At 64.1% G+C, this 55,826-nt stretch carries 42 protein-coding genes, 1 tRNA gene and 1 pseudogene; 17 read left to right on the forward strand and 27 right to left on the reverse strand.

All coding sequences use genetic code 11. From position 1 onward, the window contains the following. Nucleotides 1-132 precede the first annotated feature (132 nt). The 9 genes from DIE08_RS31670 to hutH all read right to left on the reverse strand — a co-directional run bounded on the left by DIE08_RS31670 (nucleotide 133) and on the right by hutH (nucleotide 11,065). The gene (locus DIE08_RS31670; RefSeq protein ID WP_059599064.1) at nucleotides 133-1,470 is read right to left on the reverse strand and encodes a glutamine synthetase family protein; all 1,338 of its coding nucleotides are present in this window, start codon (nucleotides 1,468-1,470) and stop codon (nucleotides 133-135) included. 12 nt (nucleotides 1,471-1,482) lie between these two features. Beyond that, nucleotides 1,483-2,289 (reverse strand): gamma-glutamyl-gamma-aminobutyrate hydrolase family protein, encoded by an 807-nt coding sequence (locus DIE08_RS31675; RefSeq protein ID WP_124905590.1) that lies wholly within the window; start codon nucleotides 2,287-2,289, stop codon nucleotides 1,483-1,485. A 724-nt stretch (nucleotides 2,290-3,013) separates the two neighbouring features. Then, nucleotides 3,014-3,811: an N-formylglutamate deformylase gene (hutG, locus tag DIE08_RS31685; RefSeq protein ID WP_124629729.1), complete on the reverse strand. Its 798-nt coding sequence runs from the start codon at nucleotides 3,809-3,811 to the stop codon at nucleotides 3,014-3,016. Between the two features lie 60 nt (nucleotides 3,812-3,871). Then, nucleotides 3,872-5,248 carry a formimidoylglutamate deiminase gene (locus DIE08_RS31690; protein WP_124905594.1) on the reverse strand — a complete coding sequence of 459 codons (1,377 nt, stop codon included), beginning with the start codon at nucleotides 5,246-5,248 and terminating at the stop codon, nucleotides 3,872-3,874. 23 nt (nucleotides 5,249-5,271) lie between these two features. Next, nucleotides 5,272-6,495: an imidazolonepropionase gene (gene hutI, locus DIE08_RS31695; RefSeq protein ID WP_059599063.1), complete on the reverse strand. Its 1,224-nt coding sequence runs from the start codon at nucleotides 6,493-6,495 to the stop codon at nucleotides 5,272-5,274. Nucleotides 6,496-6,499: 4 nt separating this feature from the next. Then, nucleotides 6,500-7,111, reverse strand: coding sequence for a HutD family protein (locus DIE08_RS31700; RefSeq protein WP_124905596.1), 612 nt, complete (start codon nucleotides 7,109-7,111; stop codon nucleotides 6,500-6,502). A 2-nt stretch (nucleotides 7,112-7,113) separates the two neighbouring features. Then, complete coding sequence (gene hutU / locus DIE08_RS31705) at nucleotides 7,114-8,802, reverse strand: urocanate hydratase (protein WP_059599061.1); 1,689 nt, start codon at nucleotides 8,800-8,802, stop codon at nucleotides 7,114-7,116. 39 nt (nucleotides 8,803-8,841) lie between these two features. Then, nucleotides 8,842-9,537 carry a histidine utilization repressor gene (gene hutC, locus DIE08_RS31710; protein WP_059599060.1) on the reverse strand — a complete coding sequence of 232 codons (696 nt, stop codon included), beginning with the start codon at nucleotides 9,535-9,537 and terminating at the stop codon, nucleotides 8,842-8,844. 4 nt (nucleotides 9,538-9,541) lie between these two features. Continuing rightward, complete coding sequence (hutH, locus tag DIE08_RS31715; protein WP_059599059.1) at nucleotides 9,542-11,065, reverse strand: histidine ammonia-lyase; 1,524 nt, start codon at nucleotides 11,063-11,065, stop codon at nucleotides 9,542-9,544. A 271-nt stretch (nucleotides 11,066-11,336) separates the two neighbouring features. Between hutH and DIE08_RS31720 the strand changes: the two are divergent. Further along, nucleotides 11,337-11,566 (forward strand): annotated as a pseudogene (locus DIE08_RS31720) (hypothetical protein); the annotation flags it as partial. 21 nt (nucleotides 11,567-11,587) lie between these two features. Here DIE08_RS31720 and DIE08_RS31725 read toward each other — a convergent pair. Both DIE08_RS31725 and DIE08_RS31730 read right to left on the reverse strand, forming a co-directional pair. Continuing rightward, nucleotides 11,588-12,286 (reverse strand): 4'-phosphopantetheinyl transferase superfamily protein, encoded by a 699-nt coding sequence (locus tag DIE08_RS31725; RefSeq protein WP_124629734.1) that lies wholly within the window; start codon nucleotides 12,284-12,286, stop codon nucleotides 11,588-11,590. A 185-nt stretch (nucleotides 12,287-12,471) separates the two neighbouring features. Further along, nucleotides 12,472-13,515 carry an alpha/beta fold hydrolase gene (locus DIE08_RS31730; protein WP_124905598.1) on the reverse strand — a complete coding sequence of 348 codons (1,044 nt, stop codon included), beginning with the start codon at nucleotides 13,513-13,515 and terminating at the stop codon, nucleotides 12,472-12,474. 119 nt (nucleotides 13,516-13,634) lie between these two features. Here DIE08_RS31730 and DIE08_RS31735 point away from each other — a divergent pair, with 119 nt between their 5' ends. From DIE08_RS31735 to DIE08_RS36435, 3 genes are all read left to right on the forward strand, one after another. Further along, on the forward strand, nucleotides 13,635-14,576 hold the full coding sequence (locus DIE08_RS31735) for a LysR substrate-binding domain-containing protein (RefSeq protein WP_124905600.1): 942 nt from the start codon (nucleotides 13,635-13,637) through the stop codon (nucleotides 14,574-14,576). Between the two features lie 295 nt (nucleotides 14,577-14,871). Beyond that, complete coding sequence (locus tag DIE08_RS31740) at nucleotides 14,872-16,104, forward strand: MFS transporter (protein ID WP_260436603.1); 1,233 nt, start codon at nucleotides 14,872-14,874, stop codon at nucleotides 16,102-16,104. Beyond that, complete coding sequence (locus tag DIE08_RS36435; protein WP_260436606.1) at nucleotides 16,095-16,217, forward strand: hypothetical protein; 123 nt, start codon at nucleotides 16,095-16,097, stop codon at nucleotides 16,215-16,217. Before DIE08_RS31740 ends, DIE08_RS36435 begins: the two co-directional genes overlap by 10 nt. Nucleotides 16,218-16,267: 50 nt before the next feature. On the opposite strand, the gene DIE08_RS31745 is transcribed toward DIE08_RS36435, so the two are convergent. Then, nucleotides 16,268-17,746 (reverse strand): deoxyribodipyrimidine photo-lyase, encoded by a 1,479-nt coding sequence (locus tag DIE08_RS31745; RefSeq protein WP_124905602.1) that lies wholly within the window; start codon nucleotides 17,744-17,746, stop codon nucleotides 16,268-16,270. A gap of 370 nt (nucleotides 17,747-18,116) precedes the next feature. Here DIE08_RS31745 and DIE08_RS31750 point away from each other — a divergent pair, with 370 nt between their 5' ends. Both DIE08_RS31750 and DIE08_RS31755 read left to right on the forward strand, forming a co-directional pair. Further along, complete coding sequence (locus DIE08_RS31750; protein ID WP_124905604.1) at nucleotides 18,117-18,596, forward strand: SRPBCC domain-containing protein; 480 nt, start codon at nucleotides 18,117-18,119, stop codon at nucleotides 18,594-18,596. A 13-nt stretch (nucleotides 18,597-18,609) separates the two neighbouring features. Then, nucleotides 18,610-19,062, forward strand: coding sequence for a nuclear transport factor 2 family protein (locus tag DIE08_RS31755; RefSeq protein ID WP_124905606.1), 453 nt, complete (start codon nucleotides 18,610-18,612; stop codon nucleotides 19,060-19,062). A 59-nt stretch (nucleotides 19,063-19,121) separates the two neighbouring features. Here the strand turns inward: DIE08_RS31755 and DIE08_RS31760 are convergent, their stop codons facing one another. The 4 genes from DIE08_RS31760 to DIE08_RS31775 are packed head-to-tail and all read right to left on the reverse strand — an operon-like array spanning nucleotide 19,122 to nucleotide 23,257. Next, on the reverse strand, nucleotides 19,122-20,111 hold the full coding sequence (locus DIE08_RS31760) for an acetyltransferase (protein WP_409360425.1): 990 nt from the start codon (nucleotides 20,109-20,111) through the stop codon (nucleotides 19,122-19,124). A 14-nt stretch (nucleotides 20,112-20,125) separates the two neighbouring features. Continuing rightward, complete coding sequence (locus DIE08_RS31765) at nucleotides 20,126-20,917, reverse strand: SDR family oxidoreductase (protein WP_124905608.1); 792 nt, start codon at nucleotides 20,915-20,917, stop codon at nucleotides 20,126-20,128. A 40-nt stretch (nucleotides 20,918-20,957) separates the two neighbouring features. Further along, nucleotides 20,958-22,151 (reverse strand): sulfotransferase, encoded by a 1,194-nt coding sequence (locus tag DIE08_RS31770; protein WP_124905610.1) that lies wholly within the window; start codon nucleotides 22,149-22,151, stop codon nucleotides 20,958-20,960. Next, nucleotides 22,148-23,257: a DUF1214 domain-containing protein gene (locus DIE08_RS31775; protein WP_124905612.1), complete on the reverse strand. Its 1,110-nt coding sequence runs from the start codon at nucleotides 23,255-23,257 to the stop codon at nucleotides 22,148-22,150. Before DIE08_RS31775 ends, DIE08_RS31770 begins: the two co-directional genes overlap by 4 nt. 301 nt (nucleotides 23,258-23,558) lie before the next feature. Between DIE08_RS31775 and cysD the strand changes: the two genes are divergently transcribed. From cysD to DIE08_RS31805, 5 genes are all read left to right on the forward strand, one after another. Continuing rightward, nucleotides 23,559-24,455 (forward strand): sulfate adenylyltransferase subunit CysD, encoded by an 897-nt coding sequence (gene cysD / locus DIE08_RS31780; protein WP_059599049.1) that lies wholly within the window; start codon nucleotides 23,559-23,561, stop codon nucleotides 24,453-24,455. Then, nucleotides 24,455-26,353: a sulfate adenylyltransferase subunit CysN gene (gene cysN, locus DIE08_RS31785; RefSeq protein ID WP_124905614.1), complete on the forward strand. Its 1,899-nt coding sequence runs from the start codon at nucleotides 24,455-24,457 to the stop codon at nucleotides 26,351-26,353. Before cysD ends, cysN begins: the two co-directional genes overlap by 1 nt. Before the next feature lie 122 nt (nucleotides 26,354-26,475). Next, nucleotides 26,476-27,663 carry a helix-turn-helix transcriptional regulator gene (locus tag DIE08_RS31790; protein ID WP_124905616.1) on the forward strand — a complete coding sequence of 396 codons (1,188 nt, stop codon included), beginning with the start codon at nucleotides 26,476-26,478 and terminating at the stop codon, nucleotides 27,661-27,663. Nucleotides 27,664-27,941: 278 nt separating this feature from the next. Then, on the forward strand, nucleotides 27,942-29,303 hold the full coding sequence (locus DIE08_RS31800) for an MFS transporter (protein ID WP_124905618.1): 1,362 nt from the start codon (nucleotides 27,942-27,944) through the stop codon (nucleotides 29,301-29,303). Beyond that, on the forward strand, nucleotides 29,290-30,339 hold the full coding sequence (locus DIE08_RS31805; RefSeq protein ID WP_124905620.1) for a beta-propeller fold lactonase family protein: 1,050 nt from the start codon (nucleotides 29,290-29,292) through the stop codon (nucleotides 30,337-30,339). The genes DIE08_RS31800 and DIE08_RS31805 overlap by 14 nt, the downstream gene beginning before the upstream one ends. Before the next feature lie 84 nt (nucleotides 30,340-30,423). Here DIE08_RS31805 and DIE08_RS31810 read toward each other — a convergent pair whose 3' ends face one another. Then, complete coding sequence (locus tag DIE08_RS31810) at nucleotides 30,424-31,461, reverse strand: AraC family transcriptional regulator (protein ID WP_124905622.1); 1,038 nt, start codon at nucleotides 31,459-31,461, stop codon at nucleotides 30,424-30,426. Nucleotides 31,462-31,688: 227 nt separating this feature from the next. On the opposite strand from DIE08_RS31810, the gene DIE08_RS31815 reads away from it, so the two are divergent. After that, nucleotides 31,689-32,801 (forward strand): fatty acid desaturase, encoded by a 1,113-nt coding sequence (locus DIE08_RS31815; RefSeq protein ID WP_124905624.1) that lies wholly within the window; start codon nucleotides 31,689-31,691, stop codon nucleotides 32,799-32,801. A 51-nt stretch (nucleotides 32,802-32,852) separates the two neighbouring features. On the opposite strand, the gene DIE08_RS31820 is transcribed toward DIE08_RS31815, so the two are convergent. Beyond that, complete coding sequence (locus DIE08_RS31820) at nucleotides 32,853-33,473, reverse strand: HAD family hydrolase (protein ID WP_124905626.1); 621 nt, start codon at nucleotides 33,471-33,473, stop codon at nucleotides 32,853-32,855. A 222-nt stretch (nucleotides 33,474-33,695) separates the two neighbouring features. On the opposite strand from DIE08_RS31820, the gene DIE08_RS31825 reads away from it, so the two are divergent. Together DIE08_RS31825 and DIE08_RS31830 are read left to right on the forward strand one after the other, a co-directional pair. Further along, nucleotides 33,696-33,786, forward strand: a tRNA-Ser gene (locus DIE08_RS31825). A 351-nt stretch (nucleotides 33,787-34,137) separates the two neighbouring features. Then, on the forward strand, nucleotides 34,138-34,545 hold the full coding sequence (locus DIE08_RS31830; RefSeq protein WP_124905628.1) for a hypothetical protein: 408 nt from the start codon (nucleotides 34,138-34,140) through the stop codon (nucleotides 34,543-34,545). Between the two features lie 199 nt (nucleotides 34,546-34,744). Here DIE08_RS31830 and DIE08_RS31835 read toward each other — a convergent pair whose 3' ends face one another. Beyond that, the gene (locus DIE08_RS31835) at nucleotides 34,745-36,652 is read right to left on the reverse strand and encodes an ATP-binding protein (RefSeq protein WP_124905630.1); all 1,908 of its coding nucleotides are present in this window, start codon (nucleotides 36,650-36,652) and stop codon (nucleotides 34,745-34,747) included. Nucleotides 36,653-36,983: 331 nt separating this feature from the next. Here DIE08_RS31835 and DIE08_RS35830 point away from each other — a divergent pair, with 331 nt between their 5' ends. After that, the gene (locus DIE08_RS35830; protein ID WP_185715929.1) at nucleotides 36,984-37,202 is read left to right on the forward strand and encodes a hypothetical protein; all 219 of its coding nucleotides are present in this window, start codon (nucleotides 36,984-36,986) and stop codon (nucleotides 37,200-37,202) included. 120 nt (nucleotides 37,203-37,322) lie between these two features. Here DIE08_RS35830 and DIE08_RS31850 read toward each other — a convergent pair whose 3' ends face one another. The 6 genes from DIE08_RS31850 to DIE08_RS31875 all read right to left on the reverse strand — a co-directional run bounded on the left by DIE08_RS31850 (nucleotide 37,323) and on the right by DIE08_RS31875 (nucleotide 50,913). Then, nucleotides 37,323-38,360, reverse strand: a complete 1,038-nt coding sequence (locus tag DIE08_RS31850; protein ID WP_185715930.1) for a DUF746 domain-containing protein — start codon at nucleotides 38,358-38,360, stop codon at nucleotides 37,323-37,325. Between the two features lie 37 nt (nucleotides 38,361-38,397). Further along, nucleotides 38,398-38,967: a hypothetical protein gene (locus DIE08_RS31855; RefSeq protein WP_124905636.1), complete on the reverse strand. Its 570-nt coding sequence runs from the start codon at nucleotides 38,965-38,967 to the stop codon at nucleotides 38,398-38,400. Nucleotides 38,968-38,991: 24 nt separating this feature from the next. Further along, nucleotides 38,992-40,752, reverse strand: a complete 1,761-nt coding sequence (locus DIE08_RS31860) for a ShlB/FhaC/HecB family hemolysin secretion/activation protein (protein WP_124905638.1) — start codon at nucleotides 40,750-40,752, stop codon at nucleotides 38,992-38,994. Between the two features lie 73 nt (nucleotides 40,753-40,825). Then, entirely contained in the window at nucleotides 40,826-41,296 is a 471-nt protein-coding gene (locus DIE08_RS31865) for a hypothetical protein (RefSeq protein ID WP_260436604.1), read from the reverse strand. A gap of 129 nt (nucleotides 41,297-41,425) precedes the next feature. Further along, nucleotides 41,426-41,785, reverse strand: a complete 360-nt coding sequence (locus DIE08_RS31870; protein WP_124905640.1) for a hypothetical protein — start codon at nucleotides 41,783-41,785, stop codon at nucleotides 41,426-41,428. Then, the gene (locus tag DIE08_RS31875; protein WP_124905642.1) at nucleotides 41,782-50,913 is read right to left on the reverse strand and encodes a hemagglutinin repeat-containing protein; all 9,132 of its coding nucleotides are present in this window, start codon (nucleotides 50,911-50,913) and stop codon (nucleotides 41,782-41,784) included. The genes DIE08_RS31870 and DIE08_RS31875 overlap by 4 nt, the downstream gene beginning before the upstream one ends. Before the next feature lie 1,297 nt (nucleotides 50,914-52,210). Between DIE08_RS31875 and DIE08_RS31885 the strand changes: the two genes are divergently transcribed. Next, nucleotides 52,211-52,786, forward strand: a complete 576-nt coding sequence (locus DIE08_RS31885; RefSeq protein WP_260436605.1) for a hypothetical protein — start codon at nucleotides 52,211-52,213, stop codon at nucleotides 52,784-52,786. Beyond that, complete coding sequence (locus DIE08_RS31890) at nucleotides 52,783-53,034, forward strand: PAAR domain-containing protein (RefSeq protein ID WP_124905644.1); 252 nt, start codon at nucleotides 52,783-52,785, stop codon at nucleotides 53,032-53,034. Before DIE08_RS31885 ends, DIE08_RS31890 begins: the two co-directional genes overlap by 4 nt. Before the next feature lie 252 nt (nucleotides 53,035-53,286). Here the strand turns inward: DIE08_RS31890 and DIE08_RS31895 are convergent, their stop codons facing one another. Beyond that, the gene (locus DIE08_RS31895) at nucleotides 53,287-55,302 is read right to left on the reverse strand and encodes a sodium:solute symporter family protein (RefSeq protein WP_059599040.1); all 2,016 of its coding nucleotides are present in this window, start codon (nucleotides 55,300-55,302) and stop codon (nucleotides 53,287-53,289) included. A gap of 3 nt (nucleotides 55,303-55,305) precedes the next feature. Then, nucleotides 55,306-55,650 (reverse strand): DUF4212 domain-containing protein, encoded by a 345-nt coding sequence (locus tag DIE08_RS31900; protein WP_124905646.1) that lies wholly within the window; start codon nucleotides 55,648-55,650, stop codon nucleotides 55,306-55,308. Nucleotides 55,651-55,826: the final 176 nt, after the last annotated feature.

A 55,826-nucleotide genomic window follows, 5' to 3' on the forward strand; every position in this document is an offset into this window, starting at 1 on the left:
TTGAGCGCACCCATGTCCGAGAACGGGTGGATGTGGTGCGCGGCGTCGAGCGCGCGGTATTCGGCGGTCGAGCGTGCGGCGACGGCTTCGCTTCGTTCTGTCATGTTGCCTCCGCTGGTCGATGCCGCACGCTCACACGTGCAGCAGGAGATGACGGCGTTCCCACGAACTGATCACGCGGAAGAACGCTTCGTATTCGGTTTCCTTCAGCGCCAGGTACGCCTTCACGAACTTGTTGCCGAGAATGTCGGCAAGCGGCGTGCACGCGGCCATCAGCGAGATGCCCTCCTCGAGATTGCGGGGCAGCTGGTACGGCAGGTCGTAGCCGTCGGACGCGATCGGTTCGGTCGGCGCGAGCTGCTGCGTAAGACCGAGATACCCGGCCGCGAGCGTCGCCGCGAATGCGAGGTACGGGTTGCAGTCGACGCCCGGAATCCGGTTTTCGATGCGCCGCGCGACCGGCGTCGACTGCGGGATGCGAAAGCCGACCGTGCGGTTGTCGTAGCCCCACTGCACGTTGATCGGCGCGGCCATGAAGCGCGACAGCCGGCGGTACGAGTTGATGTACGGCGCGAAGATCGGCATCAGCGCGGGCGTGTATTTCTGCAGCCCCGCGAGATAGCTGTGGAACATCGGCGATACGACGCCGCCCTCGTCGGCGAACAGGTTGTGGCCGGTGCGCGCATCGGCAAGGCTCTGGTGGATATGCATCGCGGAGCCCGGCTCGCCCTCCATCGGCTTGGCCATGAACGTCGCGTACATGTTGTGGCGCAACGCCGCCTCGCGCACCGTGCGCTTGAACAGGAACACCTGGTCGGCGAGCGACAGCGCGTCGCCATGCACGAAGTTGATCTCCATCTGCGCGGCGCCGACCTCGTGGATCAGCGTCTCGATGTCGAGGCCCTGCATCTCGCAGTATTCGTAGATGTCCTCGAACAGCGGATCGAACTCGTTGACCGCCTCGATCGAATACGACTGACGGCCCGTCTCCGCACGGCCCGTTCGCCCGACCGGCGGCCGCAACGGCAGGTCCGGGTCGGCGTTCATGTCGACCAGATAGAACTCCAGTTCGGGCGCGACGACGGGCTTCCAGCCCTTTGCCTTGTACAGGTCGAGCACGCGGCGCAGCACGTAGCGCGGCGAGATCTCGACGGGCGAGCCGTCGAAATGCACGCAGTCGTGAATCACCTGCGCAGTCGGATCGACGGCCCACGGAATCAGGCAGATGGTCGACGGATCGGGTACGCACACCATGTCGGGATCGGTCACGCCGGTCAGCGACCCGTCTTCCGGATAATCGCCCGTGACGGTCTGCACCATCACCGCCTGCGGCAGGCGCATCGATTCGCCGGACTCGAACTTGTTGCGCGGAATGATCTTGCCGCGCGCGATGCCGGCCATGTCGGGAATGATCGCCTCGACTTCGGTGATGCGGTGCTGACGCAGGAATTCGCTCAGTTCGGGTTGCATGATCGGCCTCGTTCAGTCGATGTCGGATGCGGCCGGCGACGGCATGGTCCCGCCGGCCGCATGCATGCGGTGTGTCATGCGCGCGCGGCACGCCGCGCCGAATGCCGCGAAGATGTCGCGCGACAGCGGTTGTTCCGCGAAGCGCCATTCGGGATGCCACTGCACGCCGAGCGCGAACGCGCGCGCGCCGCGCACGCTGACGGCCTCGATCAGCCCGTCGGGCGCGCTCGCTTCAACCGCGAGCCCCGCACCGAGCCGCGCGATGCCCTGGTCGTGCAGCGAATTCACCATCGCGTCGTGTGCGCCGCGCGCGACCCGTTGCAACAGGCCGCCCGGCGCGAGCTGCACGCGGTGCGCGGGGCCGTACTGCCGTTCGAGCGGATCGCCGTCGCGTTCGCGATGATCGTGGAAGCCCGCGCTCGCATGCAGCCGCTGATGCAGCGTGCCGCCGTACGCGACGTTCAGCTCCTGCATGCCGCGGCAGATCGCGAGCACGGGCACGCCCGCGTCGATCGCCGCGCGGATCAACGGCAGCGCGGTCGCATCGCGCGAGGGATCGTGCAGCGTGTCGGGCGGGCTCGCCGGGCCACCGTAGTGATGCGGCTCGACGTTCGAATAGCTGCCGGTCAGCAGCAGCCCGTCGATGGACGCGACGATCGCGTCGACCGGCTGGCGCGTGCCGAGCGCGGGCAGCACGAAGGCGAGCGCGCCGGCACCGTCAACCAGCGCGACGAGATACTTCTCGCCGGCCGTATGGTTCGGATGGGCGCCGCGCATGACGCGGTCGGCGGTGACGGCTACGAGCGGGCGCGGTCGCATGATCGCCTCCACGATGAAGGTGCGACGCGTGCATGGGCGCGAGATGACGGCAACGCGCGGTCGCGCCGCACGCGCCCAGGCGCGATCCTGCCGCGCGAACGGCGCGGCAACGGACGGTGCGACCCGATGCGAAGGCAGAAACGGACGCTAGGGCAACAATGAAGCGCTGCCGTCGCACTGCACCGCGCTGAAGACGCGCGCGGTCACGAGATTGAAGCGGCGCAGGCTGCAATGGGACACAGCGAAGAGACGAGGCTCGCGTATGAGGGCGGCGCGCGTGCCGCGATCAGCATGCCGGATCGGCCCGGCCTGAGGCGACGCGCCCGCCGACGGACTTCGGGTCCGGCATATCGAAGGGCTGGCGGCTTTCACGATCGTACTCGACTGACTGATGAAGACAGGACACGTGTCGCGATGAAGCGGAGGCGGCAATGCCGCGCGGCGACACGTCGGCAAGTGTTTCGCAGCGGATTCCGGCGCGGTGCGGCGCTGATCGACGCCGTCGCGGCCGGCGCGCGTGACGACTTCCTGACATTCAGCTTATATCACCTAAAAATTGCGTCAAATTTTCAGGTATCGATCCCGACATCGATCAGACGAAAAAAACGGCATCGACCCGGCCGGTCGATGCCGTTTTGTGCGCTGCGTCGGCGTGTGCGGGGTTCGCTGGCAGGCCGCGGCGCGAGGTGGCGCCGCGTCGCCGCACGCAACGCGGATCGGCGGCTCAGCGATGCGCGAGCGCGGTTTCGACGAGCGTCTGCAGCAGCGGCACGATCCGCGCGGCGCGCGCTTCGTCGTACGCATACGGACGCGTCTCCTCCATGTAGGTGATCTGCGACAGCTCGAGCTGCACGGCTTCGACGCCGGTGGCGGGCACGCCGTAGTGACGCGTGATGTAGCCGCCCTTGAAACGCCCGTTCGCGACGGCCGTATAGCCGCCGTGTGCGCTCACGCACGCCGCCAGCGCCTCGGCGAGGCCGGGCGCGGCGCTCGCGCCGCTCGACGTGCCGAAGTTGAAGTCCGGCAGGCGGCCTTCGAAGAAGCGCGGCACATGCGAGCGGATCGAATGCGCTTCCCACACGAGCACGCGGCCGTGCTCGCGCTTCAGGCGCGCGATCTCGCCTTGCAGTGCGTCGTGATACGGGCGCCAGTAGCGGTCGCGACGGCGCATGATCTCGTCGTTGCCGGGCAGCGCGTTCGCCGGATACAGCGGCGCCTTGTCGAACGTGTCGACCGGCACCAGCCCGGTCGTGTCCTGCCCCGGGTACAGGTTCTCGTTGTCGGGCGGACGGTTCAGGTCGACGACGTAACGCGCGTGCGACGGCACGAGGATCGACGCGCCGAGCGTCGCCGCGAACCCGTACAGCCGCTCGAGGTGCCAGTCGCAATCGTCGACGAAGCGCGCGTCGGGCGTCATCGTCGCGGCGATGTCGTCGGGAATGTGGGTGCCTGCGTGCGGAATCGAGATCAGCAGCGGCAGCGTGCCCTGCTTCAGCGTGATAACAGCCGGTTGTTCAGTCATGTCGCATCACCGTAAGAGTCTGCCGGCGCACGCTCGCGGCGCGCGCCGGGTGCCGCGCGTTCAGCGCAGCAGTTGCGCCAGCGCGGCGCGGTAGTCGGCATACGCGGCGGCTTCGTCGCGATGGCGGCGGCCACTTACGACGCGTTCACCGCCGGTGTAGACGTCGAGCACGGGCGTCTCGCCGTGCTCGGCGAACACCGCGCCCGACAGCCACGACGCGCTGCCGTGTTCGGCGATCGCCGGATGATCGGGATCGAGCACGAGCCAGTCGGCGCGGCAGCCTTCACGCAGCGCGCCGATGCGCCGCCCGCTGGCCTGCGCGCCGCCTGCGAGCGACGCGTCGAACAGCCGGTCGGCGACATGCGCCTGCGTGTCGCTCGCGAGCACGTTGCGCGCGCGATGCACGAGCCGCTGCCCGTATTCGAGCAGGCGCAGCTCCGAGCGCCAGTCGACCGACGCATGGCTGTCCGAGCCGACGCCGATCACGCCGCCCTGCGCGAGATAGTCGACGGCCGGGAACACGCCGTCGCCAAGGTTCGCCTCGGTGGTCAGGCACAGCCCGGCCACCGCGCGACGCTTCGCGAGCGCGGCCGTTTCGGCCGCATCGACGTGCGTCGCGTGCACGAGGCACCAGCGCGCATCGACATCGAAGCGATCGAGCAGCCATTGCACGGGACGCGCGCCGTAAGCGCGCACGCAATCGTCGACTTCGGCCGTCTGTTCGGCGATATGGATATGCACGGGCGCATCGTCGGGCAGGCCGTCGAGCAGCACGCGCAACCCGCTCTCGGACACCGCGCGCAGCGAGTGCGGCGCGACGCCGTAGCGCAGTCCGCCGTGCTCGGGCGCGACGCGGCGCATCGCGTCGAGCAGTTCGAGCAGCCCGTCCGGCGTGTTGATGAAGCGGCGCTGGTCGTCGCGCGCCGGCTTGTTGCCGAACCCGGCGAACTGGTACGACACGGGCAGCATCGTGATGCCGATGCCGGCCGAGCGGGCCGCGTCGATCACGCGCGTGCCGAGTTCCGCGATCTGCGGATAGCGCGAGCCGTCCTGCGCGTGATGCACGTAGTGGAATTCGCACACCGACGTATAGCCGCACTTCAGCATCTCGACGTACAGCCAGCGCGCGATCGCCGCGAGCGCGTCGGGCGTGATCTTCAGCGCGAAGCGGTACATCAGGTCGCGCCAGCTCCAGAAGCTGTCGGCGGGATTCGCGCGGTATTCGGTGAGCCCCGCCATCGCGCGCTGGAACGCGTGCGAATGCAGGTTCGGCATGCCGGGCAGCACGGGCCCTGCCGCGCGGGCGACGCCGGCCGGCGCGTCGGCATCGGGCGTCACGTCGGTCAGCGTGCCGGCCGCGTCCCAGCGCAGCAGCACGTTGCGGCGCCAGCCATCGGGCAGCCAGGCATGGTCCGCGAACAGCGTCATTTCGGTCATCGTGAGTCTCGTCTGTTGCAAGGCTAGCCGTTCATCCGGCGAAACACGGTCGTACCGCCGCGCACGACCTGCTCGCACAGCGGCCGGCCGATCCAGTAAGCGAGCTCCGACAGCGAGCCGACCGACCAGGCCGCGAAATCGGCCTGGCGACCGATCTCGAGCGCGCCGTGACGATCCGCGCGGCCGAGTGCCGCGGCCGCATGGCGCGTGACACCCTGCAGCACCTCGGGCACCGTCATGCGGAACAGCGTGCAGCCCATGTTCATCGTCAGCAGCAACGATTCGAGCGGCGACGTGCCGGGGTTGTGATCGGTCGCGAGCGCGATCGGCACGCCGTGCTTGCGCAGCAGCGCGATCGGCGGCAATTGCGTTTCGCGAATGAAGTAATACGCGCCGGGCAACAGCACGGCGACCGTGCCGGCCGCCTTCATTGCCTCGATGCCGGCTTCGTCGAGAAATTCGAGGTGATCGGCGGACAGCGCGCGATAACGCGCGGCGAGCGCGGTACCACCCGCGTTCGACAACTGCTCCGCGTGCAGCTTCACCGGCAGGCCGCGCCGCGTCGCGGCCTCGAACACGCGCTCGGTCTGCGCGAGCGAGAAGCCGATGCGCTCGCAGAACACGTCGACGGCGTCGACGAGGCCTTCGTCGGCGAGTGCCGGCAGCATCCGTCCACACACTTCGTCGATGTATTCATCCGGGCGGCCCGCATATTCCGGCGGCAGCGCGTGCGCGCCGAGGAACGTGGTGTAGACCGTGACCGGAAAGCGCTCGCCGAGCTGGCGCGCGACGCGCAGCATCTTGCGCTCGCTCGCGAGGTCGAGCCCGTAGCCCGACTTGATCTCGATCGCGGTCACGCCTTCGGCGAGCAGCGGCTGCAGGCGTGCGGCCGCCTGCACGAACAGCGTCGTCTCGTCGGCCGCGCGCGTCGCGCGCACCGTCGACACGATCCCGCCACCCTGCCGCGCGATCTCCTCGTAGCTGACGCCGGCGAGGCGCTGCGCGAACTCGTCGGCGCGCGTGCCGCCGTACACGAGGTGCGTATGGCAGTCGACGAGGCCCGGCGTCACCCACGCGCCGTGCAGGTCTTCCCGCTGCCAGTGCGCATAACCGTGCGGCAGCGCGGAAAACGCGCCGAGCCACACGATCGTGCCGGTTTCGTCGACGGCGATCGCCGCGTCGTCGATCGTTTCGTCGGGATGGCCGTGCGGACACAGCCTCAGGTGATGCCAGACAATCGGTTTCATGCGTTCAGTCTCGTTCGCCGACGGCGAGCGACACGGCGAGCAGCGCGCCGCCTCCGCTCACGACGACGTCAAACGCACGCTGCGGCCCGTCGAGCCGCAGCGTGTCCATTTCCTGCAGTGCGTAGTGCGCGCCGTCGATCTCGATGTCGACCGCGCCGGTCGCGCAGAACAGCAGCACGGTATCGGCGCGCTCGACGCGGTGCGTGCCTTCGGGCCACACGTCGACCGTCCCGCGAGCGGCCGAACGGCGCGTCATCAGGTTGAAGTCGCGCGTCGCGCCGTCGTGCAGCGTCGCATCGATCGCCGTTTCGCCGGCGAAATCCGCGCGGGCGAGCGGCGCGTCGAGCACGTGGCGTGCGCCGCCCGCTTCCGCGAGCGTCATGCCCGCACCCGACAGCAACACGAGCGTGCGGTCGATCCCGTCGAAACGCGAGAACGGCCCGGCCGCGCCGACGTCCGCGACGCTCACGCGCCAGGCGAACGCGTCGAGCGCGGCGCCCGGCGGGAACGCGCCGATTTCGCGCGTCACGCCGCCGCCGTTCTTCCACGGCGACGCAACGAGATCCGCCGCGCGGATCATCGTTGCGTGCACCGGCGCCTGGTCGAGCGCCGTCATGCTCAGCGGCCGAGCATCGGCAGCTTCAGGCCGGCTTCGCGGGCCGTCTGCTGCGCGAGTTCGTAGCCGGCATCCGCATGACGCATCACGCCCGTCGCCGGATCGTTCAGCAGCACGCGACCGAGACGCTCGTGCGCGTCAGCCGTGCCGTCGGCGACGATCACGACGCCCGAGTGCTGCGAGAAGCCCATCCCGACGCCGCCGCCGTGATGCAGCGACACCCACGATGCGCCGCCGGCGGTGTTCAGCAGTGCGTTCAGCAGCGGCCAGTCGCTCACGGCGTCCGAGCCGTCCTTCATCGATTCCGTCTCGCGGTTCGGGCTCGCGACCGAACCGGTGTCGAGGTGGTCGCGGCCGATCACGATCGGGGCCTTCAGTTCGCCGTTCTTCACCATCTCGTTGAACGCCTGGCCGAGGCGATAGCGATCCTTCACGCCGACCCAGCAGATCCGTGCGGGCAGGCCCTGGAACGCGATGCGCTCGCGTGCCATGTCGAGCCAGTTGTGCAGGTGCGGATCGTCGGGGATCAGCTCCTTCACCTTCTGGTCGGTCTTGTAGATGTCTTCCGGATCGCCCGACAGCGCGACCCAGCGGAACGGACCCTTGCCTTCGCAGAACAGCGGGCGGATATAGGCCGGCACGAAGCCCGGGAAGTCGAACGCGTTCTCGACACCCATTTCCAGCGCCATCTGGCGGATGTTGTTGCCGTAGTCGAGCGTGGCCGCACCGCGCTCCTGCAGCGTCAGCATCGCGCGCACCTGCACTGCCATCGACTGCTTCGCCGGATGCACGATGCCTTCCGGATCGACCTTCTGCGTCTCGCGCCATTGCGCGACGCTCCAGCCTTGCGGCAGGTAGCCGTTGATCGGGTCGTGCGCGCTCGTCTGGTCGGTCACGCAGTCCGGCGTGATGCCGCGCTCGACGCACTCCGTGAACACGTCGGCCGCGTTGCCGAGCAGGCCGATCGACACCGGCTTGCCGGTGCGCTTCGCTTCCTCGATCATGCCGAGCGCCTCGTCGAGCGTCGTCGCCTTCTTGTCGACGTAGCGCGTCTTCAGGCGGAAGTCGATGCGCGTCTCGTCGCACTCGACCGCGATCATCGAGAAGCCGGCCATCGTCGCCGCCAGCGGCTGCGCGCCGCCCATGCCGCCGAGACCGCCCGTCAGGATCCAGCGGCCCGACGGGTCGCCGTTGAAATGCTGGTTCGCGACCGAGAAGAACGTTTCATAGGTGCCCTGCACGATGCCCTGGCTGCCGATATAGATCCAGCTGCCGGCCGTCATCTGGCCGTACATCATCAGGCCCTTGCGGTCGAGCTCGTTGAAGTGCTCCCAGGTCGCCCAGTGCGGCACCAGGTTCGAGTTCGCGAGCAGCACGCGCGGCGCATCCTTGTGCGTGCGGAACACGCCGACCGGCTTGCCCGATTGCACGAGCAGCGTCTCGTCTTCGCCGAGATCCTTCAGCGACGCGAGGATCTGGTCGAAGCATTCCCAGTTGCGCGCCGCGCGGCCGATGCCGCCGTACACGACGAGCGCGTGCGGATGCTCGGCGACTTCCGGATCCAGGTTGTTCTGGATCATCCGGTAGGCCGCTTCGGCCAGCCAGGTCTTGCAGACCTTCTCGCTGCCGCGCGGCGCGCGGATCGTACGCGTCGGATCGAGACGGGGATCGATGTGTTTCGGATGGTTCATGACGACTGCTCCCGAGGGAAAGTGAATATCAAATAGGAATCAGAAATGCCCGGTGAAGCGATAACGGCTGCCGGGGTGCCACAGATTCGCCACCGAGGCGACGACGCCCTGCGACCAGGTGCGCCTATGTAAAACGAGACACGGCTCGACGTCGTCCATTCGCAGCTGCTCGCGCCGCTCCGGCGCCGGGGCCGCCGCTTCGATCCGGTACTCGACGCGCTGCAGCGGGGCCGCGCGCATCAGGTACAGGTTCGGCGTCGTGTTCGTGAAATCCTGCTCGGCATAATCCGGCGCGACCGCCGGATTCACCCACCGTTCTTCGAGCTGGACGGGTTCGTCATTCTCGAAGTGCAACACCTGCGAATAAAACAGCTTCGCGCGCACGGTCATCTGCATCTCGTCGGCGAGCGCCTCGTCGGCGCGGATCGTCTCGAGGCCGAGCACGCTGGCGCGGTAAGCATGCCCGCGCGCGTCGACCTCCTCCGAGATGCTGCGAATCGCGACGAGCGTCGACTCGTACTTCGGCCGCGCGACGTAGGTGCCGGCGCCCTTCATGCGCGTGAGCACCTGCTCGGCCGTCAACTCGCGCAACGCGCGGTTGACGGTCATGCGCGCGACCTTGAACTCGCGGGCCAGTTCGTTCTCGGAGGGCACCTGGTCGCCCTCCGCCCACTCGCCGGCGTGAATGCGGCCCAGGATGAAATCCTTGATCTCCTGGTAGACCGGCGCGCTCATGAGCTTACTGTTCCGATGCGAACGAGAACGGCGCGATCTTCGCGAATGCGCGCTCGTCGACGAGCTTCGCGACCGCTGCGATGTCCGGTGCGAAGTAGTGGTCGAGCTCGTAGTGCGCAACCTTGCCGCGGATCGTTTCCATCACGGGCGCGAGCTTCGGGCTCGTGTGGTACGGCGCGCGCAGGTCGACGCCTTGAGCGGCGGCCAGCAGTTCGATCGCGAGGATGTGCTTGGTGTTTTCCGCGATGTCGGCGAGCTTGCGCGCGGCGAACGTCGCCATCGACACGTGGTCTTCCTGGTTCGCCGAGGTCGGCAGCGAGTCGACCGACGCCGGGTGCGCGAGCGTCTTGTTTTCCGATGCCAGGGCGGCTGCCGTCACGTGGGCGATCATGAAGCCCGAGTTCACGCCGCCGTCCTTCACGAGGAACGGGGGCAGGCCCGACAGCGTCGCGTCGATCAGCAGTGCGATGCGGCGCTCGGCCAGCGCGCCGATTTCCGATGCGGCGAGCGCCAGGTTGTCGGCCGCGAATGCGACGGGTTCGGCGTGGAAGTTGCCGCCCGACAGCACTTCGCCGGTATCCGGGAAGATCAGCGGGTTGTCCGACACGGCGTTCGCTTCGACCAGCAGCACGTCGGCCGCGTGGCGCATCTGGTCCAGGCACGCGCCCATCACCTGCGGCTGGCAGCGCAGGCTGTACGGATCCTGCACCTTGTCGCAGTCGCGGTGCGACTGGTTGATCGGCGAACCTTCGAGCAGGTCGCGGTACGACGCGGCCGCGTCGATCTGGCCTTGATGGCCGCGCAGTTCGTGGATGCGGGCATCGAACGGCTTCACCGAGCCGGCCGCCGCGTCGACCGACAGCGCACCCGCGACGAGCGCGGTGCGGTACAGGTCTTCGATCGCGAACATGTTGTCGAGCGCCAGCGCCGTCGAGGCTTGCGTGCCGTTCAGCAGCGCGAGGCCTTCCTTCGCCTGCAGCGTGAGCGGCGCGAGGCCCGCGACGCGCAGACCGTCGAGCGCGCTGGCGCGCTCGCCGCGGATGAACACTTCACCGACGCCGAGCAGCACGGCCGACATGTGCGCGAGCGGCGCGAGGTCGCCCGATGCGCCGACCGAGCCCTTCACCGGGATCAGCGGCAGCACGTCGGCGTTGAACAGCGTGATCAGCGCGTCCATCACCTCGCGGCGGATGCCCGAGTGACCGCGGCCGAGGCTCGACAGCTTCAGCGCCATCAGCAGACGCACCGACGAGCGCGCCATCGGCTCGCCCACGCCGACCGCGTGCGACAGCACCAGGTTCTTCTGCAGCAGCTCGAGCTGGTCGTGCGGGATGTGCGTGCTGGCCAGGCGGCCGAAGCCCGTGTTGATGCCGTATGCCGGCTCACCCTTTGCCGCGATGTCGGCGACGGCCTTCGCGCCTGCGTCGATCTTCGCGAAGCTCGCCGGGTCGAGCGTGAGCTGCACGGATTCGCGAGCGATCTTGCGCAGTTGCGGGAGGGTCAGGTGGCCGGGGGTCAACGTAATCATGTGATCAATCCTGTCTAGACAAGTTCGTGATGGATTGCAGTGTAGCCATCGCAACTTGTCTAGACAACCCCGTTTTTCACGATTTCGACTCGGGAGTTTCCCTGATATCCGGGGCGGCCCGCCGGAGTGGCCCGACAGCCCCGGCAATTAACATCCGTTGCAGTTTATTTTTCGTTGGCAACGTACGAATTGGCGCTTCCTCGCGATCCGTCCACGCAGACTTGCCATGACCATCCCGCCCCGGTTGACCGCCCTCCTCGGCCGCAGCCCGCTCACACGCACGAGCCCGGGCATCGGCGACTTCCCCGATCTCGCCGGCAAGACGGTCGTGACGAACCAGGGCACGACGTCCGAACGCCTGCTGCGAAAGATGAACGAGGAGAAGACGATGACACGTGGTTCATGAAGCCGGTGCCGCCGAAAGCGCGCGCGTTCGACGGCCCGATGAGCGACGTGATCAGGGCGCGCTACGCGACGCCGAACGACGTGCCGCTCGGGTGAGCGTCGCGTGCCGAAACGGGTTCAACGCGTCCACGCGACGCACGCCGCGTAGCCGGGCGCCGCGTCGAGCCAGCCCGCATCGAACGCGGCCACGCCGGCGGCGGGCGCGGCCGGCTCGACGATCGTCGTCGCGGGCGTCGCCGCATCGCGCGGCGGCACGACCGCGAACGCGCGCAGCCCGCCGACGATGCCGGTGCCGAGCGCCTTCAGCAACGCCTCCTTCGCGGACCACACGCGCATGAACGCGTCGGCACGCGCGGCCAGCGGCAGGCCGTCGAGATACGCGGCCTCGGCGGTCGCGCACACTTCGCGCGTCAGCGCACGCCAGTCGGTCGAACGGTTGCAGCTTTCGATATCGACGCCGACACGTCCCGTCCCTGTCCATGCGATCAGCGCGTGATCACCCGCATGCGACACGTTGAAATCGAGCGAGGCGCGATGCGCGGGGTCGAGCGACGGACGTCCCGATGCGTCGACGACGATCACGATGTCCTTTGCCGCCACGTCGAGCGCCGCGCCGAGCACGTCGCGCAGCGCGGCGCGCGTCGCGGCACTGCGCACCGCATCCTCGTGCCGCAGGTAGCGCCCGGCACGCGCGCGCTCGGCGTCACTCAGTGCCGCATAGGCCGGCGACGCGAGCGGCACATGCCAGTCGAAATCGATGCGCGCGACCTGCACGCCGGCCCGCGACGCGGCCGGCGGCACGTCGAGCAGGTGCATGCGCCACGCGCGGGACGCGTCGGCGGGAATCCCGGAATCGGGTGGAATGTACGTCGGCACGGGGCAGCCAGTCGAATGAAACGTCCGATGTTAATCGATCGCGCGGCGCGGCCGCGATCGTCGGCAGTGGCGGCAGGCGCGGCCGCCGCATCGACGCGACGACCTGGCCGCCCTCGCCTGCGCGGTCACCCGTGCGCGACGGCGCCCGGCACGCCGCTTCCCGCCAGCCGCGCACGCTGCGCCGGATGGCGCGCGTGGACGCGGCCCGGTGCGTCGGCCGGCAGCACGCCGTGTTGCAGCCAGTACAGCGCCACGGGCCACAACGTGTCGGTGAAGCGGCTGTGGAAGAACGCGAAGTGGCCGATCGCGTCGACACCGATGTCGCGCGGCGCGATCCGCAGATGCGTGACGTCGCTGCCCGTGTAGTAGCCGACCAGTCGCTCGATCGCGTCGACCGTGCCGAACCCGTCGTCGTCGAGGCCGATCGCGAGCATCGGCGCCGGCAGCCGCGCGAAGCGGGCCGGCAGCGCGGCGCGGCTCGCCGCGGTTTCGGCGAGCGGGCCGTGTGTGTAGGCATCCTCGAAACGCGGCTGCGAACGCACCCACGACAGCGCGACGCCGCGCGGCGTATCCTCCATCCAGCCAAGCCGTTTCGCGGGCACGTAGCCGAACACGGCCGCGAGCGCCGGCATCGCGACGTGCCACTTCCACCACATGCGCCGCCGCTCTGCCGGCCGATAGTCACGCCAGTACGCATACTGCGCGCCGACGGTCACCGCATGACGCACGTACGCGTTCGACGCCGCGAGCCCGAGCACGCAGCCGCCGATGCTGTGCGCGACAACGTCGAGCGGCTGGCCGGGAAACGCGTCGCGCGCGTACTGCAGCGCGGCCTCGCAATCGAGCCGCCCCCAGTCGAGCCAGTTCGCGCGCAGCTTCGCGAGCCGCGCGGGGCGCGATCCGCCGATCCCGCGATAGTCGTAGACGAGTACGTCACGCCCCTGCGCGAACAGCCAGGCCGCGAAGCGGAAGTAATAGTCGCAGCGCACCGACGTCGCGCAATTGACGACCGTCACGGGCCGCGCGGCGCCGCCGCCGCGATGCCGCCACACGTAGCCGCGCAGCACGTAACCGTCGGCCGCGGTCAGCGTCACGGCCTGCGGCGGCAACGCGCCCGCCGCGCGCCCGGCCGCCTGATCCGCCCCGGCTGCTTCGTTCGAAATCGTCATCCTGTCTCCTGTGCGGCACCGCATCACGCCGCGCTCGCCCGATCGGCCAGCCTCCATTGAACTTGACGCGCCCGGCGTTCTCAACCAATCTTGCTGCTCCGTTCGCATGAGCCCTACGCATGTCAACGCCGCTCGTCCGTCTCCCGTCGCTCGACCTCGTGCGCGGCTTCGTCGCCGTCGGCCGCCGCATGAGCATCACGCTCGCCGCGCAGGACCTGTGCGTCACGCAGTCGGCGGTCAGCCGCCAGGTGCACGCGCTCGAGGCGCACCTCGGCGTCGCGCTGCTGCAGCGCGGCTATCGCAAGATCGCGTTCACGCCGGAAGGCGAGCGGCTGTTTCGCGCCGCCGACGCGGCGCTGCTCAGCCTGCAGGCCACCGTCGCGTCGCTCGCCGCCGCGCGCGAGCGCCAGCCCGTCACGATCACCGCGAGCATCGGCGTCACCGCGCTGTGGCTGCTGCCGCGGCTCGGGCGCCTGCAGGCGCGCCTGCCCGACGTCGACTTGCGCGTGGCCGCGAACGACAAGGTACTCGATTTGCGTGCGGAAGGCATCGACCTCGGCATCCGCTACTGCCCGCGCGAGCGCGCGCCGGCCGGCGCGCTGCACCTGTTCGACGAGGTCGTCGTGCCGGTCGCGCACCCGGCGCTGGCCACGCGGCCCGTCACCGACGCGGCCGCGATCGCCGACCACGTACTGCTCGAATTCGACGGGCCGCCGCAAACGCAACTGCAGTGGCGTGCGCACCTGCACGCGGCCGGGCTCGGCGACGCGCGCCCGAAGGGCGTGCTGCGCTTCAACCAGTACGACCAGGTGATCCACGCCGCGATCGCCGGCCAGGGCGTCGCGCTCGGGCGGCTCGCGCTCGTCGCGCCGATGCTCGCGGACGGCCGGCTCGCGGTGCTTGGCCCGCACTCGCAGGCGTTGTCGGATAGGTACGGCTACTGGCTGTTCCGGCACGATCCCGCACCGCGCCGCGAAGTCGCCGACGTGCGCGACTGGATTCTCGCGGAAGCGGCCGAATGCGACGCGGCGATGCGCGCGTACGACGTGGCGCAACGGTAAGCCGCGAGCCAGTTGCCTCATCGAGCCGATGCCGGCGCGGCGTTGCGCACGGAATGCGCGCAGCCGCGGGCGATGCACTGACGCCACGACTACGCTGCATCGGCCACGCATCACGCTGGCTGCATGCGTCGCAGCGGCACCACGCATCCGGCCCCCGGCATCGCGTCCGAACCCCGCATCACATTCCTCACGCGCATGCGAACGCGACCGAATGATCGCTTGAGCGCGTGGCGCCCGGATCGTCTAATCGAATCGAACGCGGCGCCGCGCCGCACGCATTCATCCGGAGACCCGCATGACCCCGATCGAACAAGACACCCGGCGCCGCTGGCTGCCGGTGCTCGCGGGCGGCCTGATCATGGGCGCCGCGCTCGGCATCCGCCACGTGCAGGGGCTGTTCCTCGCCCCCGTCACGCTCGACCACGGCTGGTCGCGCGAAGCGTTCGGCCTCGCGCTCGCGCTGCAGAACCTGATCTGGGGCATCGCGCAGCCGTTCACCGGCATGATCGCCGACCGCTTCGGGTCGGTGCGCGTGATCGTCGCCGGCATGCTGCTGTATGCGGCCGGGCTCGTCATGATGGCGTTTGCCGCGTCGGCCGGCGTGTTCACGGTCGGCACCGGGCTCGTGATCGGCATCGCGCTGTCGGGGTCGGCCTTCGCGTCGATCTACGGCGCGCTGAGCCGGCTGTTTCCGCCGGACCGGCGCGGCTGGGCGCTCGGTGTCGCCGGCGCGATCGGCGGGCTCGGCCAATTCTGCATGGTGCCGGTCGCTCAGGTGCTGATCGGCGACATCGGCTGGCAACGTGCATTCGTCGCGCTCGCACTCGTCGCCGGGCTGCTCGCACCGCTCGCCGTGCTGGTGCGCGATCGGGCCGCGCAAGCCGCGAGTCGGGCGGACGGCCCTGACCAGTCCATCGGCGCGGCGGTGCGCGAAGCGTTCGCGCATCGCGGCTTCTGGCTGCTGAACGCGGGGTTCTTCGCGTGCGGGTTCCAGCTCGCGTTCATCGCGACCCACCTGCCCGCCTACCTCCTCGATCACGGCCTGCCGGCGCGCCATGCCAGCGTCGCGCTCGCGCTGATCGCGTTGACCAACGTGGCCGGCACCTACGCATGCGGCCATCTCGGCGGCCTGCTGCGGCGCAAGTATGTGCTGTCCGTGCTGTATCTCGTCCGCGCGCTGGCGATGGCCGCGTTCGTCGCGGCGCCGTTGTCGCCCGCGAGCGTCTATGTGTTCGCGGCCGTGATGGGCTTCACGTGGCTCGGCACCGTGCCGCTGACCAACGGCGTGATCTCGCAGGTGTTCGGCGTGCGCTACATCGCGACGCTGTTCGGCTTCGTCTTCTTCGGGCACCAGCTCGGCAGCTTCTTCGGTGTATGGCTCGGCGCGCTCGTGTACGACGCGACGCATTCGTATCTGCCGCTGTGGATCGGCTCGATCGCGCTCGGCGTGCTGGCCGCGCTGCTGCACCTGCCGATCGACGACGCACTCATCGCGCGCCCGGTGCCGGGCAAGGCCGCGTGGGCATGATGCGCGCGGCGCTGGCCGTCGGCGTGGTCGCGTTCGTCGCGTGGTGCGGCGCGGCCTATTTCAATTCGGGCGTCGCGCTTGCGCTGCTCGAGCACGCGGCATTCTGCAACTGACATGGCAAGCCGCACCGCGCGCACGGAGGGTCGGCTGCGCCCCGCGACGCCTAGTGACGCTTCGGCAACGTGGCCAGCGCATCGAGCGCACGCCGCCGCGCGCCGTCGTGATCGACGATCGGCGTCGGATAGTCGTTGCCGAGCCGTACGCCGGCCGCCGCGAGTTCCACCGGCGACGCCTCCCACGGCACATGGATCGTCGCGGCGTCGAGGCCCGCGAGTTCCGGCACCCAGCGGCGCACGTATGCGCCCTGCGGATCGAACTTCCGGCCCTGCGTCACCGGATTGAAGATGCGGAAATACGGCGCGGCGTCGGCGCCGCAGCCAGCGACCCATTGCCAGTTCGCCGGATTGTTCGCGACGTCCGCGTCGACGAGCGTGTCGTAAAACCAGCGCTCGCCGGCCCGCCAGTCGATCAGCAGATGCTTGACGAGAAACGACGCGACGACCATTCGCACACGGTTGTGCATCCAGCCGGTCGCCCACAGCTCGCGCATCCCCGCATCGACGAGCGGATAGCCGGTCAGGCCGCGCTGCCAGGCGCGCAGCGCGGCGGGATCGTCGCGCCACGGCATCGCGTCGAACTGCGCGCGGAAGTTGTCGGTCGCGAGCGCCGGGAAGTGATACAGCAGCACGTGGCTGAATTCGCGCCAGCCGAGCTCGCTCAGGAATTTCTCGGCACCGGCCGCGCAGGCCGGGCCGCCCGCGTGTGCGGCACCCTGCACCGCATGCCACACCTGGCGCGGCGACACGTTGCCGAAGCGCAGGAACGGCGACAGCCGGCTCGTCGCCGACCGGTCGGGCCGGTCGCGCGTATCGGCATAGCCGGCCAGCGACTCGACTGAAAACGCGTCGAGCCGCGCATGCGCGCCGGCCTCGTCGGGTGTCGGCCACGCGTCGCGCAGGCCGCCCGCCCAATCCGGCGCACTCGGACGCAATGCGAGCGCGTCGAGCGCCAGCGCACGTTCGCGCACGCCGGCCGGCCACGGGTGAAACGCGATCCGTTCGGGTTCCGGCAGCGGCGCCGCCACCGTGCGATCTCGCCGCACCGCGCGCCAGTATGCGGTGAACACCTGGAACGGCGTGCCGGCGCCTGTCAGCACCTCCCACGGTTCGTTCAGCAGGCTGCCGTTGCTGCTCTCGACCTCGATGCCGCGCGCCTTCAGCGACGCCTTCAACGCCGCATCGGCATCGCGCTGCGGCAGCGCATAGCGGCGGTTCCAGTACACGGCCGCAGCACCCGTGTCGTGCACGACGCGTTCGATCTCGCGCGGCGCATCGCCGCGCAGCAGCAGCAGGCGGCCGCCATGACGCACGAGCGCCGCGTCGAGTCCGGCGAGCGCCCCGTGCAGCCACCAGCGCGCCGCGCCGCCGAGCGCGCGCCCTGCGCCTTCGCCCGTGTCGTCGACGTACACGCACACGAGCGGCCGGCCCGACGCGACCGCGCGCGTCAGCGCGGGCTGGTCGGTCACGCGCAGATCGTCGCGGAACCACACGACGGCAGGGGCAACGGACGACTTCGCTGGCACGGGCACCTCGATCGGGAAACGAAAAAGTGACCGGTATTGTCGCGGCGCGGACGCGCGATGTCGATGTCCGGCACACGTGCGGCGCCCGCCAACGCGTCGCGGCCCGACGACGACGCCCGGCCGGGTCGCGAGCCCGGTGAAACGCCTTAGTCCATTCCGACGATTCTTCACCGGACGCACCGGCCTACGCTCGATGTCGGGTTCAACGCGATACGCGGCACGCACCGGCCGCCGGTCGGCCACGCGCATCGCGCGACGCATCCGTCAGGTCCGCCGCCGCGCGCGCGGACCGTTCCGGCCTTCGCGGCGCGCACCCGCCCGGGCGCACCCGCGGTCTCGCCCTCATCGTCAATCTCACCCGATACCCGCCATGACCAAACCAGCCAATCTCGTCACCTCGATCACGGTCGCGATCGACGCCCCCGCTTCCGTCGTCTGGGAAGTGCTGACCGACTTCCCGCGCTACGGCGAATGGAACACGTTCTGCGTCGGCCTCGAAACGACCGGCCGGATCGGCGACTTCGTGTACATGCAGGTGCGCATTCCGGGCACGGAGACGGTCATTCCCGTCAACGAAATCCTCGTCGCGTGCGAGCCCGAGCGTCTGCTGTCGTGGGAGCAGCGCCCGATCGACGACAACAAGGACGCCGCGCGCCGCGACCAGTACATCGAAGCCGACGGCGCCGAACGATGCCGTTACTTCACGACCGACCAGTTTCTCGGCATCAACGCGGAAACGATCATGCGCGAGCACGGCGGCTGGGTGAAACAGGGATTCGACCAGTGCGCGCGCGACGTGAAGCGGCGCGCGGAAGCGCTGCACGCGTCCCGCCGGCGTGAAAGCGCGTGACGGAGAACGGCCGATGCCCGATCTGCAGACCCTCTCCGATCACCACGACATCCGCGAGCTGATCGTCGCGTACTCGAGCGCGATCGATGCGCGCGACTTCGACGCGCTCGATGCGGTGTTCACGCACGACGCGATGATCGACTATCGCGCGATGGGCGGGATCGCCGGCAGCTATCCGGACGTCAAAGCGTGGCTGCGCACCGTGCTGCCGCGGTTCCCGCAATACCAGCACATGGTCGGCAACCTGTCGATCACGCTCGACGGCGACACCGCGCGCGGCCGCACGATCTGCTTCAATCCGATGGAAGTCGCGCTGCCGGACGGCGGCACGCAGGTGATGTTCCTCGGGCTGTGGTACCTCGACCGGTTCGTGCGCACCGCGCAGGGTTGGCGCATCGCGGAGCGCGTCGAGGAGCGCTGCTACGGCCACAACGTGCCGGCCGTTCTCGCGCACGCGACCGGCTGATGCGGCACGGCGCGCGCCGTGGCATCGTTGCACGGCGCGCGCGTCGCGGGCCCCCGGTTTCAGTCGAGACGGAAGGCCGCCTCGAAACGTTCGGCGAACGCGTCGAACTCGGTTTCCGGCAGATGGTTGATGCCGCCCGCGCGCTTGCGCCCGCCGCCGGTCGGGAAACCGCGACAGAATTCGTCGGCGCCGAGCGGCCGGCCGTCGGGCACGCGCACGCTGACGACGAGCCCGCCCTGCGCACGCGGCGACAGCACCGCGAGCGCCGCATGCGGCGCATTGCGCATCCGCTCGTTCGCGAGCATCCCCGTCGCGCGCCGCGCCCACGGATGATCCGGCATCCTGATCAGCGTCGCGCCCGGCACGTCGCGCAGCGGCGCGAGCGCGCATGCCCGCGCCATGTCGTCGCGATAGCCGTCGCGCAGCGCGGCGAACACCGGCGTGTCGCGCACGAAGTCGAGCGGATCCGCGCACGGCAGCATCGCATCGGCGAGCACCGCCGGATCGAAATGCAGATCGTCGACGCAATCGCCGTAGGCGTTGTAGTTCAGGTAGAGCCCGAGTTCGGCGAGCGTGCCGCGTTCAGCCTCGTCGAGCCCGTATTCGCGCGCGAGCGCGTCGCCGAGCGCCGGCAGTTCGTCGCCGAACGCCGCGACGATTGCCCAGCGCACATGGCGGCCGCCGAGATGGCGGTTCACGAGCGCGCTCGTGCAGACGTCGGCGGCCGTGTCGATATACGCGTCGAAACGCGGATCGCCCGGCAGCTCGCCCGCGAAGTGGTGGTCGAAGTAGCGGATCGCCGCGCCTGCGCGCAACAGCCGCGCGCAGGCGTCGCGGTTCTGGTCGTGCGATACGTCGAGCACGGTCACGCGGTCGCCGGCCCGCGCGTCGATTCGCTCGAGCAGCCTGACGTCGCGCTTCACGCCGGTCACGAGCGTGCCGCGTTCGCCCTCCGCGAGCCGCAGTTGCTGCAGCGCGCACAGGCCGTCCGCGTCGCCGTTGAACGCGAAGAAATGTCGTCCCCGGTGGGGTTGCCGTTCCTGCATCATCCGTCGCTCCGTCCTCATGGCATGAAGTCGCCGCCGTTCGCGTCCAGCGTCGCGCCGGTCACCGCGTTCGCATAATCCGACGCGAGGAACAGCGCCGCGCGCGCGCAGTCGTCGTCGGTCGGCAGCTTCGCGAGCGCGATGTTCGACGCGATCGGCGCGATGATCTCCTCCTCCGTCATTCCGTACTCGGCTGCCGCCTGCCGGAAATACGTCTGCGTCGGCACGCCCCACATCCAGCCCATGTGGATGCTGTTCGCGCGGATCCCGTGCACGCCGAGCTCGCGTGCGAGGTATTTTGCCGCGACCGCGAGCGCGCCCTTCGATACAGCGTAGCCCGATTCCCCTGCAAACGGCTTGCGGGTGGCCTGCGTGTTGATCATCACGATCGCGCCGCGCTTCTGCCGCTTCATGTGCGGGACGATTTCCTGCGTGAGCGTCATCGTGCCGAACACGTTGGTGTCGAACACCGCGCGCCAGCCGTCGAGATCGGCTTCCTCGACCGCCTCCGGAAACGTGCCGTGCACGAACGCGCTGTTCACGAGCGCGTCGATCCGGCCGAAGCGCTCGACCGCCTGAATCGCGAGCTGCCGGCACTGCGCGCGTTCGGCGATGTCGGTTTGCACCTTCAGCACGTCGCACGCGACGCCGAGTGCGCTGATCCGCGCCTGCGCGTCGTCGAGTTTTTCCATCGTGCGTGCCGCGACGACCACGCCGCGCGCGCCCTCGCGTGCCGCCTCGACGGCGAGCTTCACACCGAGCCCCGGCCCGATTCCGGAAATCACGACGATCTTGTCCTTCAGCAACATGGGTTGTCTCCTGGTTTTCGTTGGTTTCGCGGGCGCGCCGTCAGCCGGCCGGCCGCAGGTGCCGCGCGCGATACGCGGCGAAGTCGTGCGCCAGTTGCGCATCGGTGAAGCCGAAGCGCGCGATCGAGTAATCGTGCGCGGCGCGCTTGTCGCGGCCGTTGCGCGTCATCCAGTCCGTCATCGCCGCGCGCTGCCGTGCATCGAGCGGCATGCCGGCGAAGCGGTACACGGCTTCTGCAACGCCGAGCGGATTCGACACGGTGTCCTCGAAACGCACGTCGAGAAACCGCTCGGCCTGCAACGCGTCGCGCGCCGTCATCGCCGCGCGGATCGCGCGGGCCATTCCCGCGTGCCACTGCGCGCCGACCGTGCGCGGATCCGGGTCGTCCGCGTACATCTGCCACAGCGTGTGCGCCATGCTCGCCATCGACGGAATCGTCTGCGCCGGATCGCGGTGCGTGAGCACCACCTGCGCGTGCGGAAACACGCGGCACAGCACGTCGAGCGCATGCAGGTGCTGCGGCGTCTTCAGCAGCCAGCGTTCGGCCGGCGCGACGCCGCGCTGCATCTTCTGCCACTGCAGGAACTGCAGCATGCGCTTCAGGTACGTATAGACGGGCGTCAGGTCCTGCTGCTCGAGCCACGCCGTATAGCCCGGCACGTTCGCGTACGAATCCATCGCGCACACGAACGAGTGCTCCATCAGCATGAACTCCTCGTCGACGAGCATCGCGTCGAGCGGATGGATCGCCAGGATCTGCGGAATGCAGTCGATCATGGCCGCGACCTCGGCCTGCGCGCGCGCGATGCGCACGGTCGGCGCGTCGAGCGTCTCGCCGGAAAGCGGCGCCGGATAGCGCGTTTCCCACCATGCGGCCGAATGAAAGCGCGGGTCGACCGCGAGCAGCCGCTGCAGCAGCGTCGTGCCGGTGCGCGGCAGCCCGACGATCACGAGCGGATCGTCGATCTCGATATCGACGATCTCCGGATAACGCCGGCAGTAATCCTCCACGACGAGCCGATTCACGAGCTGGCCGACGAGCTTCTCGCGCATCATCTCCGCGCCGCGCGCGGACAGCTTCGCTTCATCGATCAGCGATGCGCACATCACGTCGAGCGCCTCGCGATACGGGCCGTCGCCGAACGCAGCAAGGCCGCCCGTGCGCGACACGGCTTCGGCGATCAGCCCGTCGGCATCGAGCAGCGTGCGGATCCGATCGAGTGGTGCGTTCATGCGGCCTCCTTCAGCGCGGCGAGCTTGACGACGCGCGTGCGCGGATGCACCGGCCGCGCGGCGCCGACCCAGCGCCAGCAGATCGTGCCGCTGCGATGCCCGGCCGTATCGAGCCAGTTCGCGTCGCCCGGCCGCGACGCGGCGACCACCACCGTCACGCCGGCGTCGGCATTCAGGCGCGCGCTGTGCTTGTTCACGCAGATGTCGAAGTGCCGGTAGTCGAGCGACTCCATCCAGTGGTTGTTGAGCTGCACGTTCCAGAAGTCGCAGTCGGGCACCGTGTCGACGTCGATCACGAGCGCCTCGTCATCGGTCAGCGACCAGCACGAGTGGTAGTAGTAGATGTTCGGATCGCCGCCGACCGACTGGCACAGCGCCTGGTCCGCAGGCGGCAGCGCGTTGACGTGCGACCCGTAGCTCGCGGCCCAGTCGGCGAACAGCGTCGACGTCCGCTCGACGAACTGCGCGGCGCGCATGAGGCCGCCCTGCAGCACGAGCGGATCGAGCGGCGCCGGGCGGTCGTGCGCGCCGATGCGCTCGATCTTCAGTTGCGCGGGCGTCTCCGCGCGCCGGTCGAGGAAGGTCTGGCGCACCAGCAGCGCGTTCGTGCCCGGCTCCATGCGTACCCAGTTGCCCGCGCGCGGCGTCGCGCTCAGCACGATCTCGAAGCTGCCGTCCGGCGCGATCTCGAGTTGCTTCGCATCGAGAAACCCCGTCTGCAGCATCTTGCCGTCCGTTTCGTAGCCGCCCTTCTGCGTGCCGAAGCTCAGGTACGCGACCGTGCCGCGCCGCCCCGTCACGCGATATTCGCAGCGGCCGTCGAGGCGCGCGTACTGGTACAGGTTGTCGGGATTGTCGGCGCCGATCTTCGCGGTCTCGTGCGACGGCGAGAAGAAGCCGGGCCACGCGCCGTCCGCGAACTCGACGTGCATTTCGAGCGCGATGCGCATCAGCCGGCTCAGGTAGCGGAACCCTTCCGCGCGCGTGAGCGGATCGCCGGGCGCGTCGGCGCGCAGGATCTGCTGTCCGCTGCGCTTCAGGGTGTCGCAGAAATCGGCCCAGGTCTGGCCCGAAAGCAATTGCGTGGCACGTGTGTCGTCCGTCATGTGTCATCTCCGCCGGTGGTCGAGCGCTCACCTTAAGCGAGCGCTCCACGCGCCACTTCGTCCGGGTGGACTAAGGAAAGATCCGCTGCGCCGCCGTGCCGGGGCTGGCCTGTTCCGGCCGATCACGCACGCTCCCCCGAACAAGAAAATTCGTGGGGGCTGGCGCAAGCTCGTCGTTGGCCGGAACAGGCCCTAGTCCACCCGGACGAAGAACGGCACTGCCCTCGCTCGATACCGTTGGCGTCATGCACGAAACGCCGCACATGTCGCGCGGCGCCGGCATGCAACAAGGAGACGAACGATGTTGACCCACTTGGAGCGACTGGAGGCCGAGAGCATCCACATCATGCGCGAGGTGGTCGCGGAAAGCGAAAACCCGGTGATGCTCTATTCGATCGGCAAGGACAGCTCGGTCATGCTGCATCTCGCCATGAAGGCGTTCTACCCGGCGAAGCCGCCCTTTCCGCTGCTGCACGTCGATACGACGTGGAAGTTCCGCGAGATGATCGCGTTTCGCGACGAGACGGCCGAGCGCCTCGGCCTCGACCTGCGCGTCCACGTGAACCCCGACGGCGTGGCGAACGACATCAATCCGTTCACGCACGGATCGGCCGTTCACACCGACGTGTGGAAGACGCAAGGGCTCAAGCAGGCGCTCGACCACTACGGCTTCGACGCCGCGTTCGGCGGCGCGCGCCGCGACGAGGAGAAATCGCGCGCGAAGGAGCGCATCGTGTCGCTGCGTTCGACGCAGCACCGCTGGGATCCGAAGCGCCAGCGGCCCGAACTCTGGTCGCTGTACAACGCGCGCAAGCGCAAGGGTGAAAGCCTGCGCGTGTTTCCGATTTCCAACTGGACCGAGCTCGACATCTGGCAATACATCCGTCTGCACGACATTCCGATCGTTCCGCTCTACTACGCGAAGGAGCGGCCCGTGGTCGAGCGGGACGGCGCGCTGATCATGGTCGACGACGAACGGCTGCCGCTGCGCGACGGCGAAGTGCCGCAGATGCGCAAGGTGCGCTTTCGCACGCTCGGCTGCTATCCGCTGACGGGCGCGATCGACAGCGACGCGAGCTCGCTCGACGACATCCTGCAGGAGATGCGCGACACGCGCACGTCCGAGCGCCAGGGACGGCTGATCGACAGCGATTCGGCCGGCTCGATGGAAAAGAAGAAACAGGAGGGATATTTCTGATGGCACACGTTCTCACCGCGCCCGAGGCACCCGGTATGCACGCCGACGATGGGCAGACGAAGGACCTGCTGCGCTTCATCACGTGCGGCAGCGTCGACGACGGCAAGAGCACGCTGATCGGCCGCATGCTCTACGAATCGAACATGCTGTTCGACGATCAGCTGACCCAGCTCGAAGCCGATTCGAAGAAGGTCGGCACGCAAGGCGGCGACCTCGATTTCGCGCTGCTCGTCGACGGCCTGTCGGCCGAACGCGAACAGGGGATCACGATCGACGTCGCGTACCGCTTCTTCGCGACCGCGCGACGCAAGTTCATCGTCGCCGATACGCCCGGCCACGAGCAATTCACGCGCAACATGATCACCGGCGCATCGACTGCCGATCTCGCGGTGATCCTGATCGACGCGCGCAAGGGCGTGCTCACGCAGACACGCCGCCACAGCCATCTCGTCGCGCTGATCGGCATCAGGCGCGTCGTGCTCGCGATCAACAAGATGGATCTGGTCGACTACGACCGAGCGGTGTTCGAGCGCATCGACGCCGACTATCGCGCGTTCGCGGCCGAGCTCGGCCTCCAGGAGATCGTCAGCATTCCGATGTCCGCACTGCGCGGCGACAACGTGATCGCGTCGAGCCCGCGCATGCCGTGGTACGCGGGCCCGCCGCTGATGCAGCATCTCGACACGCTGCCGCTCATCGAGCGCGTGACGCGCGACGAACCGTTCCGCCTGCCCGTGCAATGGGTCAACCGCCCGCATCTGAACTTCCGCGGCTATGCCGGCAGCATCGCGTCCGGCGAAGTGCGCGTCGGCGAACGCGTGCGCGTGCTGCCGTCCGGCAGGGAAAGCCGCGTCGCGTCGGTGATCACGCCGGCAGGCGAAGCCCACGTCGCGCGCGCCGGAGAAGCGGTGACGCTCACGCTCGCCGACGAAATCGACATCAGCCGCGGCGACATGATCGCGCGCGCCGACGCGCCGCCGGAGGTGGCCGATCAGTTCGAGGCGACGCTCGTGTGGATGCACGACGAACCGCTGCTGCCGGGCCGTCCGTATCTCGTGAAGCTGGGCACGCAGACAGTCGGCGCGACCTGCGCGACGCCGAAGTACAAGATCGACGTGAACACGCGCGAGCATCTCGCCGCGCGCACGCTCGCGCTGAACGAGATCGGCGTGTGCAACCTGAGCTTCGACCGGCCCGTCGCGTTCGATCCGTACGACCAGAATCGTCATACCGGCGGCTTCATCGTGATCGACCGCTTCACCAACGACACGGTCGGCGCCGGGATGCTGCACTTCGCGTTGCGCCGCGCGCACAACGTGCACTGGCAGGCCGTCGACGTCGACCGTGACGCGCGCGCGGCGCAGAAGGCGCAGACGCCGCGCATCGTGTGGCTGACCGGGTTGTCCGGCGCGGGCAAGTCGACGATCGCGAACCTCGTCGAGCAGCGGCTGCATGCGCTCGGCAAGCATACGTACCTGCTCGACGGCGACAACGTGCGGCACGGGCTCAACCGCGATCTCGGCTTCACCGAGGCCGATCGCGTGGAGAACATCCGGCGCGTGGCCGAAGTCGCGCGACTGATGCTCGATGCCGGGCTCATCACGCTCGTATCGTTCATCTCGCCGTTCCGCGCGGAACGCGACATGGCGCGTGCGCTGGCCGGCCCTGACGAGTTCGTCGAAGTGTTCGTCGACACGCCGCTCGCGGTTGCCGAGGAACGCGATCCGAAGGGGTTGTACAAGAAGGCGCGCAAGGGCGAACTGAAGCACTTCACGGGCATCGACTCGCCGTACGAGCCGCCCGCGCAGCCGGAACTGCGCATCGACACGGTGGCCGAGTCGCCGGAAGCGGCGGCCGATCGCATCGTCGCGTACCTGCTGCGCGAGCGCGTCGCCTGACCCTCGCCGGCCGCGTCGCACGGGCACTGCCCGCGTCGTCTACTCCGTTCGGATGACGCGGGCCGCCGGCCGGCCGGTATGCTCGTTCGGACGCATTCACCCCGCCCCAGGAGAACACGAGCATGCGGATCGCGCTGGCGCCCGACGACACGGCCGCGCACGACGGTTTCGACGACGCCGCATGGACGGCCCGCGAACTCAGCGCGTGGCTCGGGCTCGTCTATCAGGGCCTGTCGGAAACGACGCCGTGGGCGCGCTTTCTCGAAGCGATCCGCGTGCGGCTCGACGCGCGCTTCACGACGCTCGTGCTGCGCAACCCCGGCGGCTCGCGGCGCGGGCTCATCATCAACGCGTCGGCCCACGGCCCGCTGCTGCCCGGCGAGCCGTCGTACAGCGAGCAGTTCTATGCGCTGTGCCCGTTTCTCGACCAGCCACCCGGCCAGGTGTTCACGGCAGACGGACTGTTCGGCGCCGCCCGCTGGTGCGCGCACGATTTCTACCGGCAGTACCTGCAGCCGCTCGACCTGCGCTTCATCCTCGGCGCGAACCTGCGCGGCGAGCGCGGCGTCGAGTGCGCGTTCTTCGTGAGCCGCGCGCATCATGCCCGCGACTTCGACGCGGCCGAACGCGCGCAGGTCGCGACGCTGTTGCCCCACCTGCAGCGCGCGGTCGAGCTGCATGCGGCGCTCGACGTGCTCGACGCCGAGCGCGCACTGTACGCGGGCACCGTCGACCGGCTCGACGTCGGCACCGCGATCCTCGACGAGGATGGCCGCGTGATCAAGCACAACCGCATCGCCGAACGGCTGCTCGCGCAGCAGGACGGCCTGTGCCTGCGCCAGGAGCGGCTCCATGCGTCGTGCCCGCTCGACGAGCGCCGGCTGCAGAAAGCGTTGCAGGCCACGCTCGAGCATTTCCGCGCGGGCGCGCTGGGGCGCATCGAGGCCACCACGCTGTCGCGCCCCGGCGGCGCGATGCCGTTGAACGTGCTGCTGCGCCCGCTCGCGCCCTATCACGGCGCGGAGGACCGCCAGCACCGGCCGGCCGTCGCGGTGTTCGTCCGCGATCCGGCGTCGTCGCCCCAGACCTCGCGCGACATGCTGCACCGGCTGTTTCGCCTCACACCGATGGAAACCGAGATCGCACTGCTGCTCGTCGACGGCCTGACGCTCGACGAAGCGGCCGCCGCCACCGGCATCACGAAGAACACCGCCCGCGCACACCTGCGCGGCATCTTCGCGAAGACGGGCGCAACGCGCCAGGCCGTGCTCGTGAAGATGCTGCTGAACAGCGTCGTGTCGATGGCGTAGTGGGCGGCGCCCACCCGGGGGCGACGCCCATCGCAGCGCAGAGCGGGCCGCCGAGGATACGGTTGCCGTCAGGTCGAATCACGTCATACGTCATCAGACGTGATCGCGCCTAGTGATCTCCCGCTGCGATGTCTCATTATTTGGCCGAATTTCGGGTAAACCCGCGACGTCATGCCGGAATCTGAGGCGTACCATGTCGTACGACAACATACTACTTAGCTCACCACCTGACGCCGACGCGGGCCGCCGCCCCGTCCGCCGCCCGACCGGAGACTCCATTGAACACGCCTGCCCTGCCCGGCCGCGACCCGCTCGCGTCCGCCGTCTCGAAAGTGAAATGGCACGTGCTGCCGCTCGTGCTGATCATGTTCATCGCGAACTACATCGACCGCGTCAACGTCGGCTTCGTCGATCGCCACCTCGAAGCGTCGATCGGTATCGGCGCGGCGGCGTACGGACTCGGTGCCGGCCTGTTCTTCGTCGGCTACGCGCTGTTCGAAGTGCCGTCCAACCTGCTGATGCAGCGCTACGGCGCACGCATCTGGCTCGCGCGGATCATGGCGACGTGGGGCATCGTCGCCGCCGCGATGGCGTTCGTCTGGAACGACACGTCGTTCTACGTGCTGCGCTTCCTGCTCGGCGCAGCCGAGGCCGGCTTCTTCCCCGGCGTCGTGCTGTACCTGTCGCAATGGCTGCCGCCGCAGGAGCGCGGCAAGGCGATGGCGATCTTCCTCGGCGGCTCCGCGTTCGCGTCGGTGCTGTCCGGGCCCGTGACCGGCGCGCTGCTGTCGATCCACGGCTTCGGCCTGCAAGGCTGGCAGTGGATGTTCCTGATCGAAGGGATGTTCTCGGTCGCGCTGTGCGGCGCGAGCTGGCTGCTTCTGAAGTCGCATATCCGCGACGCGACGTGGCTCACCGCCGACGAACGCGCGGCGCTCCAGAACGCGCTCGATGAAGAACGCGCGACCCGCGACGTGCGCTCGAAGGTACACGTATCGGCCGCCACACTGCTGCGCGACCCGCAGATCATGCTGTTCTGCTTCCTGTATTTCGCGATCCAGCTCACGATCTACGCGGCCACCTTCTGGCTGCCGACCATCATCCGCAAGATGGGCGGCCTCACCGACTTCCAGGTCGGCCTCTACAACACGATTCCGTGGATGATCGCGATCGGCGCGATGTACGCCTTCGCGGTGCTGTCCGCGAAGTGGAAACATCCGCAGCGCTGGCTGTCGTTCGCGCTCGTGCTCGCCGCGTGCGGGCTGTTCGCGTCGACGTCGCACGATCCCGTCTGGTCGTTCGCGTCGATCTGCTTCGCCGCACTCGGCTTCAAGGCCGCGTCGTCGCTGTTCTGGCCGATCCCGCAGGGCTACCTCGACACGCGCGTGGCCGCGGCCGTGATCGCGCTGATCAATTCGATCGGCAACCTCGGCGGCTTCGTCGCGCCGACGGCCTTCGGCTATCTGAAGCAACATACGGGTTCGATCACGGGCGGCCTGTATGCGCTCGCGATCGCATCCCTCGTCGCCGCGGTCGCCGCGCTGTTCGCCCGCACGCACCGGCGCAGCGATCCGCCGAAGGGCCTGCCGGCCGACGAGTCCTTCACGAACACCGCACTGCTCCGCCATGCCGAACACTGACCGCCTGACCGTCGTCGTCTCGAATGCCGTCGACGGCGACCTCGCCACGTTCTCGCTCACCTCCGACGGCGCGCTCGCCCCGCTCGCCCGCTACCCGGCCGGCGACGTCGCGATGCCGGTCGCCGTGCAGCCCGATCGCGGGCGGCTGTACGTCGCGACGCGCGGCGCAGAACCGACGATCGTCGCATTCCGCATCGCTGCCGGCACCGGCGCGCTCGCCCGCATCGGCGCAACCGCGATCGACGCGAGCCACGCGTACCTGTCGCTCGATCGCAGCGGCCGCTGGCTGCTCGGCGCGTCGTACGGCGGCAACTCGCTGAGCCTCTACGACGCCGCGCGCGTGCGCGACGGCGACGGCGCGCCGCTGCAGGTCGCGCACGGCATCGCGAACGCGCATGCCGTCGTCGTGTCGCCGGACAATCGATTCGCGTACGTGAGCTCGCTCGGCTCGGACCGGATCTTCACGTTCGCGCTGGTCGAGGATGCAGGCGGCCTGCGCGCGGTCGAGCACGGCGAAACGCGCGTGCCGGGCGGCTTCGGGCCGCGTCACCTGCGCTTCGCGCGCGACGGCCACACGCTCGTCGCGGTCAGCGAATTCCAGGCCACGCTCGCGACCTTCTCGCGCGACATCGACAGCGGCCGCCTCGGCAACGCACAAGTCAGCGCGCGTCACCCGGCCGTCATCGACCTCGCGCAAGGCCATGCGCGCCCACCCGCGCCGACCGAACCCGCCGTGTGGGCCGCCGATCTCCACCTGACGCCCGACGAGCGCTTCGCGTATGTCAGCGAACGCACGTCGAGCCAATTGCTTTGCTATCGCCAGCATGCGGACGGCACCTTCGAACCCGCTCATGCGACGGCCACCGAAACGCAGCCGCGCGGCTTCGCGATCGATCCGTCGGGACACTGGCTCGTCGCATGCGGCGAGCAATCGGAATACGTGTCGGTCTATGCGGTCGAGCCAAGCGACGGCACGCTGTCGTTGCACGCGCGCGTGCCGGGCGGTCGCGGGGCGAACTGGGTTGCGATCGTCTGACGGGCCGATTGATCGCTGGATCGCATGGTCGATTGATCGATGCAGGGCGCGCCACCGACACCGGCCGCGCCGCCCGCCGCGCCGTCAGCGCCGCTCGCTCGGCGCGACGCCGGTCCAGCGCTTGAATGCACGCGTGAAATTGGCGCGGTCGGTATAGCCAACCCGCGCCGCGATCTCGTCGACCGGCAGGCGTGTGCCCTCGAGCAACCTGAGCGCATCGCGCAGCCGGATCTCGTCGAGTAGCGCGGAATAGGTCGCGCCGAATTCCGCGAGCTTGCGTTTCAGCGTGCGCGCCGACACGTGCAGCTCGCGCGCGACTTCGTCCACCGACGGATAACCGGCGTCGCCGCAGATCAGCAGGTTGCGCACGCGCTCGACGATACTTTCCGCATAGCCGAGCCGCGCGAGCTCGGCCTCGCATTGCTGGACGATCATCTGCGCGGTCTGCGCGTTCGCGGTGCCGATCGGCTCGTCGAGCAGCGACGCATCGCAGCGGATGCGGTTCGCGCTCGCGTCGAAATGACAGCGCGGCAGCCGCTCGCGATAGCGCTCGAACCACGGCGGTTCGGGCCATTCGAAATGCAGCTCCGCGCGCGACCGCAACGTGCGACCGGGCGCGGGATCGAGCAGCGAGTTGAACAGGATCGCCGTCTCGACCAGGAAGTTCTCCACCGCGAACTGGCGCAGCCGGCCGAGCGGAAATGCCTCGAGCACGTCGATGTCGACAATCCCGTCGAGCTGCGCGAGCCGCACCGAAAAGAACGGCACGCGCGTCGGCAGGTAGCGGATACCGAGCGCGATTGCCTCGCCGAGCGTCGCGCAGCTCATCAGCCCGAAGCCGATCAGGCCGGATTTCGTGAGACTGCTGCGCAGGCCGATCTCGATCGCGATCGACGGATCGTCCGTCGCCTCGAGCAGGTTGAACACGATCGCCGCCTGCTGCAGCGGCGTGATGCGCGCGTCGGGCTGGGCGAGCCGGTCGCGCTCGACACCCGACCCGGCGAGAATTCGGCCGCCATCGATGCCGCGCTCCTCGGCGAGCATCAGCATGAACAGCGCATACGCGGACGATACCGTCGCCTTGTTCAGCTGGCGCGCGGCATCCGGGACGGACAGGGCCATACGGCGGACTCCGGAGCGGTTTTCGGCGGATTGTAGCGTCGCTGGCCCGCAATGACACCACGTCGGCACTCTAGCCGCATGACGCCGCATCGCACCCCGGCGCGCGGGTCAACGTGGCCCGAAATGACACCATCATTGGCACCGGCGGCCCTCGCGTGCGCCACGAGGCGCACCTATGCTTGTCACATCGGCATTGCGCCCCACTCTCTCTGCTCGGATTCCGGTCGATGAGCCAATCTGCACGAACCGTCTTTCGTCACGACGCCGACAAGGTCGCGTACGTCCGCCGCGAGGTCAACGCCGCGAGCGACGCGATCCGCGCGCGCTTTCCGCTGCTCGACAACCAGAACCTCGTCGGCGCGACCGTGATGGCCGTGTCGGTGAGCGCGATGCTCGCGATCGCCTGGCTGTATGCGCGCGGCGCGATCGCGTGGTACGTCGCGCTGCCGCTCGCCGCGTTCGTCACGTCGCTGATCCACGAACTCGAGCACGACCTGATCCACCTGATGTACTTCAAGAAGACACCGTGGGCCTATCACCTGATGATGGCGCTGTGCTGGCTCACGCGGCCGGGCACGATCAACCCGTGGACGCGCCGGCGCATGCACCTGCATCACCACAAGGTGTCGGGCGGCGAATCGGATCTCGAGGAATTCGGCATCACCAACGGCGAACGCTGGGGCGTGAAGCGGCTGCTGATGATCGCGGACGGGATGCTCGCCGTCGTGCTGCGGCCGGAGGCGATGCGCCGCAAGGTCAGGCAGTACGTGGCCGCGCAACCGGTGCAGGATGCGGCCGAACGCGCGCAATTGCGCATCGAGCAGGTGTCGTCCTACATGCCGATCGGTCATGCGTACTACGCGCTGTGGCACGCGTTCATCGTCTATCACGCCGGCCTGATCGCGCTGCATGCGTTCGGCTATGCGGTGACCGTGCCGACCGTCGTCGAGCGCGTGATGCACGTCGTCGATTTCCTCGCGGTCGTGTGGCTCGGGCCGAACTTCGTGCGCAGCTTCTGCATCAACTTCGTCAGCTCGAACATGCATTACTTCGGCGACATCGATTCGCGCAACGTGATCCAGCAGACCCAGGTGCTCAACCCGTGGTGGATGCTGCCGTTCCAGCTGTTCTGCTTCAACTTCGGCAGCACGCACGCGATCCATCACTTCGTGGTGCGCGATCCGTTCTACATCCGGCAACTGACCGCACGCACCGCGCATAAGGCACTGCGTGAAGTCGGCGTGCGGTTCAACGACGTCGGCACGTTCAAGCGTTCGAATCGCTGGGGTGCGTATCGTCCGGTTCGCGGTGTGCGCGGCACGCGGCGGGCCGACGCTTGACGGCAGCGGGCAGTTCGCGGCGCTGCTCGCCGCGCTGGTCCCGTTAGTCCGTCAGTCGCCGATCGGGGGCATCGGCCCCTGCCCGCGGATCCACGCCCAGTTCGCGAGTTCGGCCATTTCCTTGTCGCCGCGGCTGTCGCCGTAGGCGAACAGTTTCGCGGGCAGCCGATTGCCCCACCAACCGCGCAAGCGCACGACCTTCTGCGGGCCCCAGCAGTTCTCTCCGTTCAGCCGCCCGGTGAACGTGCCGCGCTCGAACGCGAGGCGCGTCGCGAGCACCGTGTCGATGCCGGCCGTCTTCGCCCACTTCTCCAGATACAGCGACGGCGATGCGCTCACCAGCACGACTTCATGCCCGCGCGCCTGATGCTCGCGCACCCGCTCCAGCATGTCCGGACGCACGAGGTTCGGCAGGTAGCCGTCGACGAAGCTGCGCGCCAATACGTCGAGCGCGTCCTCGCGGATCGGCCCGAGCGCAAACCACGCGAACTTCGCCTTCGCATCGCCGCGCGACAACAGTCCCGCCTTCATCGCGACGATCCAGGGCAGCGCGCGCAGCCCGGCCCATGCGAATCGCGGCGTGCCGACCGCGTAGCGGACGAAATGACGGAAGCTGTCGGTGGTCGTGATGGTGCCGTCGAAATCGAATGCGGCGACGATGCGGTCGGTCATGGAGAGGCGGGAAAGCGATGAGATGCCCGGGAAGATAGCAGACTCGCGCGGCCGTGCGGCCGGGCACGGGCGTAACTGGGAGCATGGCCCTTCTGCGCGGCCGGATTCGATACGAAGCAGGCCGCCGCGCGACCCGCGGAAGGCGGCTTTCCGGCCGATTTCGGCGGATCGCCCAAGGGGGTGGCGACCATCCGCCAGAGTTTGCTATACTCTCGGTCTTCCGGAGAGATGGATGAGTGGTTTAAGTCGCACGCCTGGAAAGCGTGTATAGGTTAATCGCCTATCGGGGGTTCGAATCCCCCTCTCTCCGCCAGACAATGGCAAAAAAACCCGCAAACTCAATGACTTGCGGGTTTTTTTGTTTTTCGACCCATCATACAACCCATCATCAAGCAGAAATTCGCCAGCGCTGCTGAATTTCGCTGCGCCTCCCTGTCGTCACGAAATGTCGGTGACATCGGCACCACGCGGAGGCGTTCCGTTCCCGGCACGGCACGCCACGCCACGCCACGCCACGCACAATAAAGTACGATTCACCGACAGGTGCGGTGCGGTGCGCAACTCAGCGACTACTCGCAGCCAACAACTGACATACGCCAAACCAGCGTTCACGATCGCTATGAAGCCCCGCGCGAAATCCTCAACCCGCCGAAGCAAGGCACCAATGACTAAGGACATGCTGCTGCCCTTGTCAGCAGCCGTGGCCCGAAAAAAATCGCTGGAACATCACCTTGCACTGACCTCGTTGCAGAGCGGCAACGGAACCGCTGATGCCATCAGCAAGGTATTCCAAACGATCTACCTCGCGTACTTCGTCCATGAAGCGACAGTCGGCCGTCACGACCTAGATCAGTTCCGGGTCGCCGAAGCCGCAGTGGCCGAATGTGCGGTTGCCGCGAAGAAAACCGGGGCCTTCGAAATTCCGGCCAGTGGTCGCGCCGCTGTCGAACATGTCCTGCTGATGCACGATCAGCAACTGGCGAGCACGCCCGCCCACGTGATCGCGACGGCCCATGTCCGTCTGGCTCAGTTCGTAGCAGACGACAGATTGTCGCCGATCGCCGACGTGTGAATTTTGGCTGCGTGGTACTGGCTGCTTATGTGCTTCTCCGCCGCTCAACGCCCCCCTTGCGGCGGACGTGATGTGCAAGTCCGGCGTGACAACCAGTGTTCACGAACACCAATGAGTCGACCTTAGCGGGCGGTATCGATCTATTGCGCCTCGTCAACCACTCAGAATGTCGGCCATGCCGTTCAATTTTAGATATAAATCACAAATCATCGGATTGATCTTTTTTGTCGCTTCCATTATTTATAAATCCATCGGAACTTCTCTTAATTGTGGACCGAAGAATTTCCAAGAAAGTGTGATTGCGAGCGGCCGCATCCGAGACGATAGCATCAAATGACATTACAAATATCGGAGTGGGAACAACCGTTTGATCATTACGATAGGTTGGAAACTCTTGATAATATACCCGCCCTTTTGAGAATAAGGGAGCCCACTTCTGCTGCCGCAAACTTCTCGCAAACGAATCATTAATTTCAAGTACAGCGTAGTACCAGATGCGTTGAATATTGTTGCAATATTGAGCCAACTTGTCGGCCCGCTCCAGCAACTGATTAACCGCATATTGATTTTCTTTCTCGTCGTCCGTTTTCTTTTTTATTTCAATAACCACGACATCGACAGGAGTGGAGTCGTCAGGGTCTGCGGAAAAAATAATTGCTATATCCGGCCGTCCAGACTCCTCTGCAACCTCTTCGTTGAGACGAATGGCATTGATGACTTTATCCATGCGAGCCTCGCTCAACATTGTGCGAAATGTCATGAACTTATCATCGAGCAGCCAAGCATTGTTCTGGTAAACATCGCTAACAATAGCGTCCTGATCAAAATCTTCCCATCTTGGGACGATAAGGTTATGAATTTCCTCTTCCGAATTCTCCCGAGTCATGGATTTCATCTTCGCGATGATTTTTTCCCGGTAAAGGATGTACTCGGTGAGTGTTCTAGCCGAAGCTTCCAACGATTTTTCGTAAATTGCATCACTCAGGTGCTCGCACTGCAAAATTTCCTTCTGAATTCTGAAGAATTTTTGCTGAGCGCTGTTTAGAGCTTCCTCGCGATCGATCAGGCCAACAGTTGAGGTGTCGAAATACCCGAGCAAGTGCGGGAACTGATCTTCGAATTTCTTCTCTGTCTTGGCGTTGATTTCGGATATTTTTGGAATATTCTCCGCAAGTACATTTCCGATCTCCCTGCGCAACAATGCATAGAGAGCCGACTCAGATAACCCATCCGGCAGAAGTAGTTTCTGACGTGAACTATCAGCACTCGCACCAAAAACATCGGACGAAAAAATGAAAACAACGGAATGCCCATAAGGAATGGATGAGGGCTGAATAATATTAATGGGTATGGTGCGCCCATCAATACTCACCGCAGTTAAAAGATTGGCCGGCGCAGCGGTCTCTTTAATGCAATAGTGCATATCGATGCTCGAATGAACATCAACAGCATCATCCCAAATTTTTTTGAGCTTTAACTCGGGCAAGTCATCGGGGGTAATGGTCGCGTCGCTAGAAAAAAATTCCTTTTGCGCATTGCTCTCATCAGTTTCGAGACCAATTGCGATCCTGAAACAAACCCCTTTATCATGAAGATCGTTGAGCGTTGGCAAGAAGTGGAAAATAATTTTTTCCTTGAGACTACCTGGCTTCAAATCATCGTACGACTTCACCTTACCTTTAGAGAATTTGGTGAATAGCAACACTGTCTCGTTATTAGACGCCACATCAGGGAGGCGCTCAACCTCGGACTTCCCGTCAAAATTCTCCTTAAAAATGAATCTTCGTCGCTTCCCCTCCCACTTACTGCTAATTTCGACGCTATCAAAATAATTCAAAAAAACGAGGCGACCGATCCCCTTATGAAATCCATCCTTTGGTTTCATGAGGGTTTTGAAGCGACCGAAGCTTTCGTCGGTAAATCCTGATCCGTTGTCGGAAATCTTGACGTTGAGCGTTTCAGACGCAGTGAATGACTGAATCGAAATCTTGATATCGATCTCGGTTGCATCCGCATCCAACGCATTCGCGATAGCTTCGTAATAGACCAAAGCCAAAGACGGGTTCGGGAAAAATAATTTTATTGCGCTTGAGGTCTCGATGTCCATTTCTCATCTCGTGCGGTTATTTTCCTGCTGACTGCTATAGTTCTCTGTAGGCCAAAGAAGGCAGTCAATGCTGTTCGGCCACCTTCTTTCCTTGTCTACTAGTGAGGATAAACCAAACAGCATCTGCGCACTCAGCCCAATGCTAAAGACCACTCACTCAGACATCGACCGACATGACGTGTTGCGACGCGATGAGTAACGGCGGCACCGGTTGCAAACGCACAGATCGTCATTGAGCGGTACGCGGCGTGCGATCAACAAAAGCTGTTCCACTCGGTGACAAATAATACTGCGCACGGACTCATCGCAAGACTCAAAGCGAGGTTCCAACATGGCAACCGCCGAATCCACCGCCGTTGCTCGCCGCGCCGCCGCAACCGAAGATTCCACAGCCGCCAAGCAGCGACAGCGCCGCCAGCGCAACAACAACACCAATTTTTCTCAGTCGCATACTTACCTTATCAATGATGCGGCCGTGTCGAAAGGATTTCCGATAACGCGACGTGAAGCACGCCCCACGTCAGCAGTATCGCGACGACCAGCCACCTGACTTTCGAGCGCTGGATTCGTGGCGCGGCTGGTTGTTCCGTCATGTCGCTGCTGGAACGAATGAAGGTGAGCTTTTTCAGGTCACCAATCCCGCTACTCAATTTCTGCATTGTTAGTCCGCCTACAGCGTCTTGTCCGGCACATCGTCCGGGTGCGCGTTCACGATTTCGAGACGACCATTTCGCTCTGCAACCGCGCGACGCATCGAATACAGTCGCCCACATCCTGCGCAGTTCCAGACGTGCGAACCGAAAGGCTTCGCCGTGCCGACCCGGCCGCAAAACAAGCACGGCGTCTTGGGACCCGGCGTTACGCCGATCGTGATTCGCGCGCTCAAGCTACCGTCCGGTTCGAGCCGGTCCGCCACCTGCTCAAAAATGTCACGCCAAGACATAATCTGCTCTTCCATTACCGCGAACACTTCCGACAGTTGGCTGTACGGCAACGGCAAGGATAGGTAGTGGATCAGACCACGCATACGTGGCAGGCTCTTCACGCGAACCAACGTGAACGGTGTACCGGTTCGCCGATTGAACATCTTGCGACACGTGGAACAGCGAAACATCGGAAACGGATGTGATGGCAGTCTGTTCAGTTCATACGTTCGCATGCTGGTGCAGTACCGACAGGCTGGCGCTCGCCCACTTTGCGAATGAATCTCATCGAACTCTTCCGTCAGCCGTCGTGTGAGTTCAAGGTCCTCACGCGCCCCGCCCTCTTCAAAATGCCATTGCGCAGGCATGATCGCTGTCGGCAGTCCGCCGAGCTTCACGCGTGCTTCCCATTTTCCGGTTGGGTCCAGTTCGATTAACCACGAACGTAGCTCCTTGACCCTCGTCGCAATATTCATGGATTCCGTTTTGAGCATCGTCGCAACGGCCGAACGGCTGATCGGTTGCGATAGAAGCGGTAGCAGCGCCTTCATCTTTTGTGCGTGACGCCCATGCAGGGGCGTACCATGCAGCCGGGTGAATTCGCGATCACATGCCCGACACAGGAAGCGCGGAATTCGGTGACCACTCAAGGCGTTTCGGTATCCACGGATACCAACGTGCGCTGAGCCGCAATGGAAGCATGGCGGACGTGGCTCAGAATTCGGCGACAGCAACGCATCGATATGCCACCGCAAAAAAGCGGTTAGCTCGCGATCTTCCTGCATAGGTTGCTGTCGTGAACTCGTCATAGGCAAACGAACCTTACCCGACAGGGGCAGCACTGACATCTTGGCACTTTGGTGCGGCCTTGATGCTGACCGGCTCCGTCTGAACGTGCTCACCTACGACAGATAGCCTTCGAACGTTGAGTTGGAGACTATGCGATGCATTGCTTGCGAACGCTTCGTAATCTTTGCCAGCCTGAGGAACGAAAGTACGCGCAAGGTGCTGAAACGGACTTCTAAAAACGAAGCCATTAAAATCAGGCAACGAGTCACCACCGTATTCGACCGAAATCGTCAGTGGCTCGTTGGCTTTGATCACATACTCGTCATAGTATCGATACGCGTCCTCTGGAACGGGCATCCCGATCGTCGTGTTGGCGAGATGTAGCGTGCGTGGTTTGGCCACTGCCATTCCCCCGCCACCGAAACCGAGTACACCTTTCTTCGGTTCGCATGCCGTGTTGAAGAAGAAGTGCGTGGATGCGCCAAAATAAACGCGAATCCTCGCATCAGTTGCAGGATCGTAGGCCGCGCTGTGCGTGTTCTGCGACGCACAGCCAGCCAACAATGTGCCGAGTGCGACGGCCATCAACGTATTTTTAAACATCACTGAATTCTATCTTCGATAATTTCAGAACTGCGCTGTAACCTGAAATCCAACCGTGACACGCGCAGTCGGGAATCCGGACGGCTTGTAGACCGGCGTACCGGCGAACAGGTCGTAGCCGTAACCGCCGAAGCGCGTTGCAACGCTGCCTTTAACGCCGATCACTGCCCCGGCCAGTTGCGTACCGACCAGCGCGACAGGCTGCGGTCCCCAAACGCGGCCGTAATCGAGTCCTGCATAAATCGCCTGCCCCGTCTGTCCGATGGGCATTTGCAGTTCGTTGCGCCAGTAGAAGCCGCGCGCCGCCGCCAGCATCGTTTCGCCGTCGAAACCGCGGACCGTGTAACGGCTGCCGATCGTCAGGTCATCGATGTAGTACAACGTGTTGCCGGTGTATTGGCCGTGAAAGGTCGTCACGTAGCGGAACGGCTGTTGCGCGATCGCGAACGGCACTGACAGGTTCGCATCCAGCACGGCCATTTTGTAGCGGTACGTCGGCCCGCCGTCCATTGCCAATACATCATCCTGTGCGCCAAACGTGCCGATACCTTGCCTGTACGCAAGCGTGCCATCAAACTGCGCGCCGCCGAAATAGTGGCGATCGGTCAGCCCGAATTCAACGAACGTGTTGTTACGGCGCTGCTGCGGAATCTCAGTATCTTCGATGAAGCTCTGGCCGAAGCGACGGGACAAGCGGACATAGCCGCCGAATACGTCGTTCTGACTGCGGGCAAGCACGCGTGCCAGTTTGAAATCGATCGTCTTGGAATTCCCGCTCGCCACGAACGTCTGATTAACCCCCGCGATTTGCTGGTAGTACGTGTTCGTGTAGGCCGATAACGTCGCGGTCCAGTAGCCCCACGGGATCGAATAGAAACCGTTCCAGCCGTGCGAACCAAGGCGCTTGTCGCCAAGTTCGAGGTCTTGGCTCACGCCGACGTTGAAGATGTCGTTCAGGCCGAGCGGGTTGTCGATGCCGATCGACAGGTTGCCCTGCAACTTGCCGGTCGCGCGCGTGCCCGAGTTGTCGATCGACGCGACGACCGTCCAAGGCTTGCCGCGTTTCACATCGAGCACGACATCGCTTTCGCCCGGTACATCGGCCGGAACGATTTGCATCGAAACATCTTGACTGGTGACCCGCTTCATTTGCTCCAAGCCTTGTTCTAGGTCACGCAGGTTCAGCAGATCGCCGTCGCGCGTCGGAAACGCCGTTTTCCACGTGCCGCGAAATTTCTCGTCGGAGAACCGCACGTGTCGGATCGTGCCGGGGATCAGTGCAACTTTCAGCGTGCCTGTCGACAGGTCCTGTTCGGGCAGCAGCACGCGCGTCGTGATGTAGCCGCGTGACAGAATGTCTTGCGACAACGCTTTTACAAGCACGTCCAGCCCTTGCTTGCCGATGCACTGCCCCGTGTAGTGTTCGAGCCATTCACGCGCGAACGCAAAGCGGTCCATCGGCAACGCGGATTCGCCCTGCGCTTTCACCGTGGCCGGTAACGAATCAGGAACATCAAGCGTGAAGCGGTCAATCCGAAAACACGGCTGTTCGTTCGGCAACGTCGGATATGTTTCGGCGTGTGGCACTTCTGATCGCACAGAAGGGGCGTGCAACTCCGCGTCACGCTGTTGCGCGTCGCGTTGCTGCTGTGCCTGTCGATCCTGTTCCGCGTTTGCGCGTGCGGCAGCGGCTTGGTCTGCAGGTGTGGGGGCCTGCTGCGCCTGAACCGCAAGCGATACAAAAGCCGCAAGCGGTACTGCCGCCAGCCGTTTAATTGTTTTCATTGTCAGACGGGCAGAACCCTGAGGTAGATTAAATGGCACAACTGTTCGTTATCACATTTCGCGACGCATCCGCTCATCGAGTCATCGCTATTTTAGAAAGAACATCCTCATCTGAGTCAATTGACATAACTGGATCATCATAACCATCGATGTTATCGCTTAACCATTGCTCCCCGGGGCGGTGAACATGAAATTTTGTCACAACACTAAATTCATCGGCACTTACGACAGCGGTAAGTTGTGGCATTTGTTGCATCGCGTTCCAAATCGCAAACACCTCCTTCACCAGCAGGACAGCCTGAGCAAGTGGTAAATCCGGGTCGTAATCTTCGACGTGCAAAGAATTGACGAAGCATTCGTAGCCGGTGCAATCGGGAAAGCTTCCGCGCGTCGCGTTTGTTGATCCCAATAGAGCACGCAAGAAATAACACTCGTCACGCACTTCGAATCCACTATCTGCGATGCTCTTTAACGACGGGTTGAGCAGACAGTTCAGTCGCGCTTCGCTCAAGGCATCCTTCATCGGTCGATTAATTTTCATCATTTACCCCCGAGATACTTGTCGAGTCCTTTCTGAATTGCCGAATTGAAGCTCGGATCGATCCGCCAAGGACCGCGACGCCAGCCGTCACCGGCCCACCCAACTACAACGCGTAGTGTGTAACCATCTAAATCACGACAAGGATTTAATCAACTCCAACGCCATAGCCAGCCTCTCCCTAACATCACGTGAGTGCCGCTTATTCTGATATGTGGAAAGTTCGACCATGCGCAATTTTGGCGGATAAGAATTCGCACCATCGCCTCTCACAATCTCAATCTGTGCAATGCTCATCTGACCAATCAATACCCAATAAATATCTTCAGCCTGATCCGGTATCCAATTAATCACGAATGCATGTTTCAGCCCCGGAAAAAATCGACGCAGGGCTACGCCTAGTGCATCCGAATTATCGTTCGAAAGTAGATTGGCGGATCGCTCAATCAACTGACTCCGCATCGCTCTCGCACCTTCCTGCCTACTCGAATTCATTTCAATTTCCCTGGAAATGCGCTCACAAGATTCCCAAATTTGTCTGTCAAGACAGTCATGACCGATGTCGGCTGACTGTTATTGAATTTATCTGTCCCAATGGGCCTACCAACATCAACCTCTCTGACGTATCGAATCCCATCTGCGCTTGACAACTCTCTTGTAATCGGTGTTGATACCGTATTGGGGTCTTGAAGCAGCTTTCGTACGTCGCTTTCACTAATTGTAAACTGGCTTGCGTTCACATTTGGATCAAGATGGCGATCGCCGATGTGATCCATACCATCATTCGTGATATTGATTCGCGACTGTGCACGGCCCGGTGCCGAATTCGTACTGTCGCCCGACTGCTGATCGTTGCCACTGGACAATATAGGCATACCCGGCGCATAGCCCGCAACACCCGGCTTCGCAACTTGCCCTCCCGCCCCTGCCTCTCCTGCCAACACCAACCCCGGACTCGCCGTAGGCGGCTTACCACCGCCAACGCCGATAACCGCGTTCAATCCATTGGCAATACTCTGCAATACTAGATCAAGCGCCGTCGTTTTCTTACGGACCGCGCCTTGCCCACTGGCCTCTTCAAGCGTGTCCGTATCCGTATGGTTCCACTGGTTGTACAGGTTCACATTCGAAGCAGTAGCTGCGCCCGCTGTTCCACCGACCAGCCCGCCCAATGCACCGATGAGCAGGTTGCCTGACACCTTCCCGGCAAGTGTCGAGTCCGTCGCACCAGCCACCGCATTTGCGGCCTGCTTCGTCTGATCGGCCAGCAACGCTGCCAGTCCTGCTCCGGCCGCGCCCTGTGCCGCGCTCCCGATTCCGCCGCCGCCCAAGCCGCCAATGAGCGCGCCGCCCGCTATGTGCAGATAAAGTCGGTTAGTTCCGCCTTCGTCCCACGAATCGGCTTCGGCTTGATAGGCAGCTTGCGCCGTCGTATCGCCCGCCAGCTTGGCCGCATCGGCAGCATGTTGGGCTTCCTTCTGCTTCATATCCGCATAAGCGCCGATGCCTTGTGCCACAACTTGACCTGCAGCTTGTGCAGCGTTCATCACGTCGGCCTGCTTATCCAGCAGGTTCTGCACATCCGGCGTTTTCGATACCGTTCCGTTCAGATTCGACGTGTCGCGATTCAGGTTAGCCAGGTCCTGCGTCTGGCCGGTCGGATTCGTGATGTTGATCGTGCCCGCGCTCACACCGCTTCGTGTGGTAGCGTTCTCACTACCACTATCCGACTGCGAAATCATCGGCGTCACACCGCCTGCACCGCTGACCGATCCCGTTCCGATCGACTTCCCGGTGACGCCAACGCCTGCGCCAGCGCTAAAGCCGCTGCTATCCGCATTGTAGGTCGAATGATTTTCGATATCGCGATAGGTCAGCGTACCTGTCGTCAGCGTGTTTTTCGACGGATCGGCCGTGCTGGCAATCGCCGCGCCCGTCAGGTCGGTATTGCCCTTGACGTTCACATTGAAGCCACCATCGCCCGCCTGAATCCCGGCCTGTTCGTTCACGCCCGCGAAATTGCCGTTCGCGTTTCCGTGCGACGAACTGAAGCTTGCACTACCACCCATCGTACTGACGCTGATGCCGCCGCCTGCGCTGCTTTGATGCGCGCTGCTGACGGTCGTATCTTGCACACTGCGCATGTTCAGGTTGCCGCCTACGTCGGCGGTAACAGTGCGACCGGATACGGTCGAACCGATCACATTCGTATCGCCGCCGCTGAGAAGCGTCACGCTGTTCGCACCCGTTACGTGCGAATTGTTTTGCATCACGGCATCGCTGTTGCCGTCGCCATGCGCGCGCGACATGGCGGCCGACACCCCGATACCGTTCGTGCCGATCGACACACCAACGCTTGCGCTTGACGACGAATTCGAGCTGCGCGTCGAATCGGTGTTCGTCGTGTTCTGCAGGTCAATCTGATTCTTCGCGGCCAACAGCACATCGTTGCCGGAAACGTTCGAACCGGCGACCGTGATATTGCCGCTACCGGGGGTGCCGTTACCCGTCGCAATCAGCGCAGTCGTACCACCGGCCGACACGCTCGAACCACGTTGCGTCGTCTGGTTTTCGGACGTATCGAGACGACTATGGCTCGATCCGACGCTGATTTGAACACCGATGCTCGGCGTGCCGCCGCCTGCGAGCGCACCACCCGTCAGACCAGCCACACCCATTGCAGCATTGCCCGCCGCCGCAATCGCGTGCAGGGCAGTTGCACGACTGTCGCCGCTTCCGCTCTTTGCCGCCTGCGCCTGCTGATACGCACCGTTAATCGCATCGCCGATGCTGCCCGACAAGCCGAGCGTGACGCCGCTGCTGCTGGTTGTCTCGCTATGGGCCCTGTTGCTCGTATCGGTTGCTGAATCGATCACCACGTTCGCAGCCGTACCGGTCAGGTTCTTTCCAGCAATCAGATCGCTACCCGTCACGTGCAACGTATCGCCCGCCTTGATAGTCAAATCGCCATTGAGCGAACCAATCGTGCTCGCGTTGTTCGTGACGGACGAAGCGTGATCCGTATCGGTCTTTTTCTGTGTGCCAATACTCACGCTCAGCCCGCTCGTACCGATACCCGAATGCGTTTCGTGATAGTAGCTGTCCTGCGTGATCGTATCCTTGGACGTCGTGATATTGACGTTGTTAGTCGCCGCAAGATTCACATCGTTCGTGCCAACGACCGTGCTGCCCTGAACGGTCAAATCATGACCCGACTGAATGTTGACCATATTGCCCGACACGGTACTGCCGACGCCGACATTCGCCTGCGTGTTCTGCATCGAATCGGTTTTCGTGCTGCTGACGAAGCTGCCGCGCTGGACTTGCACCGATTGGTACTTGTCGTGTTCCTCGCGGGCTTCGTTGATCGTAACGTTGCCCGTCGCCGCGATGTTCGCCGCACCGGCGCCATTCTCAACGCCATTTGTCATGCCCGCAGTAAGCGACGAACCCGTGAGCGTCACGTTGCCTTTCGACGCGTCGGCACTTGCTGCCGCGAGCGTCGCGTTGCCGCCCGCCGTGAATTGCGTACCAACCGCATGTTCGTCGTAGTTGTGATCGACTTCCTTGCGCGTCTTGCTGTCCGCCGCGACGTTATCGAGCTTCGCGGTATCCGTGACCGTCGTCGCCGTCAAATTCCCGCCTGCAAGCGCAGACAGGTCTTTTCCGGCCGATACGGTCGCGCCCTTCAGCGTCATGTCGTTACCGCTCTGCATCCCCAAGCTACCGCCTGCAGTGATGCCGCTGGTCACGTTCTTCGTCGTGGACTCTTCCCAATGATGCTGATCGTTCAGATACATCGATTGGTTCGTCGTGGACTGAACCGTGTCGACACTGATATCACGACCCGCCGTAACCAGCGCGTCGCCGCCAGCCGACAGATTCGCGCCGTGAAGCGTCAGATCGCGGCCCGCTTGCGCGGACAAATCGCCCGTTGCCGCAATGGTGCCTTGCTGACCAAGCAACGTTTGGTTGACCTTGCTCGCGCCTGATGCACCGCTCACGCCAACCGTATCGACCAGCGTCGTATTAACGATATCCCGACCCGCGCTGACTGCGACGCGATTGCCCGTAATCATCCCGGATGCGTTCACTACATCATTGCTCGCCGACACGACGGTCGTGCCGTTTTTGCTGTCGCTGGAAATCGTACCGCCGCGATTCAAAATATCCGTTGCGGTCAAGACGGTTTTCGAGCCACCCTTGATGACGCCCGAATTGGTCGTGCTGCCAGCCGTATGAATTTCAACATCGTCCGCCGCGATCAATGCCCCGGTCGGTTGCAGATCGTTCGCATGCGTTTGCGCCATATAAACGACCGGCGCCAACACGTGTGTCGTGCTGCCGTCAGGCAGCGTCACGGTCTGGTCAACGAGCCACACGATATCGCTCGTCAACGCATCCATCTGCGCTGCCGTCAACGCCATCCCGGGCACCAAACCGAATTCCTTCGCATAGTTCGCACCGTTCGTCATCAGGGCGCGATACTCATCCTCAGCACTCGCGTAACCCGGCAGGAACGTACGGCCGGTCAACTGCGTAATCTGGTTACGCACCATTTGCTGCTCGTACATCCCGTCACCCAAGCGCTTTTCGATGCTCGCCGGGTTCAGGTTCAACTGGCCGAGCATGTAGTCGCTCGAAATGAAGTTCGTATAGCTCGTCAGGCGCGGATCGGTGACGATCAGATACGGCTGGCCGGGGACGGGATGAATCGAGTACATCCCGCTTGTCGGCAACGTAATCGACAAAGCACCCGTTGCACTTGCCACCGATTGCAGCGCGGGAACGGTCGTCGTTCCGCTGGCCGCGCCGACCTTGGACGGATTGCTGCCCGATACGCCTTGATTGGCCGCGTTGTTGCCAAGCGTGCCCCCCGTTGCACCGGTCGCGGAATTTTGTGCCGCAACGTTCTGGTTGTTCACGTTCTGCGCATCGATCGACACCGACTGATTCGCGATGATCGTGCCTCCGGTTCCGCCGATGGCAATCGGCGTGTGAACAACGGACGGTTCAACGATCGTGCCGCGATCCTGCGTCGTGTCCTCGTTCCACGCGTACATCGAAACGATATTGTCAGTCTGATACTGATACAGCGTTCGGCCGACGTTGTTCACGACCGTGCCGCCGTAGCTTCCGCTACCAACAGAGCCGCCTTGCTGCGTGCTGCCGATTTGGATCGACTTACCAGCGGCGATCGCACTGTAGTTGTTGTTGATCGTTCCGACGTTCGCCATCGTGATACTGCCACCGGCCACCAGTTGAGCTTGTTGCGCCTCGCTCGTTACTTTGTCCTGTTGGACAGTGGTCGTCGTATCGCGCCAAATTTCGACACGCTGATAGCCGTTGTGGCCATCGCTGCGCGTCTTGTATTCCGAATCCGGAACGTAGTTGACGTGCGGATCGTACGCATCCCAATAGTTGACCGTAACCGTGCCGTCCGCGTTGGTCGTCAACGTGTTGTAATAAATCGTCTGCTGCTTGCCGTTCACGTTCACGACCAGCACCTTGTCGGTCGCGTTCGGTCCGGACGTTTCCGATACAACCTGCGAAGGGCTATAGGTTGAAGTGAGCGGCGTTTTATAGCCGTTCACCCACATTGCCTGTGAGCAGCCGCCGTTCGGGTCCGCGTTCATCGTCGCGCACACGATGTATTTCTGGCGCTTCGTTTCGTGCGTGCTCGACGTGCTCGTCGTTTCGGTTGTGACTGTCGGTGCGGGGCGCGTATTGGTGAACGTGCCCGCTGCGAGTTCAATGTTGCCTTGTGCTTCGATCGTCGATTGATCGTTCAGCACATTTTGCGTGCGGTTCGCGAGCAAGCCGTTTGCGTCGCGCTGACCATTCGCCGCGATATTGATATCACCGACGCTGAACAGGTTCGCACCGCCCGTGTTCGACAACTGATTCGTCGCGTACAGATTCAACTGATTGGCAGCAGCAAATACAGCAGCAGCACCGGTATTCGTGATCGTATTGGCATTCGCCGTTACGTTGGCACCGATCACGGTGCCCGTGTTGTTCAACGTCGCGCTGTTGGTCGTAACCGAATCGCCTTCGATGCGGCCTGCGTTATCGATCGAGCCACCGTTCGCGTTGACCGTCGTGTTTGCGGAATTCAAATCCGCACCGCTCTGGTTATCGACGTTCGCAGCATTCACCGTCAGCGCACCGTTGGCATCCAGCACGCCTTGGTTCGTCAGCTTGCCCGACGTGGTGAAATTCAGATCGCCGTTCGCGTGAAGCTTGTTCGCCGCCGTCTGCGTGTAATCGCCCGCGAGCATGATTGAGCCGTTGCGACCCGCGATGATGGAACCGTCACCGGACAACGTACCCGTGTTCAGCGTCAGGTCTTGATCGCTACCAATCGCGCCGCCCTGATTCGACAGTGCGCCGGTCTGAATCGATACGCTGCCGCCGCTACCGGCGTCATTGCCGATCTTGCCAGACGTGTCGTCAATCGATGCGGCCGTCAACGACAACGCGCCGTTTGCCCGCATCGAACCATTCCGGTTCGACAGCGCCGCGTTCGCGCCATTGAACGTCAGGTTGTTCGCCACCGACAGCACGCCGCCTGCATTGTTCGCGTTGCTCGCGACATTCAACGTCAGGTCGTGTCCCGACAGCGTCTGCCCGCCTTGTGCATTGGTGAGTGCTTGCGTGGTCAGCGTAACATCGCCATTTCCGCCAATTGTGCCCGCACCAGCTTTTCCAGACGCGTTCGTGTTCGTGATCGAAGCGCCGCCGTCGATCGTCGTCGCACCGTTGCCGATATTGGCGATTCGACCATCGCTGTTATCGACGCTGGAACCCGATACGCTGAGGATGGATGTCGCGCCGTTCGCTTCAATTTGGCCCGCACTGTTGATCACGGCACCTTGCGCACGAAGTGACAGATTCCCGTTCGCCTGAACAAGACCGGCGGCATTCACGATTTGGCCGTTCGACTGTGCTGTCAGCGACTGTCCTGCAAGCAACGAACCACCGGAATTATCGATACTGCCCGCAGACACCGAAACGTCACCGTTGCCGCCGATCGTGCCACCAGCCGTATTCGTCAGCGCGTTTGCCGTCGTGACCGACAGCGCGCTCGTACCCACGTTTTTAAGCGAGCCTCCATCATTCGCGAGGCTGTCGGCTGTCACCGATACCCCATTGTTCGCTTCGAGCGTGCCCGCGCGGTTATCGACCGCGCCTTGTGCTTTCAGCGTGATGCTGTCGGCACCGACGTAACCACCTGCATGGTTATCGAGCGATTGAACGTCGAGCGCAGCCTGTCGCTGTGCGGCCAATGTCCCGGCGCTATTCGATACAGCAGCAGCCTTCACGCTCAACGCGCCATTGGTCGCAATCGTGCCGCCTTGGTTCGACATCGCACCGGTTGTGATCGACAACGTACCGCTGCCCGCGTGCGTAATCTTTCCGTGATCGTTGATCAGCGTCGCAGGCGTCAGGTTCAAGTCGGTGCTGTTCGTCTGAATAACGCCGTTGCTCGAATTATCGAGCGTGTTCGAGACAGCGACATTCATTGCGCCGGTCCCGGTTTGCGTAATCGTGCCGCCGTGGTTCGACAAATTCGTCGCCCCGAACGACAACTGGTTGGCCTGTATCGAACCCGCGTCGTTGCTCAGCGATGCTGCATTCACCGTTGCCGATTGTCCGGCCGCGATGCTGCCGGAATTATTCATCAACTGCGCGCCAGCATTGATCACTGCATTTTGTGCAGCCGACAACGTACCGCTGCCGTTGTCGAGTGATTGCGAATCGACTTGCAGGTTCGTTTGTGCACTGACCGTGCCGTGATTCACGACGCTGCCGGATTGCACCGTCACACCGCCGTTGCCACCGATGACACCGCCTTGTGCGCCAAGTGCGGTTGTACCAGCCGCGTTCGTCAATTGCCCTGTCGTCGTGATCGACAGGCCGTCCGAATTCAATGACGTTACGCGACCGGCACTGTTGTCCAGCGAACTACCCGAAATGTTCATTCCGGCCGCACTCTGCATCGTGCCTTGATTATTCGCGATCGCGCCACCACGCATCTGCATCGCATTTTCGGAAACCAGCGTGCCGCCCTGATTCGAAATTGCGCCGTTCGACTGTGCGTTCAGCGAGCCTTGCGTCGATACCTTACCGCCTTGGTTCGAAATACTGCCCGCAGTGAGCGTTGCATTACTGCCGCTCGACAGGCTCCCGTGATCATTGATCAACGCACCGGCCGCGTTCGCGCTGACCGTCCCCTGCGCGCTCGTCGTCGCGCCCGAAAGGTTCAGATTACCCGCGTTCGCGTTCAACGACAGATTGCCGTTCGCAGCAGTCTGGCTACCTGCAAGGTTCACAGCGCCACCCGAAACCGACGCGCTACCGCCCGCGACGTTCTGCCCGGTCGCCGTCAGTTGCCCCGTGCTCGACAGATTCAGGTCGCCACTCTTTCCAACAGAACCGTCGTTATTTACGCCAGCGCCGAGCGCCCCGGTCGAATTGATACTCCCCGCATTGACTGTCGTATTCTGTTGCGCAGCCAGAGTGCCGCTGTTCGACAACGCGCCGCCCGTCGATACATTGACGTTTTGCTGTGCGTACGTCGTGCCGGTGTTTTGAATACTGTTCGCGGTTGCGGTAAAATTACCGCTCGCCGTCGTCTTGCCCGTGAGTACAAGCTGGCCGTTGGATTGCAGCGTCAGATCGCCTGCTTGCGCAGCGATCGTTCCGGCATTCGCGACCCCGACCCCGAACTCGTTGCTCACGAGAAACACGCGGTTCGCGTACATGCCGCCAAGCTGGCTAACGTCAATCGCGACGGCAGGCGCTGCACCGTCGCCAGCGATCGGGGTTGCCGCCAGCGTGTCGTGATTGACTTGGTTCGCGCCTGCGATGACGTTCAGGTTCTTGGCATAGATAGCGGCATTGGCCTGTACCGCACGCGAAATCAAATCGACCTGATCGACGTTCGATGCATTCAAGCCCGCGCCCTGTACAGTAATCAAGCCGCGTGATACATTGAATCCGTTCACCGAACCGTCTGCGCCGTAGTACGGTACGCCGGTTGTCAAAGTGGCCCGCGATGTATTAATAAATCCACCGCCATCTACTACGATGCCGGACGGGTTAGCCAAAATCACTTCCGCACGATTTCCTGCAACTTCAACGTAGCCCCGCAACTGCGACGGATTCGCGCTGTTGACTTGGTTGACGATGATTCGTGCGGACTGACCCGCACCGAAATTCGGATTGCCGTTGATATATCCCGCTTGCTGCGTATTCACCAGCGTCGGTGAATTATTCAAAATCGCGCCGGGTTTTTGTACATCGAACTGGTTGTACGTATTCACAGAGACGCCAGCCCCCGAAGGAGCGGCAATATTCACTTGCGGCAAACCGTTCTGCGTCTGGATTACGTGCGTACTCGTACCGGGCGTTGGCGCGATCTGCGCGAAGCTGAATAACGGCACACCGAACAGCAATGCAGCCGCCATAGCGATCGGCTGCCAAATGATACGCAAGCGCGATGGCGCACTCACGCCTTTAGAGTTCCCGGCTGCATGTGGTGAACTACCGTTTTCCTGAATGGCCATCATCGCGCCGCGCGCGCGATTGAACACAACCCGATAGCATTTCTTGTTCATTCTTCATTGACGCGCACTGCGCCCCTGCTTGCAATCTTGTTTGAATTCAGCGTCGATAGGACCGAACACAATTCGCCGTCTGGTCTTGAACGAGCTTGCGACGGATAGTCAGAGCGACAATGCCTCTCATGCATGTCGCGATTGCGAGCGCTGGCTCGCAATTGGTCCCCTCTTATCCACTGCGCGATCCTAGCAGAAGCGACAACCGCACACTGTCAGAAATGATCAAGACGACGCACGAAGTGCGATTTTAACCTCTCAAGCAGCGAGATATCTACAAGAATATTCAAGAATTCACATTTTTATAAATGTTTCGAAATGTCAATTCTAGGCAGGATGCGATTTTATTGGGATAGATTCGATGCAGCTTTAGACACGGTGCGATCTGCAAATACAGCGGGCAATCGCGGGTGGACGCCCGTAGTCTTGCGAACAGTACTAATTTCGAGATAAACCGCAATGGTGTCGAAATTCGGCCTTTGACAATGTATAAATCGGGCCGACAAAATATGTATTTTTGAGCGTTCGAACTGAAATGCTGGTCGCTGTATAAAAGAATTTTGCGTGCCGTTGCGGCTACGCAACATCTGGAAACGCATCACCGATCGAAGCCGTTGACCGTCATGGCAGCCGTTACTTTGCCTCCGGTTTGCTTTTCGCGAGACGTTCACACATTGCAGCTACCCATTCGCGCACGAACTCTTGGTCGTCGTGATACAAAGTACCGATTAGCGCACTGACATCACGAGCCGGATCAAGAGAACGCCCTGCACCGCCTGCAATCAAGGTTTCAGGCGGTACGCTTCCCGAACCTTCTCACCGTCGCGAACGGCTTGAATTTTTACGATCGGTTTCACCACGTCGAAACCAACGACAAGGATGTTGCTCAGGCCGAAGAGGCGCAGGATAAAAGGCTGACGTCGCCAGCCTTCACCGCATAAGGCTGCTTCAGCACGACGACTGTATCCAACGGTTTCGGATCGACGATCGGATCAAGTTCCCCGAGGAAGACGTACCCGTAGGCATGGAGTTCAAGGCCAAGTATATCGTGCATTACAATGGAAATTACGCACGATGGTTTTCAACCGACGCAAATGCACAGGCGGTTTACAGAAAAACACTCGAATCCATAACACCGCGAATCGTAAATTCATTTCAGTGATCCAAAATGAGAATCGTTGATAAAATCGCAACACTCATCCTCCTTCTGATGACTTCATGCGGCGCCCAAGCCTCAGCCGATATCTGCAGAAGCGAATTAAGAGAGTTGGTCGCGCCTCCGCTTGAGCACGTTGCAATGAACAAGAAAGACATCCAAGCCGATATTGAGGACGTGTCTGATGGAGTCTATAGTGTCAGGCTGTATGTCGCCGCGGATAGCCCCGATAATCTTGACAAACAAGTATCCATCGGCTGGGTGAACTTGGATACAAATTCGATGAAGGCGTTGGATGTAACACGAGACCCCGAACATCCAGACGTTCTGAAGGTGAATGAGGCAAAATACCGAAAATTCATTTCGAATTGTATTCACAAGCCATCGAAGACGGCTTTGAGCTGCGACGAACTCAATACACATGCCTCGAAGCTTGCCATCGACATACCTCAATCGGAAAGCGGGATGGCAGTCATTGGAAGCGGTCGCCTTCAGTTTTATTCAGCACCAGATTACGCGTGCAAGACACCAGGAGTTTTTATTTTGACTGGGGAATCTGTCAATGCGTACACTAGCTATCATGGATTCACGTTTGTCGCTTACCAAAATTCAAAGAAAACCAGCACCGTTCGCGGCTGGGTAAGAAGTAATCGACTGCGATCCAGCAGCCTTGACACTGCTCCGCGGCACTCCGCTGTTGGCGAAACCACCAAATGATGAATCTCATCCGCGTCGGAGACGACACCGATCACGGCGGCAAAGTCGAAACTGGCTCTACGACAATGCGATTCGACGGTCGGTATGTCGCCCGCAAAGGCGATCGTGTGTCGTGTCCTCAGCACCCCGACGTGTCGCCCAACATCATCGAAGAAGGTGATTCATCTATGACGGAAGGCGCTATTCCGATAGCACGGCACGGCCACCGCGCCACATGCGGTTGTCACCTGATCTCAAGTCTCGTTTGATTTGGAGATAGAACAAGTGCGTCCTGTCGACGACGCATCTTCGATGCGTGTTGACATAAACGCTCGCGACAGTGCTGAGCGGCCCCCCAGTAAAAACAGTGCCATCAGGTGAGATCCTTTATCCGACCTCAGCACACGAAATTCCTGACACGTCCCCTCTCCGCAAAAACACATGAGGCCCCTTGATTCCCCCGAGAAATCAAGGGGTTTTTCTTTTTCCCCCCGCGATGTCCCGCGTCCAGCGCCTCAGCGTCACGGATGCCGAATGTAATCCACCAGCGCCCTCGTGTATTCATCCGGCTGCCGATCAAGCAGACTCACCACGATCGCCACCGCGAACCCCGCCGGCACGCCGAACACACCCGAACTGATCGGCTCGATCCCGAACCACGTCCGCCCGGCGAACCCCGTCAGCTGCGTGAAGTATGGATACGTCGACACGATGTAGTACACGCACACCGCGAGCCCCGTCAGCATCCCGGCGATCGCACCGCGCGTCGTCGTGCGTTTCCAGAACACTCCGAGCACGAGCACCGGAAAGAAACTGGACGCCGCGAGCGAAAACGCCGCCCCGACCAGAAACAGAATCTTCCCCGTACTGAGCGACGCGACATATGACGCGAACAGCGCGACGCCAAGCAGCAAGACCTTCGAGATCGTCACACGCCGCTGCCTCGACGCGTCCGGCGCGACCATGCAGTAATAGACGTCGTGCGACAGCGCATTCGCGATCGTCAGCAGCAACCCGTCCGCGGTCGACAGCGCCGCGGCCAGTGCACCGGCCGCGATCAGCCCCGACACGACATACGGCAACCCCGCGATCTCCGGCGCGGCCAGCACGACCATGTCGGGCTGCATCTGGATCTCCGACCAGTGCACGATGCCGTCGCGAATCACCTCGACGACGCTGATCAGGTCCGGTTCGAAGTGATGCCACTGCGTGACCCACGCGGGCAGCTCGGCGATCGGCCGCCCGACGAGGCTGGTGAGAATCTCGTACTTGATCATCACCGCGAGCACCGGCACGCTCAGGTAGAACAGCGCGATGAAGAACAACGTCCAGCCGACCGAACGCCGGGCCGATGCGACCGACGTCGTCGTGTTGTAGCGCGTGAGGATGTGCGGCAGGCTCGCGGTGCCGAGCGACAGGCACAACAGCAACGCGAGGAAATTCCGCTTGCGCGGCTTGCGGTCGTCGTCGTTCGCCGCGGGAAACGGCTCGTGCATCGGCACGGGTGGCTCGGCGCGTGCCAGGAGATCGTCGCGCGTCTGGGTCCAGGTCACGCGCGCCGCCGTCGGGTCGCGCGGAAAGTCCGCCAGCTCGCGCTCGCGCTGGTTGATCTCGCGCAGCGGCCCGTTGTGGCGCCGCAGCTCCGCAAGCTGGTCGACGAGTTGCTGGCGAGCGTCCGCATACGATGCAGGCAAGCGGTCGAGCTGCGCCTGCACGACCGCGGCCTGCCGGCGATACGCATCGCGCACCTGCTGCTCCGGGGCGGCATCGCGCACCTGCGCCTCGCGCGCCGCCACGCGCTCCATCAGCTTGCCGTAATTGAACTGCGGCACCGGCCCGAGCCCGTTCTTCATCGCGATCAGCGACACGGGAATCAGGATCGCGCTGATCAGGATGATGTACTGCGCGACCTGCGTCCACGTGACCGCGCGCATCCCGCCGAGAAACGAGCACACGAGAATGCCCGCGAGCCCGCAGAAGATCCCGATCGCGAAGTCGACGCCGATGAAGCGCGTCGCGATCAGCCCGATCCCCTGGATCTGCGCGACCAGATAGACGAACGAGCACAGGATCGCGGCGCCGGCCGCGAGCGCGCGCACGGCGGTGCTGGAAAAGCGCGTGCCGAGAAAATCGGGAATCGTGTAGCGCGCCAGCTTGCGCACGTATGGCGCGAGCAGGAACGCGACGAGGCAGAACCCGCCGGTCCACCCCATCACGTACGCGAGCGCATCGTAGCCGGTTGCGTAGAGCGAGCCGGCCAGACCGATGAACGACGCCGCCGACAGCCAGTCGGCCGCCGTCGCCATCCCGTTGAACGCAGACGGCACGCGCCGCCCGGCCACGTAGTATTCAACGAGATCGGACGTGCGCGACAGCAGCCCGATCACCGCATACACGGCAATCGGTACGAACAGGAACACGTAGCCGATCCACACGCCGGAACCGGTCGCGCGCTCGATCCGCCACAGCAGCAGCACGAACCCGAGAAAGCCGAGGGTGTAAAGCGCGTACGCGCGAATCAGTCGATGCGTCAGCATGGATCAGCGGGCATGGTGCGCATTGCCCGCGTGCGACGCATGTTCGTCGTACGCGCGCCGCAGCAGGCGGTCCGCGCGCTGCATCAGGCCGATGTAGACGACGATCAGCACGAGATACACGAGAATCGCGCCCTGCGCGCCGACATAGAACGGCAGGCTGAAACCGGCAAAGCGGATGCCTGCGAGCGCGGGCGCGAAGAACGGCACGACGAACGAAACGGTGAAGCCGATCGCCATCAGTACCACGATCAACACGACGTTGAAACGCCAATAGCGCGCATGGGCACGCGCGAGCGGCTCGGGAACGGGTGGCGGCGCGGCAGGCACCGGACGGGACGAAACGGTCATGCCGTTATTTAGCAAAAAGCCCCTGCGCGGGCAATCGGGATTGCCGCGCAGGGGCTCGTATGCGCAACGTGCACAACAGGCGCGATCAGCGCACTTCGGCGAGCTGCTCGAGGATCGCCGGGTTCTCGAGCGTGGACGTGTCCTGCGTGATCGCCTCGCCCTTCGCGAGCGAGCGC

The sequence above is a fragment of the Burkholderia sp. Bp9004 genome, assembly GCF_003858025.1.
In the GTDB taxonomy this organism is placed as follows: Bacteria; Pseudomonadota; Gammaproteobacteria; order Burkholderiales; family Burkholderiaceae; genus Burkholderia; species Burkholderia diffusa.

Coding starts and splice junctions, on each gene's coding strand:
- DIE08_RS31735 (WP_124905600.1), top strand. CDS start 13,635: ATGTCAACGCCGCTCGTCCGTCTCCCGTCGCTCGACCTCGTGCGCGGC.
- cysD (WP_059599049.1), top strand. CDS start 23,559: ATGTTGACCCACTTGGAGCGACTGGAGGCCGAGAGCATCCACATCATG.
- DIE08_RS31885 (WP_260436605.1), top strand. CDS start 52,211: ATGAACAAGAAAGACATCCAAGCCGATATTGAGGACGTGTCTGATGGA.
- DIE08_RS31895 (WP_059599040.1), bottom strand. CDS start 55,302: ATGCTGACGCATCGACTGATTCGCGCGTACGCGCTTTACACCCTCGGC.
- DIE08_RS31855 (WP_124905636.1), bottom strand. CDS start 38,967: ATGTTTAAAAATACGTTGATGGCCGTCGCACTCGGCACATTGTTGGCT.
- DIE08_RS31700 (WP_124905596.1), bottom strand. CDS start 7,111: ATGACGGCGCTCGACCAGGCGCCGGTGCACGCAACGATGATCCGCGCG.
- DIE08_RS31690 (WP_124905594.1), bottom strand. CDS start 5,248: ATGACCGAAATGACGCTGTTCGCGGACCATGCCTGGCTGCCCGATGGC.
- DIE08_RS31850 (WP_185715930.1), bottom strand. CDS start 38,360: ATGCAGGAAGATCGCGAGCTAACCGCTTTTTTGCGGTGGCATATCGAT.
- cysN (WP_124905614.1), top strand. CDS start 24,455: ATGGCACACGTTCTCACCGCGCCCGAGGCACCCGGTATGCACGCCGAC.
- DIE08_RS31790 (WP_124905616.1), top strand. CDS start 26,476: ATGCGGATCGCGCTGGCGCCCGACGACACGGCCGCGCACGACGGTTTC.
- DIE08_RS31900 (WP_124905646.1), bottom strand. CDS start 55,650: ATGACCGTTTCGTCCCGTCCGGTGCCTGCCGCGCCGCCACCCGTTCCC.
- DIE08_RS31770 (WP_124905610.1), bottom strand. CDS start 22,151: ATGAACGCACCACTCGATCGGATCCGCACGCTGCTCGATGCCGACGGG.
- DIE08_RS35830 (WP_185715929.1), top strand. CDS start 36,984: ATGGCAACCGCCGAATCCACCGCCGTTGCTCGCCGCGCCGCCGCAACC.
- DIE08_RS31865 (WP_260436604.1), bottom strand. CDS start 41,296: ATGATGAAAATTAATCGACCGATGAAGGATGCCTTGAGCGAAGCGCGA.
- DIE08_RS31835 (WP_124905630.1), bottom strand. CDS start 36,652: ATGGACATCGAGACCTCAAGCGCAATAAAATTATTTTTCCCGAACCCG.
- DIE08_RS31815 (WP_124905624.1), top strand. CDS start 31,689: ATGAGCCAATCTGCACGAACCGTCTTTCGTCACGACGCCGACAAGGTC.
- hutC (WP_059599060.1), bottom strand. CDS start 9,537: ATGAGCGCGCCGGTCTACCAGGAGATCAAGGATTTCATCCTGGGCCGC.
- DIE08_RS31765 (WP_124905608.1), bottom strand. CDS start 20,917: ATGTTGCTGAAGGACAAGATCGTCGTGATTTCCGGAATCGGGCCGGGG.
- DIE08_RS31805 (WP_124905620.1), top strand. CDS start 29,290: ATGCCGAACACTGACCGCCTGACCGTCGTCGTCTCGAATGCCGTCGAC.
- hutI (WP_059599063.1), bottom strand. CDS start 6,495: ATGAAACCGATTGTCTGGCATCACCTGAGGCTGTGTCCGCACGGCCAT.
- DIE08_RS31750 (WP_124905604.1), top strand. CDS start 18,117: ATGACCAAACCAGCCAATCTCGTCACCTCGATCACGGTCGCGATCGAC.
- hutG (WP_124629729.1), bottom strand. CDS start 3,811: ATGACTGAACAACCGGCTGTTATCACGCTGAAGCAGGGCACGCTGCCG.
- DIE08_RS31875 (WP_124905642.1), bottom strand. CDS start 50,913: ATGAACAAGAAATGCTATCGGGTTGTGTTCAATCGCGCGCGCGGCGCG.
- DIE08_RS31860 (WP_124905638.1), bottom strand. CDS start 40,752: ATGAAAACAATTAAACGGCTGGCGGCAGTACCGCTTGCGGCTTTTGTA.
- DIE08_RS31740 (WP_260436603.1), top strand. CDS start 14,872: ATGACCCCGATCGAACAAGACACCCGGCGCCGCTGGCTGCCGGTGCTC.
- DIE08_RS31890 (WP_124905644.1), top strand. CDS start 52,783: ATGATGAATCTCATCCGCGTCGGAGACGACACCGATCACGGCGGCAAA.
- DIE08_RS31820 (WP_124905626.1), bottom strand. CDS start 33,473: ATGACCGACCGCATCGTCGCCGCATTCGATTTCGACGGCACCATCACG.
- DIE08_RS31675 (WP_124905590.1), bottom strand. CDS start 2,289: ATGCGACCGCGCCCGCTCGTAGCCGTCACCGCCGACCGCGTCATGCGC.
- DIE08_RS31870 (WP_124905640.1), bottom strand. CDS start 41,785: ATGAATTCGAGTAGGCAGGAAGGTGCGAGAGCGATGCGGAGTCAGTTG.
- DIE08_RS31730 (WP_124905598.1), bottom strand. CDS start 13,515: ATGACGATTTCGAACGAAGCAGCCGGGGCGGATCAGGCGGCCGGGCGC.
- hutU (WP_059599061.1), bottom strand. CDS start 8,802: ATGAACCATCCGAAACACATCGATCCCCGTCTCGATCCGACGCGTACG.
- DIE08_RS31760 (WP_409360425.1), bottom strand. CDS start 20,111: ATGATGCAGGAACGGCAACCCCACCGGGGACGACATTTCTTCGCGTTC.
- DIE08_RS31830 (WP_124905628.1), top strand. CDS start 34,138: ATGACTAAGGACATGCTGCTGCCCTTGTCAGCAGCCGTGGCCCGAAAA.
- DIE08_RS31670 (WP_059599064.1), bottom strand. CDS start 1,470: ATGCAACCCGAACTGAGCGAATTCCTGCGTCAGCACCGCATCACCGAA.
- DIE08_RS31755 (WP_124905606.1), top strand. CDS start 18,610: ATGCCCGATCTGCAGACCCTCTCCGATCACCACGACATCCGCGAGCTG.
- DIE08_RS31725 (WP_124629734.1), bottom strand. CDS start 12,286: ATGCACCTGCTCGACGTGCCGCCGGCCGCGTCGCGGGCCGGCGTGCAG.
- DIE08_RS31775 (WP_124905612.1), bottom strand. CDS start 23,257: ATGACGGACGACACACGTGCCACGCAATTGCTTTCGGGCCAGACCTGG.
- hutH (WP_059599059.1), bottom strand. CDS start 11,065: ATGATTACGTTGACCCCCGGCCACCTGACCCTCCCGCAACTGCGCAAG.
- DIE08_RS31810 (WP_124905622.1), bottom strand. CDS start 31,461: ATGGCCCTGTCCGTCCCGGATGCCGCGCGCCAGCTGAACAAGGCGACG.